General features: G+C 62.8%; 61 protein-coding genes (1 of these 61 running past the window's edge). 25 read left to right on the forward strand and 36 right to left on the reverse strand.

Annotation, left to right across the window (positions count from 1 at the left end; all coding sequences use genetic code 11):
• On the forward strand, positions 1 to 722 hold the 3' portion of the coding sequence (locus tag KIP88_RS25800) for an adenylate/guanylate cyclase domain-containing protein (protein WP_214490913.1). 7 nt of this gene lie to the left of the window's left edge; 722 of the gene's 729 nt are visible here — the last part of the coding sequence; its start codon lies off the left edge, out of view; it ends in the stop codon at positions 720 to 722.
• A 21-nt stretch (positions 723 to 743) separates the two neighbouring features.
• Here KIP88_RS25800 and KIP88_RS25805 read toward each other — a convergent pair whose 3' ends face one another.
• Together KIP88_RS25805 and KIP88_RS25810 are read right to left on the reverse strand one after the other, a co-directional pair.
• Entirely contained in the window at positions 744 to 1112 is a 369-nt protein-coding gene (locus KIP88_RS25805) for a GFA family protein (RefSeq protein ID WP_214490842.1), read from the reverse strand.
• Positions 1113 to 1214: 102 nt separating this feature from the next.
• Positions 1215 to 1667 carry a hypothetical protein gene (locus KIP88_RS25810; protein ID WP_214490843.1) on the reverse strand — a complete coding sequence of 151 codons (453 nt, stop codon included), beginning with the start codon at positions 1665 to 1667 and terminating at the stop codon, positions 1215 to 1217.
• 240 nt (positions 1668 to 1907) lie between these two features.
• Here KIP88_RS25810 and KIP88_RS25815 point away from each other — a divergent pair, with 240 nt between their 5' ends.
• From KIP88_RS25815 to KIP88_RS25850, 8 genes are all read left to right on the forward strand, one after another.
• Entirely contained in the window at positions 1908 to 2630 is a 723-nt protein-coding gene (locus tag KIP88_RS25815) for a sulfite exporter TauE/SafE family protein (RefSeq protein WP_214490844.1), read from the forward strand.
• 300 nt (positions 2631 to 2930) lie between these two features.
• Positions 2931 to 4334, forward strand: coding sequence for an adenylate/guanylate cyclase domain-containing protein (locus KIP88_RS25820; RefSeq protein WP_214490845.1), 1404 nt, complete (start codon positions 2931 to 2933; stop codon positions 4332 to 4334).
• Between the two features lie 107 nt (positions 4335 to 4441).
• Positions 4442 to 5911 (forward strand): DNA repair protein RadA, encoded by a 1470-nt coding sequence (gene radA, locus KIP88_RS25825; RefSeq protein WP_214490846.1) that lies wholly within the window; start codon positions 4442 to 4444, stop codon positions 5909 to 5911.
• A 165-nt stretch (positions 5912 to 6076) separates the two neighbouring features.
• Entirely contained in the window at positions 6077 to 6706 is a 630-nt protein-coding gene (locus KIP88_RS25830; RefSeq protein ID WP_171579981.1) for a CvpA family protein, read from the forward strand.
• 30 nt (positions 6707 to 6736) lie between these two features.
• Positions 6737 to 8242: an amidophosphoribosyltransferase gene (gene purF / locus KIP88_RS25835; protein WP_214490914.1), complete on the forward strand. Its 1506-nt coding sequence runs from the start codon at positions 6737 to 6739 to the stop codon at positions 8240 to 8242.
• Positions 8243 to 8398: 156 nt separating this feature from the next.
• The gene (locus KIP88_RS25840) at positions 8399 to 9139 is read left to right on the forward strand and encodes an SDR family NAD(P)-dependent oxidoreductase (RefSeq protein WP_214490847.1); all 741 of its coding nucleotides are present in this window, start codon (positions 8399 to 8401) and stop codon (positions 9137 to 9139) included.
• 283 nt (positions 9140 to 9422) lie between these two features.
• Positions 9423 to 10490 (forward strand): hypothetical protein, encoded by a 1068-nt coding sequence (locus KIP88_RS25845; protein WP_249791022.1) that lies wholly within the window; start codon positions 9423 to 9425, stop codon positions 10488 to 10490.
• 93 nt (positions 10491 to 10583) lie between these two features.
• Entirely contained in the window at positions 10584 to 11810 is a 1227-nt protein-coding gene (locus KIP88_RS25850; protein ID WP_214490849.1) for an ABC transporter substrate-binding protein, read from the forward strand.
• 178 nt (positions 11811 to 11988) lie between these two features.
• Here KIP88_RS25850 and KIP88_RS25855 read toward each other — a convergent pair whose 3' ends face one another.
• The 4 genes from KIP88_RS25855 to KIP88_RS25870 are packed head-to-tail and all read right to left on the reverse strand — an operon-like array spanning position 11989 to position 15878.
• The gene (locus tag KIP88_RS25855; RefSeq protein WP_214490850.1) at positions 11989 to 13239 is read right to left on the reverse strand and encodes a TCR/Tet family MFS transporter; all 1251 of its coding nucleotides are present in this window, start codon (positions 13237 to 13239) and stop codon (positions 11989 to 11991) included.
• Complete coding sequence (der, locus tag KIP88_RS25860) at positions 13236 to 14621, reverse strand: ribosome biogenesis GTPase Der (protein WP_214490851.1); 1386 nt, start codon at positions 14619 to 14621, stop codon at positions 13236 to 13238. Before der ends, KIP88_RS25855 begins: the two co-directional genes overlap by 4 nt.
• Before the next feature lie 55 nt (positions 14622 to 14676).
• Positions 14677 to 15195, reverse strand: coding sequence for a hypothetical protein (locus KIP88_RS25865; protein WP_214490852.1), 519 nt, complete (start codon positions 15193 to 15195; stop codon positions 14677 to 14679).
• A gap of 29 nt (positions 15196 to 15224) precedes the next feature.
• The gene (locus KIP88_RS25870; RefSeq protein WP_214490853.1) at positions 15225 to 15878 is read right to left on the reverse strand and encodes a tetratricopeptide repeat protein; all 654 of its coding nucleotides are present in this window, start codon (positions 15876 to 15878) and stop codon (positions 15225 to 15227) included.
• Between the two features lie 276 nt (positions 15879 to 16154).
• Here KIP88_RS25870 and KIP88_RS25875 point away from each other — a divergent pair, with 276 nt between their 5' ends.
• Both KIP88_RS25875 and KIP88_RS25880 read left to right on the forward strand, forming a co-directional pair.
• Positions 16155 to 16994: a hypothetical protein gene (locus KIP88_RS25875; RefSeq protein ID WP_214490854.1), complete on the forward strand. Its 840-nt coding sequence runs from the start codon at positions 16155 to 16157 to the stop codon at positions 16992 to 16994.
• Between the two features lie 139 nt (positions 16995 to 17133).
• Positions 17134 to 17436, forward strand: coding sequence for a hypothetical protein (locus KIP88_RS25880; RefSeq protein ID WP_214490855.1), 303 nt, complete (start codon positions 17134 to 17136; stop codon positions 17434 to 17436).
• 203 nt (positions 17437 to 17639) lie between these two features.
• On the opposite strand, the gene KIP88_RS25885 is transcribed toward KIP88_RS25880, so the two are convergent.
• The 5 genes from KIP88_RS25885 to KIP88_RS25905 all read right to left on the reverse strand — a co-directional run bounded on the left by KIP88_RS25885 (position 17640) and on the right by KIP88_RS25905 (position 23246).
• Positions 17640 to 19259, reverse strand: a complete 1620-nt coding sequence (locus tag KIP88_RS25885; RefSeq protein ID WP_214490856.1) for a class I adenylate-forming enzyme family protein — start codon at positions 19257 to 19259, stop codon at positions 17640 to 17642.
• Between the two features lie 11 nt (positions 19260 to 19270).
• Positions 19271 to 20092 carry a 3-methyl-2-oxobutanoate hydroxymethyltransferase gene (panB, locus tag KIP88_RS25890; protein WP_214490857.1) on the reverse strand — a complete coding sequence of 274 codons (822 nt, stop codon included), beginning with the start codon at positions 20090 to 20092 and terminating at the stop codon, positions 19271 to 19273.
• A 1-nt stretch (position 20093) separates the two neighbouring features.
• On the reverse strand, positions 20094 to 20678 hold the full coding sequence (locus KIP88_RS25895; RefSeq protein ID WP_214490858.1) for an NnrU family protein: 585 nt from the start codon (positions 20676 to 20678) through the stop codon (positions 20094 to 20096).
• Between the two features lie 89 nt (positions 20679 to 20767).
• Complete coding sequence (locus KIP88_RS25900; protein ID WP_214490859.1) at positions 20768 to 21370, reverse strand: hypothetical protein; 603 nt, start codon at positions 21368 to 21370, stop codon at positions 20768 to 20770.
• A 259-nt stretch (positions 21371 to 21629) separates the two neighbouring features.
• Positions 21630 to 23246 carry a peptide chain release factor 3 gene (locus KIP88_RS25905; protein WP_214490860.1) on the reverse strand — a complete coding sequence of 539 codons (1617 nt, stop codon included), beginning with the start codon at positions 23244 to 23246 and terminating at the stop codon, positions 21630 to 21632.
• Between the two features lie 154 nt (positions 23247 to 23400).
• Between KIP88_RS25905 and sugE the strand changes: the two genes are divergently transcribed.
• Entirely contained in the window at positions 23401 to 23724 is a 324-nt protein-coding gene (sugE, locus tag KIP88_RS25910) for a quaternary ammonium compound efflux SMR transporter SugE (RefSeq protein ID WP_214490861.1), read from the forward strand.
• On the opposite strand, the gene KIP88_RS25915 is transcribed toward sugE, so the two are convergent.
• The 7 genes from KIP88_RS25915 to KIP88_RS25945 all read right to left on the reverse strand — a co-directional run bounded on the left by KIP88_RS25915 (position 23716) and on the right by KIP88_RS25945 (position 30202).
• A complete protein-coding gene (locus KIP88_RS25915; RefSeq protein WP_214490862.1) occupies positions 23716 to 24720 on the reverse strand; it encodes an inorganic phosphate transporter in 1005 nt (334 codons plus the stop codon). The genes sugE and KIP88_RS25915 overlap by 9 nt on opposite strands.
• A 15-nt stretch (positions 24721 to 24735) precedes the next feature.
• Positions 24736 to 25380: a DUF47 domain-containing protein gene (locus KIP88_RS25920; RefSeq protein WP_214490863.1), complete on the reverse strand. Its 645-nt coding sequence runs from the start codon at positions 25378 to 25380 to the stop codon at positions 24736 to 24738.
• 152 nt (positions 25381 to 25532) lie between these two features.
• Positions 25533 to 26501, reverse strand: a complete 969-nt coding sequence (locus KIP88_RS25925) for a branched-chain amino acid ABC transporter permease (protein WP_214490864.1) — start codon at positions 26499 to 26501, stop codon at positions 25533 to 25535.
• A gap of 1 nt (position 26502) precedes the next feature.
• The gene (locus KIP88_RS25930) at positions 26503 to 27366 is read right to left on the reverse strand and encodes a branched-chain amino acid ABC transporter permease (protein ID WP_214490865.1); all 864 of its coding nucleotides are present in this window, start codon (positions 27364 to 27366) and stop codon (positions 26503 to 26505) included.
• 88 nt (positions 27367 to 27454) lie between these two features.
• Entirely contained in the window at positions 27455 to 28672 is a 1218-nt protein-coding gene (locus KIP88_RS25935; RefSeq protein WP_214490866.1) for an ABC transporter substrate-binding protein, read from the reverse strand.
• Positions 28673 to 28710: 38 nt separating this feature from the next.
• Positions 28711 to 29454, reverse strand: coding sequence for an ABC transporter ATP-binding protein (locus KIP88_RS25940; RefSeq protein WP_214490867.1), 744 nt, complete (start codon positions 29452 to 29454; stop codon positions 28711 to 28713).
• Positions 29447 to 30202: an ABC transporter ATP-binding protein gene (locus tag KIP88_RS25945; RefSeq protein ID WP_214490868.1), complete on the reverse strand. Its 756-nt coding sequence runs from the start codon at positions 30200 to 30202 to the stop codon at positions 29447 to 29449. Before KIP88_RS25945 ends, KIP88_RS25940 begins: the two co-directional genes overlap by 8 nt.
• Before the next feature lie 373 nt (positions 30203 to 30575).
• On the opposite strand from KIP88_RS25945, the gene KIP88_RS25950 reads away from it, so the two are divergent.
• On the forward strand, positions 30576 to 31178 hold the full coding sequence (locus KIP88_RS25950; protein ID WP_214490869.1) for a PAS domain-containing protein: 603 nt from the start codon (positions 30576 to 30578) through the stop codon (positions 31176 to 31178).
• Positions 31179 to 31184: 6 nt separating this feature from the next.
• Positions 31185 to 31805, forward strand: coding sequence for a hypothetical protein (locus KIP88_RS25955; RefSeq protein ID WP_214490870.1), 621 nt, complete (start codon positions 31185 to 31187; stop codon positions 31803 to 31805).
• A 121-nt stretch (positions 31806 to 31926) separates the two neighbouring features.
• Here KIP88_RS25955 and KIP88_RS25960 read toward each other — a convergent pair whose 3' ends face one another.
• Together KIP88_RS25960 and KIP88_RS25965 are read right to left on the reverse strand one after the other, a co-directional pair.
• Entirely contained in the window at positions 31927 to 32304 is a 378-nt protein-coding gene (locus KIP88_RS25960) for an ArsC family reductase (RefSeq protein ID WP_214490871.1), read from the reverse strand.
• A gap of 29 nt (positions 32305 to 32333) precedes the next feature.
• Positions 32334 to 33656 carry a dicarboxylate/amino acid:cation symporter gene (locus KIP88_RS25965; RefSeq protein WP_214490872.1) on the reverse strand — a complete coding sequence of 441 codons (1323 nt, stop codon included), beginning with the start codon at positions 33654 to 33656 and terminating at the stop codon, positions 32334 to 32336.
• Between the two features lie 184 nt (positions 33657 to 33840).
• Here KIP88_RS25965 and KIP88_RS25970 point away from each other — a divergent pair, with 184 nt between their 5' ends.
• Together KIP88_RS25970 and KIP88_RS25975 are read left to right on the forward strand one after the other, a co-directional pair.
• Positions 33841 to 33999 (forward strand): DUF5993 family protein, encoded by a 159-nt coding sequence (locus KIP88_RS25970; RefSeq protein WP_214490873.1) that lies wholly within the window; start codon positions 33841 to 33843, stop codon positions 33997 to 33999.
• A gap of 7 nt (positions 34000 to 34006) precedes the next feature.
• Positions 34007 to 34564 carry a disulfide bond formation protein B gene (locus KIP88_RS25975; RefSeq protein WP_214490874.1) on the forward strand — a complete coding sequence of 186 codons (558 nt, stop codon included), beginning with the start codon at positions 34007 to 34009 and terminating at the stop codon, positions 34562 to 34564.
• 37 nt (positions 34565 to 34601) lie between these two features.
• Here the strand turns inward: KIP88_RS25975 and KIP88_RS25980 are convergent, their stop codons facing one another.
• Positions 34602 to 35015, reverse strand: coding sequence for a VOC family protein (locus KIP88_RS25980; protein ID WP_214490875.1), 414 nt, complete (start codon positions 35013 to 35015; stop codon positions 34602 to 34604).
• A gap of 64 nt (positions 35016 to 35079) precedes the next feature.
• Here KIP88_RS25980 and KIP88_RS25985 point away from each other — a divergent pair, with 64 nt between their 5' ends.
• A complete protein-coding gene (locus KIP88_RS25985; protein ID WP_214490876.1) occupies positions 35080 to 35697 on the forward strand; it encodes a TetR/AcrR family transcriptional regulator in 618 nt (205 codons plus the stop codon).
• 69 nt (positions 35698 to 35766) lie between these two features.
• Here the strand turns inward: KIP88_RS25985 and KIP88_RS25990 are convergent, their stop codons facing one another.
• Positions 35767 to 36471: a glutathione S-transferase family protein gene (locus KIP88_RS25990; RefSeq protein ID WP_214490877.1), complete on the reverse strand. Its 705-nt coding sequence runs from the start codon at positions 36469 to 36471 to the stop codon at positions 35767 to 35769.
• 78 nt (positions 36472 to 36549) lie between these two features.
• On the opposite strand from KIP88_RS25990, the gene KIP88_RS25995 reads away from it, so the two are divergent.
• Positions 36550 to 37422: an SDR family oxidoreductase gene (locus KIP88_RS25995; protein WP_214490878.1), complete on the forward strand. Its 873-nt coding sequence runs from the start codon at positions 36550 to 36552 to the stop codon at positions 37420 to 37422.
• Positions 37423 to 37442: 20 nt separating this feature from the next.
• Positions 37443 to 38078, forward strand: a complete 636-nt coding sequence (locus tag KIP88_RS26000) for an HAD hydrolase-like protein (RefSeq protein ID WP_214490879.1) — start codon at positions 37443 to 37445, stop codon at positions 38076 to 38078.
• 42 nt (positions 38079 to 38120) lie between these two features.
• Here the strand turns inward: KIP88_RS26000 and KIP88_RS26005 are convergent, their stop codons facing one another.
• From KIP88_RS26005 to KIP88_RS26050, 10 genes are all read right to left on the reverse strand, one after another.
• The gene (locus KIP88_RS26005) at positions 38121 to 38450 is read right to left on the reverse strand and encodes a 2'-5' RNA ligase family protein (RefSeq protein WP_214490880.1); all 330 of its coding nucleotides are present in this window, start codon (positions 38448 to 38450) and stop codon (positions 38121 to 38123) included.
• Between the two features lie 285 nt (positions 38451 to 38735).
• Positions 38736 to 40457: a dihydroxy-acid dehydratase gene (locus tag KIP88_RS26010; protein ID WP_214490881.1), complete on the reverse strand. Its 1722-nt coding sequence runs from the start codon at positions 40455 to 40457 to the stop codon at positions 38736 to 38738.
• 79 nt (positions 40458 to 40536) lie between these two features.
• Positions 40537 to 40887, reverse strand: a complete 351-nt coding sequence (locus tag KIP88_RS26015) for a Lin0512 family protein (RefSeq protein ID WP_214490882.1) — start codon at positions 40885 to 40887, stop codon at positions 40537 to 40539.
• A gap of 94 nt (positions 40888 to 40981) precedes the next feature.
• Positions 40982 to 42160, reverse strand: coding sequence for an alpha-hydroxy acid oxidase (locus KIP88_RS26020; RefSeq protein WP_214490883.1), 1179 nt, complete (start codon positions 42158 to 42160; stop codon positions 40982 to 40984).
• 259 nt (positions 42161 to 42419) lie between these two features.
• On the reverse strand, positions 42420 to 43346 hold the full coding sequence (locus KIP88_RS26025) for a DUF2167 domain-containing protein (RefSeq protein WP_214490884.1): 927 nt from the start codon (positions 43344 to 43346) through the stop codon (positions 42420 to 42422).
• A gap of 324 nt (positions 43347 to 43670) precedes the next feature.
• Positions 43671 to 43958, reverse strand: coding sequence for a hypothetical protein (locus tag KIP88_RS26030; RefSeq protein ID WP_214490885.1), 288 nt, complete (start codon positions 43956 to 43958; stop codon positions 43671 to 43673).
• A gap of 85 nt (positions 43959 to 44043) precedes the next feature.
• On the reverse strand, positions 44044 to 44793 hold the full coding sequence (locus KIP88_RS26035) for a DUF899 domain-containing protein (protein ID WP_214490886.1): 750 nt from the start codon (positions 44791 to 44793) through the stop codon (positions 44044 to 44046).
• 51 nt (positions 44794 to 44844) lie between these two features.
• Positions 44845 to 45378, reverse strand: a complete 534-nt coding sequence (locus KIP88_RS26040; RefSeq protein ID WP_214490887.1) for an SRPBCC family protein — start codon at positions 45376 to 45378, stop codon at positions 44845 to 44847.
• 4 nt (positions 45379 to 45382) lie between these two features.
• Positions 45383 to 45736, reverse strand: coding sequence for a helix-turn-helix transcriptional regulator (locus KIP88_RS26045; protein WP_214490888.1), 354 nt, complete (start codon positions 45734 to 45736; stop codon positions 45383 to 45385).
• A 76-nt stretch (positions 45737 to 45812) separates the two neighbouring features.
• Positions 45813 to 46892: an adenylate/guanylate cyclase domain-containing protein gene (locus KIP88_RS26050; protein WP_214490889.1), complete on the reverse strand. Its 1080-nt coding sequence runs from the start codon at positions 46890 to 46892 to the stop codon at positions 45813 to 45815.
• A 120-nt stretch (positions 46893 to 47012) separates the two neighbouring features.
• On the opposite strand from KIP88_RS26050, the gene KIP88_RS26055 reads away from it, so the two are divergent.
• Positions 47013 to 47468, forward strand: a complete 456-nt coding sequence (locus KIP88_RS26055) for an SRPBCC family protein (RefSeq protein ID WP_214490890.1) — start codon at positions 47013 to 47015, stop codon at positions 47466 to 47468.
• Between the two features lie 32 nt (positions 47469 to 47500).
• Here KIP88_RS26055 and KIP88_RS26060 read toward each other — a convergent pair whose 3' ends face one another.
• From KIP88_RS26060 to KIP88_RS26070, 3 genes are all read right to left on the reverse strand, one after another.
• Complete coding sequence (locus tag KIP88_RS26060) at positions 47501 to 48202, reverse strand: GNAT family N-acetyltransferase (RefSeq protein ID WP_214490891.1); 702 nt, start codon at positions 48200 to 48202, stop codon at positions 47501 to 47503.
• A 37-nt stretch (positions 48203 to 48239) separates the two neighbouring features.
• Positions 48240 to 49217 carry an SDR family oxidoreductase gene (locus KIP88_RS26065; RefSeq protein ID WP_214490892.1) on the reverse strand — a complete coding sequence of 326 codons (978 nt, stop codon included), beginning with the start codon at positions 49215 to 49217 and terminating at the stop codon, positions 48240 to 48242.
• Between the two features lie 64 nt (positions 49218 to 49281).
• Positions 49282 to 49815, reverse strand: coding sequence for a MarR family winged helix-turn-helix transcriptional regulator (locus KIP88_RS26070; RefSeq protein WP_214490893.1), 534 nt, complete (start codon positions 49813 to 49815; stop codon positions 49282 to 49284).
• 151 nt (positions 49816 to 49966) lie between these two features.
• Between KIP88_RS26070 and KIP88_RS26075 the strand changes: the two genes are divergently transcribed.
• From KIP88_RS26075 to KIP88_RS26090, 4 genes are all read left to right on the forward strand, one after another.
• Entirely contained in the window at positions 49967 to 50641 is a 675-nt protein-coding gene (locus KIP88_RS26075; RefSeq protein ID WP_214490894.1) for a VOC family protein, read from the forward strand.
• Between the two features lie 78 nt (positions 50642 to 50719).
• Positions 50720 to 51121, forward strand: coding sequence for a cupin domain-containing protein (locus KIP88_RS26080; RefSeq protein ID WP_214490915.1), 402 nt, complete (start codon positions 50720 to 50722; stop codon positions 51119 to 51121).
• Positions 51122 to 51149: 28 nt separating this feature from the next.
• Positions 51150 to 51851, forward strand: coding sequence for a cytochrome c biogenesis CcdA family protein (locus tag KIP88_RS26085; RefSeq protein WP_214490895.1), 702 nt, complete (start codon positions 51150 to 51152; stop codon positions 51849 to 51851).
• Between the two features lie 2 nt (positions 51852 to 51853).
• Positions 51854 to 52849 carry a thioredoxin family protein gene (locus tag KIP88_RS26090; RefSeq protein WP_214490896.1) on the forward strand — a complete coding sequence of 332 codons (996 nt, stop codon included), beginning with the start codon at positions 51854 to 51856 and terminating at the stop codon, positions 52847 to 52849.
• Positions 52850 to 53087: 238 nt separating this feature from the next.
• Here the strand turns inward: KIP88_RS26090 and KIP88_RS26095 are convergent, their stop codons facing one another.
• Entirely contained in the window at positions 53088 to 54302 is a 1215-nt protein-coding gene (locus KIP88_RS26095) for an MFS transporter (protein WP_214490897.1), read from the reverse strand.
• 148 nt (positions 54303 to 54450) lie between these two features.
• Between KIP88_RS26095 and KIP88_RS26100 the strand changes: the two genes are divergently transcribed.
• Positions 54451 to 55143 carry a hypothetical protein gene (locus KIP88_RS26100; protein WP_214490898.1) on the forward strand — a complete coding sequence of 231 codons (693 nt, stop codon included), beginning with the start codon at positions 54451 to 54453 and terminating at the stop codon, positions 55141 to 55143.
• Positions 55144 to 55207: the final 64 nt, after the last annotated feature.

The following is a 55207-nucleotide window of genomic DNA, read 5'->3' on the forward strand; positions in this document are numbered from 1 at the left end:
ATTCGCTTATCTGCAAAGGGTGCTGGGAGCAGATGCATATGCCGGTGCTGCTTCGCGGCGTGGCGTCGGCGCCGTTTCGCGCATTCGGCATTCGGCCGAGCCGGATGAATCCCAACACCTGTACCATCTGCGAACTGATGTTCACGAAGGTGATGCGGGCCCGCAAGATCACCATCGATGCGACCATCATGTTTGCCGACCTCCGCGGTTACACCAGCCTGTCGCAGTCGCAATCGCCGGATGCCGTCTCAGGCCTGCTCGATGCGTTCTACGATGAATGCGCCAATGCGATCTGGGAGCATGACGGGCTCCTCAATAAGACCATCGGCGACGCCGTGATGGCGATCTTCAATTTTCCCCTGGTGCGGGCCGAGCATCCCGGGAACGCCGTGCGGGCAGCGCGCGACATTCAGAAAAGCTGGCGCGAACGGCGCGAGGCTCTCGTTGCAGCCCATGGCCTCACTGCGAGCGAGCTGGGGATCGGCATCGGCATTCACTCCGGCGAACTCAGCTTTGGCGAGTTCGGTCATACCCATCGGGATCTGACGGCGATCGGCACCGTGGTAAACACCGCCTCTCGCGCCCAGTCGGTTGCCGAAGCGGACCAGATACTCGTGACGCAGGCGGTTTTTCAGCGCGCCCAACCGGATTTGAAGGACAGCCAATCAAAGGCATTCCAGCTCAAGGGATTCGACGTCCCGATCGAGCTTTACGCCGCCTGACACGAGCCCGGCTGCCGCCCATCACCACAAATTCTTGCCGTCGAGGACCGTCACCGGCACGGCGTCGAGGTCGAATTCGTCAAACAGCCGTGCATTGACGGCGACCTTCGGATTGTCGAAGTCCGGCTTGCCGGTCGACCAGTCCGGCGATTCCGAATAGGTGCCGCAGCCGCAAGTAGCGCAGAAATGAAGTTTGACGGTGCGGCTGCCCCACAGATAGGTCGCGACATTTTCCGGCGGCGAGGTCAGGCGAAACTGCGCCGGGGTGTAGTAGGCCCACAGCGCGCCGCGCTTGGAACAGAGCGAACAGGTGCAGCGCGTCACATCAGACGGCGCCTCGTTCACCTCGAATTGTGTGTTGCCGCAATGGCAGCTTCCTTTGATGGCCACGGTCCGCTCCTCTGCAATAGATCCTAAGGAGCTACGGTGGTAGCCGACGCCTGCTGCCAGCATACTGTCAGCAGGCAAACGCGCTTGCGCCGAAAATCGGCGTCAGCTCTCCCGCGGCCGCCAGACCTCCTGCAGATCTGTCCAGCGCTCGGGAAGTCCCTCGCTCAACTTGGCGGTGCCGCCGCAAGCCGGCAGGTGAACCGTCAGGGTCTTCCAATCGTCCGTGTCGCGCGGCGTAAGGTTGCGCAACATGATCTTCTCATGCGTGCGATTGATCTCTTTGAACTCATACCGATAGGCGACGACACCCGGCGGGTACTCACGCCAGACGTCGCCCTCCTTTTTGAAATCGCTCTGCGTACCGAGATAGACGTCGGAGGTGCGGCAACTGGGAAGATTGAGCGTCTTGAGAATCAGCGGAACGGCAGTGCCTGCCTGGCTGATCATGGCGAACACAGCGGTCGCCGTGGTCACCCCGCCGAAAAGCATTGCCAGCAGACCCGGCCTCAACCCGCTCAGATACGTCGAAAAGAAGGTAGCGCGTGCTTTCTCCATGATTGCGGTCTCCCCTCATCCGGCGACCAATACTGGCGAAATTGCGCAGCCGATCGCTCTAACCAGCCAAGATCCCGTCCCACGCCAGCAACCTTGCAGAAAACGGGCGGCGCGAATGTGACCCAGCTCACAACCAACGGTGACATTTACCAAGCCGACCCTCATGTTCGGATCTTGCGATTGCCGTTACCATCGCCATCACGATTCCCGGCACCTCCGCCGGTCCCGGAGCTGTAATCCTTGGGATTCCTCTTCGTCCTCATTGTCGGCCTGCTCGCCGGCACCATCTCAGGCATTGTCGGCACGGGATCGTCGATCATGCTGATGCCGGTGCTGGTCTATCAATTCGGGCCAAAGGAAGCGGTGCCGATCATGGCGGTCGCGGCCGTGATGGCGAACCTGTCGCGTATTCTCGCCTGGTGGCGCGAGGTCGATTGGCGGGCCTGCGCTGCCTATTCGGTCACGGGGATTCCGGCCGCTGCGCTTGGCGCGCGGACGTTGCTCGCGCTGCCGTCGCATGCCGTCGACATCGCGATCGGCCTGTTTCTCATCGCGATGGTGCCGGTGCGACATTGGCTGGAGCGCCATCAGCTCAAGGCGCAGCTCTGGCACCTGGCGGTCGGCGGGGCGATCATCGGCTATATCACCGGCATCGTGGTGTCGACTGGGCCGCTTAGCGTGCCGCTGTTTCTGTTCTACGGGCTGAACAAAGGCGCCTTTCTCGCCACCGAAGCCGCAAGCTCGCTCGGGCTCTATCTGAGCAAGTCGGTCACGTTCGAACGCTTCGGCGCGCTGACGCCTGATATCGCGCTGAAAGGCCTGATTGCGGGCTCCTCCCTCATGTTCGGCGCCTTCATCGCCAAACGTTTCGTGCTGCATCTCAAGCCCGACGTCTTTCGATTGTTGATGGATGGCATCATGCTGGTCGCCGGTCTCACCCTGTTGTGGACGGCATTTTCTTAAGGATGCGGCGCTCCGCCTGAACCATTCGCCATCCATGCCCGACCAAGTGACGCCTGTCACATCCGTTCGGCAAGTGACCAAAGATCAATGCCGGACAAGGATTCGCATCTCGCGAAGGCCATGGTCGCAAGCTGCGCGATGTCGGCGCCGTGCATCTGGCGCAAGTCGAACGCTTCGCCCTTCACTTTTTCAATGGCTAGCTAGGACGCGCGCCCTCCGGTGGTATGATGCCGGCGTGAACGGCGCCGGGCGCCGTGGCATGGTGCATCATCCGATACATTTAGTTTGGGGACGAGTGTCTTGAGCGCATTGGCGGAAACGGCCGATATCACAAATCTTCGAAGCGAAGCGGCAGGGCGAGCCGACGCCCAACAAGAGACCCAGAAGTTCGCTGAAGCCGCGATTGCGGACAGCAAGCGCCAGGGTCTCCTTCTCGCTGTCCGGGCTCGCTGGGTCGCGCTGGCAGTGATTGCCGTTACCTTACCGATCATCAACCCGAACTGGGACGTGATCTACTACATCGTAATGCTCGGCTTTTTTGCCTTGATCGGTTGGGCCCAACTCAAGGTCGGCAAGGTAGGCCGTTCGCAGCCGGAGCTTTTCCTGATCTTTTGTGATCTGGCGCTAATTACCTTCCTCACCGTCGTGCCCAATCCGTTAAGCACCGAGAACTGGCCGATCGGCATGCAATTCCGGTTCGAGACATTCATCTATTTCTTTGTCTTCCTGGCTACCGCGACCCTTGCCTATTCGTGGCGAACGGTGTTCGCGATGGGCTTCTGGACCTCGGCCGTGTGGGCGATCGGCGTCGGCTGGGCCTACCTGCAGCCCGAAACCCACGCGGAGTTGTCGGAACGCGTGCGAGCCGCCATCGGCTCCGATCCCAGAATGTTCCACATCATCAACCCCACAGCGATCGGCATTCCGGCACGATTCCAGGAAATCACGGTGTTCCTGATCGTCGCCATGACGTTGGCGCTGGCAGTGCGCCGCTCGAATGCGCTTCTGATCAGCCACGCCGGAATCGAACGCGAACGCGCCAATCTGGCGCGCTATTTCTCGCCCAACGTTGTCAACCAATTGTCTGTCAATGACGAGCCGCTCACGCGGGTTCACACCCAGGACGTTGCGGTATTGTTTGCCGATATCGTGGGATTCACCACCTATGCCGATGGACGAGACCCAAGGGACGTCATCGGCACGCTGCGACAATTCCATGAACGAATGGAAAGAGAAGTGTTCCGGCACGGAGGAACCCTCGACAAGTACCTCGGCGATGGCCTGATGGCGACGTTCGGCACGCCGTTCGCCGGCGATTCCGACGCGTTGAACGCCTTGCGTTGCGCGAGAGGTATGGTCGCTTCGATTGCGGAGTTGAACAGAGAACGGAAGGATCGCAACGAGCCGCCGATTCAGGTCAGCGTCGGATTGCACTACGGCCAGGTCGTGCTTGGGGACATCGGCCTCAACCGGCTCGAATTCGCTGTCATCGGCACCACCGTCAATGCGGCGAGCCGGCTCGAGGCACTTACCCGCGAATTCGGATGCGCCATCGTGGTCAGCGACGCGCTGGTGCGGCAGGCCCGGGCGGAAACCAACCAGTCGAGCGCCGACTTCGCGTTGCTTGTCGAGCAGCCGGCACAGATCATTCGCGGTCTCGAGCAACCGGTCGGTATCTGGACGTGTGCGCATGTCGCTGCGTGACGCCCTGAAGCGACGCGATGGATGCATTGGCACTCATCGCGCCCTTCGGCTTCTTTTCGTGCTATGAGTCCCCGCCCGTTCCACTGAGACTGCGACTCACTCCCTTCATGGCCAAATCCACCCTCTCCTTCGTCTGCCAGAACTGCGGCGCGGCGTATAACCGCTGGCAGGGCAAGTGCGAGTCCTGCGGTGAGTGGAACACACTGGCCGAAGAGGACACGACCGGCAGCGTGCCGGTGTCGATCCGTTCGAAGCGCCGGGGCCGGACGTTTGCGCTGGAATCGCTGACCGGCAAGAGCAACGACGCCCCCCGCCTGTCCTCCGGAATGACCGAGCTCGATCGCGTCACCGGCGGCGGATTTGTACGCGGCTCGGTGCTTTTGGTCGGCGGCGATCCTGGCATCGGCAAATCGACGCTTCTCACGCAGGCCACCAGCATGCTGGCCCGCGCCGGGCATCGCGCGGTCTATATTTCGGGCGAAGAGGCGGTAGCTCAGGTGCGGCTGCGCGCCGAGCGGCTCGGATTGGCGGATGCGCCGGTGCAGCTCGCCGCCGAAACGTCGGTCGAGGATATCGTCTCGACGCTGTCGGAGGGCGCGGTGCCGCGCCTGATCGTGATCGATTCGATCCAGACCATGTGGACCGACACGGTGGAATCGGCGCCGGGAACGGTGACGCAAGTCCGCGCCTCGGCGCAGGCGCTCATTCGGTTCGCCAAGAAATCGGGAGCTGCGATCATTCTGGTCGGCCACGTGACCAAGGACGGCCAGATCGCAGGCCCCCGCGTCGTCGAGCACATGGTTGACGCCGTGTTGTCGTTCGAAGGCGAAGGCTCGCAGCAGTTCCGCATCCTGCGCGCGGTCAAAAATCGATTCGGCCCAACCGACGAGATCGGCGTATTCGAGATGACGGGTCTCGGCCTTCGCGAGGTCTCCAACCCCTCCGAATTGTTCCTTTCTGAACGGGACCTGGGCAGCCCGGGCACGGCGGTCTTTGCCGGGATCGAGGGCACCCGCCCGGTGCTGGTAGAATTGCAGGCGCTGGTGGCGCCAACCACGCTCGGCACGCCCAGGCGGGCCGTGGTGGGCTGGGACCCGAGCCGGCTGTCGATGGTGCTGGCGGTGCTGGAGGCCCATTGCGGGGTCAAACTGTCCGGCTACGACGTCTATCTGAACGTGGCGGGGGGCTTGCGGATCCAGGAGCCCGCGGCCGACCTCGCGGCGGCAGCCGCCTTGGTGTCGTCCTTGGTAAACGCACCGTTACCGACAGATGCGGTCTATTTCGGCGAGATTTCGCTCTCGGGCGCGGTCCGGCCGGTAGCGCAAACCTCTGCACGGCTGAAAGAAGCCGCCAAACTCGGCTTTGGCCGTGCCGTTCTGCCCGAATCGGCCCGTGGCGAGGTTGGCGGCGATGGCGGCCTGGTGCTGAACAGCGTCGGTGGATTGACCAGCCTGGTCGCTGAAATCGCCGCGCGTGGCAGTCCAAGAAACACCGCGGCCAGCAACCGGGAAGCCAGTCGCGGGGGTGCGGCAGAGAAAAATGCCACACCGGCGCGATTCCGTCGTGAAAACAGCTAAAGCGGCGTGACGCGCACGGCCCTCGCCGCTATACAACGCGCGCGAAAGGCGGGTGGGATGGCGCGATATCCGGCCTTGCGGGATGCGCCGTCTGCCCCTCACTTGGGGGTGATCTTAACCCGCCGATTCGCTGCTTGAGAACTTACGAGCGGACCTGACCAGCCGATGCCGATAACGATACTCGATCTCGTCCTGCTCGGAGTGATGCTGATTTCGGGGCTGCTCGCCATGGTGCGCGGCTTCATGCGCGAAATCCTGTCGATCGCGGCATGGGGCGCGGCGGCACTGGTGACGCTGTATGCCTTCTCGAAGCTGCTGCCGACCGCCAAGGCCTATTTCAATAACGACACGGTCGCTTCCGTGGTGGTAGTAGCCGGCACCTTCATCGGCACTCTGATCGTGGTCTCCGTCATCACGGTGCGGATTTCGGACATGATCCTGGATTCGCGGATCGGCGCGCTGGATCGCACGCTCGGATTCCTGTTTGGGCTCGGTCGCGGTCTTTTGATCGTGGTGGTCGCGTTCCTGTTCTTCAGCTGGCTGGTCCCGGACAAGCAGCGGCCGGACTGGATCACGGGTGCGAAGTCCCGGGTGGTCCTGCAAGGAACCGGGGATTGGTTAATGTCGCTCTTGCCGGACGACCCCGAGAACACCATCTTAAAGAGATTCAAGAAGAATAAACCGGAAGACGATCAAACTGACGCCGACCAGGCAGCCCCTGCGTCTGGCGATGGCTACAGTAAACCTGCCCGCGACAGCCTTAAAAAGCTGATCGAGAAACCCGCGGGCCGCTAATTCTGGCCAAATAGAGAGGCGATGGACGCGATGCAAAACCCTTCCGATCCCGCCGGCCAACTCGACCCGAATGCTGGCATCGAGTTGCAGGACGATCTCGAAGGCGACACGCTACGCGAGGAATGCGGCGTGTTCGGCATCTTCGGCCACCCCGAGGCCTCTGCCATCACAGCGCTGGGACTACACGCCCTCCAGCATCGCGGCCAGGAAGCCGCCGGCATCGTCTCCTTCGACGGCAGCCGCTTTCATTCCGAACGCCGCCTCGGCCTCGTCGGCGATACGTTCTCCCGCCGCGAAGTGATCGAGCGCCTGCCCGGCATTGTGGCCGTCGGCCATGTCCGCTATTCCACCACCGGCGCCACCATCCTGCGCAACGTCCAGCCGCTGTTCGCCGAATTGAATGCTGGCGGCTTCGCAGTCGGCCACAACGGCAATCTCACCAACGGACTGACGCTGCGCCGCGAACTCGTGAAGAACGGCGCCATGATGCAGTCGACCACCGATACCGAGGTGATCCTGCACCTGGTCGCGCAATCCAGGCGTGGCCGTTTCGTCGACCGCTTCATCGAGTCGCTGCGCGCGATCGAAGGTGCTTACGCGCTGGTCGCGCTCACCAACAAGAAGCTGATCGGCGCCCGCGATCCCCTGGGCATCCGCCCGCTGGTGCTCGGCGACCTCGACGGCCGCCCGATCCTGACCTCGGAAACATGCGCGCTCGACATGATCGGCGCAAAATATGTCCGCGACATCGAGCCCGGCGAAATCATCGTGTTCGACGAGGCCGGCGCGCACAGCCACAAGCCGTTCCCGCCGAAGCCGCCGCGGCCCTGTATCTTCGAATATATTTACTTCTCGCGGCCGGACTCCATCGTCGGCGGCCGCTCGGTCTACGACGTCCGCAAGGCCTTCGGCGCGCAGCTCGCGCGCGAGAGCCATGTCGAAGTCGACGTCGTAGTGCCGGTGCCGGATTCCGGCGTGCCGGCAGCGGTCGGCTACAGCCAGCATTCCGGCGTGCCGTTCGAACTCGGCATCATCCGTAACCACTATGTCGGCCGCACCTTCATCCAGCCGACGCAGAGCGTGCGCGAACTCGGCGTGCGCATGAAGCATTCGGCCAACCGTGCCGCGATCGAGGGCAAGCGGATCATCCTGATCGACGACTCGCTGGTGCGCGGGACCACGTCCAAGAAGATCGTCCGCATGATGCGCGATGCCGGCGCGCGCGAGGTTCACTTCCGCCTCGCCTCGCCCCCGATCCTCTATCCCGACTATTACGGCATCGATCTACCGGACCGCGGCGGACTTCTCGCTGCCACCCATTCGCTGGAAGAGATGCGCGACATCATCGGCGCGGACTCGCTGGCGTTCCTGTCGATCGACGGCATGTACCGTGCCATGGGTGAGCCGGGCCGCGATCCCGCCAATCCGAAGTTCTCCGACCACTGCTTCACCGGCGCCTATCCAACCCACCTCACCGACCAGACCCAGGTCGAGCCGCAGCCCCGGCAGTTGTCGCTGCTGGCGGAAGCGAGCTGACGCGGCCACCGCTGTCGTCCCTGCGAACGCAGGGACCCATAGCCACCGGCCTTCGTTTTTCGGACGTTTTTTGATACGAACACCCTCCGCCTCGTAGCCGTCACGGCGTATGGGTCCCTGCGTTCGCAGGGACGACCACCTAGAGTACGACCTTCAATGACCAAACCCCTCGCCTCCCGTATCGCGCTCGTCACCGGCGCCTCACGCGGTATCGGCTATGCCACGGCCCGTGCGCTTGCCCGCGCCGGCGCGCATGTCGTGGCCGTCGCGCGCACGCAAGGCGGGCTGGAGGAGCTCGACGACGAGATACGGAAAGACGGCGGCAGCGCCACGCTGGTGCCGCTGAACCTGACCGATTTCGACGGCATCGCGCGGCTGGGCGCGGCGTTGCATGAACGCCATGGCAAGCTCGACATTCTCGTCGGCAATGCCGGTATCGCCGGCCCCTCCTCGCCGCTCGGCCATATCGAACTGAAGCCCTGGAACGACGTGATGGCGATCAACGTCACCGCGAACTTCCAGCTTATCCGCTGCATGGACCCGCTGCTCAGGGTCTCGGACGCCGGCCGCGCCGTGTTCGTGACTTCCGGTGCTGCCAGCAAGGCGAACGCCTATCAGGGCCCCTACGCGGCCTCAAAGGCCGCCCTGGACACGCTGGTGCGTTCCTGGGCCCACGAGACCGTGAGCACGAAACTGCGTGTCAACCTGTTCAGCCCCGGCCCGATCCGCACCCGCATGCGCGCCAGCGTGTTTCCCGGCGAAGACCCGATGACGCTGGATACGCCGGAACAGGCGGCGGAATTCATCGTGCCGATGTGCGCGCCAGAGTGGAACGAGACCGGCAAGCTCTACGACTACAAGACCCGCACGCTGATGAGCTTTCAGCCGCCGGCGTAAGCTCTTGCGAGCCTCCTCCGTCATTGCCAATCAGCGAATTAGTGAACATCGACAATTGCGAGTGAAGCGAAGCAATCCATGTTGCCGCTTGTTGAGACATGGATTGCTTCGCTGCGCTCGCAACGACGGTGTCCAGCGTTGACTCCCAGACCTCCCCACGATTGACTGCCTCCCAGCGGGAGAACCCGCCAAGAAAAATCATCGGGAGGCACTCATGACGCCGACGCTTAATCGCGCCCGCCAAAATCTCGCCAAAGCCATTGCTACCTGTTTCACCGCCGCAATGCTGATTGCGACGCCCGCACCGTCACACGCCGGCGAAATCCCCACCTTCGCAGTCGATGCGTCCTGGCCAAAACCGCTGCCGAACAACTGGATCCTTGGCCAGGTCGGCGGCATCACGGTCGACTCGCAGGGCCATATCTGGGTGATCCATCGTCCGCGCTCGCTGACCGACGATGAAAAGGGTGCTGCGCTGAATCCGCCTCGCTCGAAATGCTGCGTGTCGGCCCCGCCGGTGCTCGAGTTCGACGCCGACGGCAATCTGCTGCGCTCCTGGGGTGGCCCCGGCGAAGGCTACGAATGGGTCGGCCGCGAGCACGGCATCGAAGTGGATGAGAAGGGGTTCGTGTGGGTCGGCGGCAATGCCGACAACGACAATGCGATCCTGAAATTCACCGCCGACGGCAAGTTCGTGATGCAGATCGGAACGATCGCACCGAGCAAGGGCTCCAGTGACACCACGCAGCTCGGCAAGCCCGCCGAGACCGCGGTCGACAAGGACGCCAATGAAATCTTCGTTGCCGACGGCTACGGCAATCGCCGCATCATCGTGTTTGATGCGACGACCGGCGCCTACAAGCGGCACTGGGGCGCCTACGGCAAGCCGCCCAGCGATGACAAGCAGCCGCCCTATGATCCCAATGGACCGGCCCCGCAGCAATTCGCCAACCCCGTGCATTGCGTAAAACTCGCCAATGACGGGTTGCTCTATGTCTGCGACCGCATGAACAACCGCATCCAGGTGTTCAGGAAAGATGGAACCTTCGTTAAGGAATGGTTCTACGAAAAGAACACGCGCGGCAATGGCGCGGTGTGGGATATAGCGATCTGGCCCGACCCGAAGCAGACTTATTTGCTGAGCGCTGATGGCGAGAACAACGAAATCCGGGTGCTGAAACGGGACGATGGTACCGTGGTCGGCAGTTTTGGCCGCAGCGGCCGCAATGCCGGGCAGTTCCACTGGATTCACGCCATGGCGATAGATGCCAAGGGTAACGTTTATACCGCCGAGGTCGATACCGGTAAGCGGATCCAGAAGTTCAAGCTGACCTCGGACGCGCTACGATAGGTGCATTGCCCGTCCCGGCGAGAAGGACTATCGCAGGATCGCTGGCAGGTTCCGAAAAGAGAGCCGGCGAACAACCATTTCTGGAGGAATACCATGACGACTAGAATCGCGCGGCGCTTCGCCGCCTCCGTGGCGCTTGCCGCACTCGGCCTCGCGACGCCAGCACTCGCCCAAGACAAGACCGTCAAGATCGGCGTGTTGAACGATATGTCGAGCCTCTATGCCGACATTGGCGGCCCCAATTCGGTGGTTGCGGTCAAGATGGCCGTTGAGGATTCCGGCCTCAACAAGAAGGGCTGGAAGATCGAGGTCGTCAGCGGCGATCACCAGAACAAGCCTGATGTCGGCGTCAACCTCGCACGGCAATGGATCGACAACGACAAGGTCGACGCGATCGCCGATACGCCTAACTCCGGTGTCGCGCTCGCCGTCAGCAACCTCGTCAAGGAAAAGAACAAGGTGCTGCTCAACTCCGGTGCCGCAACCGCTGATCTCACCGGCAAGGCCTGCACCCCGAACACGATCTCCTTCACTTATGACACCTACATGCTGGCGAACGGCACCGGCAAGGCACTCACCAAGGCCGGCGGCGACACCTGGTTCTTCCTGACCGCCGATTACGCTTTCGGCCATGCGCTGGAGCGCGACACCAGCGCGGTCGTGACCGCCAATGGCGGCAAGGTGCTCGGCGGCGTCAAACACCCGATCAACTCGTCGGACTTCTCATCCTTCCTGCTGCAGGCGCAAGCCTCCAAGGCCAAGGTCGTCGGTCTTGCCAATGCCGGCGGCGACACCACCAACTCGATCAAGCAGGCCGCCGAATTCGGCATCGTCGCGGCCGGCCAGAAGCTCGCCGCGCTGCTGTTGTTCATCAACGACGTGCATTCGCTGGGCCTGAAGACCGCGCAGGGCCTGACGTTCACGGAATCCTTCTACTGGGACCTGAACGACCAGACGCGCGCCTGGTCGAAGCGGTTCTCTGCACAGGCCAGCAAGAACGCGATGCCTTCGATGACCCAGGCCGGCAACTACGCCATGGTGCTGCATTATCTCAAGGCAATGGAAGCGCTCGGCGGTAATCCGCATGACGGCGCCAAGGTCGTCGCCAAGATGAAGGAACTGCCGACCGACGATCCGCTGTTCGGCAAAGGCCCGCTGCGCGCCGATGGCCGCCGTCTCATCCCGGCCTATCTGTTCGAGGTGAAGAAGCCGGAAGAGTCGAAGGGACCGTGGGACTATTACAAGCAGATCGCCACGATCTCGGCCGAAGACGCCGCCAAGCCGCTTGAAGCCAGCGAGTGTCCGCTGGTGAAGAAGTAACGGCGTAGCCACGAGCGTAGGGTGGGCAAAGGCGCATCGGCGCCGTGCCCACCATCTCTCTCTCCGACCTTCATCGTGAATGGTGGGCACGCGGAGCCTGTCATCTCTGTGCGAGCGCAATTGCGCTCGTCGCGGGGCGCGCATTCGCGCGACCCGGTGGCTTTGCCTACCCTACGATTTATCGTTTGGGCGTCACGGCCAGCGTTCGCCACGCAATCACCAACGCCAGCCCCAGCAGCGCCGCTGCCAGCAGGAACGGCGCGCCCGGCATTTTCACCGGCGCCTGATCACTGATGAAATAGGCAAAGGTCAGCGTAAACAGAAACGGCCCCACCATCTGGGCGATGCTGTTGACGCTGTTGGTCGCCCCCTGCAACTGGCCCTGCTGATCCGGCGCGACGAGCTGCGTCGTCAGCGCCTGGATCGCCGCCCCCGCCACGCCCCACAGCGCCATCACGGGAATGCCGAGCCAGAACAGCGGTCCGGTCGGAGCCGCGCCATAGATGAAGAATCCCAAAGCCCCGCAGGCGAGCCCGAGCAGCAGCGCACGGCGCTCGCCGAGGCGCGTGACGATCGGCCCGACGCCCGCACCCTGCACCACCATGGCGCAGACGCCGACCAGGGCCAGCGTCAGGCCGACGGTCGTCGTATCCCAGCCATATCGGTAGGTCGCATAGAGCACAAAGGTAGAGGGCAGTACCACATGCGCAACCTGCCCGAAGAAATTCGCCAGCGACAGGCCGGCGAGAATCCGGTTGGAACGCAACAGATGCAGCGCGCCGAGCGGGCTGGCGCGTTTCCAATGGAACGGTGCACGGCGCTCCAGCGGCAGCGACTCCGGGAGGATCAGCCAGCCGTAAAGCGTATTTGCAAAGCTCAAGCCCGCCGCGATCCAGAATGGCAGGCGCGGATCCATACCGCCGAGCAGGCCGCCGATGGCGGGACCGAGAATGAACCCGGCGCCGAAGGCCGCACCGATCTTGCCGAACACCGCGGCGCGCCGCTCCGGCGGCGTCACGTCTGCGATATAGGCAAAGGCGGTGGAGATGCTCGCCGAGGTAATGCCTGAGATCACCCGGCCGATGAACAGCCAGGTCAGCGACGGTGCCAGCGCCATCAACACATAGTCCAGCGCCAATCCGAAATTCGACAGCAGCACCACCGGCCGCCGGCCGAAGCGGTCCGAGAGCGCGCCGAGGATCGGCGAGAACAGGAACTGCATCAGCGCCCAGGCGGTGCCGAACAGGCCGAAGATCCGCGCCGCTGTCGCGGTATCGTTATCGACGAAACTTTCAACCAGTTTGGGCAGGATCGGCAGGATCAAGCCGAGCGCGAGCATGTCGAGCAGGATGGTGACGAAGATGAAGGCCGCCGCGCCGCTGCGCACCGGCTTGTCGTCGGCAGCAGCGGCGGACGGCTTCTCGCTCACGACGGCCGCTTGCGCTTGTGCGCGAACGGATTGGCCTTTTCGCGCAGCGTGATCCGTATCGGCGTGCCCGGCAGGTCGAAGGCCTCGCGCATGCTGTTGGTGAGATAGCGCAGATAGGATTGCGGCACGGCGTCGGCGCGCGAGCAGAACAAGATAAAGCTCGGCGGCCGCGCCTTGGCCTGCGTAATGTAGTTCAGCTTCAGCCGACGGCCGGAGACCGCGGGCGGCGGGTTGGCATCGACCGCCTGCTCGAACCAGCGATTAAGCGTGGCCGTCGGCACGCGCTTGTTCCACACCGCGTAGGCTTCCTCAATCGCCGTCATAAGCCGGTCGATGCCTTCGCCCATCAGCCCGGACACCGCGACGACAGGCGCGCCCTTGACCTGCGGCAGCCAGTGATCGACATCGGTGCGCAGCGCGGAAATCAGATTTCCCTTCCGCTCCATCAAGTCCCACTTATTGACCGCCAGCACGATCGCCCGCCCCTCGCGCTCGATCAGATCGGCGATACGCAGGTCCTGCTCCTCGAACCGGTTTTGCGCATCCATCATCATCACGACGACTTCGGCAAAGCGCACCGCGCGCAGCGCGTCCGCCACCGACAGTTTTTCCAGCTTCGCCTCGATCCGCGAGCGCCGCCGCAAGCCCGCGGTGTCGAACACCCGAAACTCGCGTCCCTGCCAGTTGATTTCAACCGAAATGGAATCGCGCGTGGTGCCGGCCTCGGCGCTGGTCAACAGCCGCTCCTCGCCGAGCAGATGATTGATCAGCGTGGATTTCCCGGCATTGGGACGGCCGACGATGGCGACGCGGATCGGACGCTGCGCGAGTTCCTCATCCGATACGATGATGTCATCATCGTCGAACTCTTCATCCTCGTCGACCGGCTCCGGCATCAGCACGCGTAGCGCGTCGTAGAGATCGCTCATGCCCTCGCCATGTTCGGCCGAAATCTGGATGGGATCGCCGAGCCCCAGCGCGTAGGATTCCATCGCGCCGACTTCGCCGTGTTTTCCCTCGCTCTTGTTGGCGACCAGCACCACCGGCTTGTTGGCGCGGCGGGCGAAATCGGCAAAGGCGCGATCGTTCGGCGTTAGCCCAGCGCGCGCGTCGATCACGAACATCAGCGCGTCCGCCAGGCCGATCGCGGTTTCGGTCTGCTCCTGCATCCGCGCGGTGAGCGAGCCCTTGGCGCCCTCGTCGAGGCCGGCGGTGTCGATCACGGTGAATTCGAGATCGCCGAGACGCGCATTGCCCTCGCGGCGGTCGCGGGTGACGCCAGGCTCGTCATCAACCAACGCGAGTTTCTGCCCTACCAGCCGGTTGAACAGCGTCGACTTGCCGACATTGGGGCGGCCGATGATGGCGATCGTAAAAGACATAAATGATCCAAACGCCCTTTTTTGAAGGGCGTGTCAATCGAACGAAAAGAAGAAATCAACGCGTGAAAGTACCGCTCGGCATTGGCGCCGGGAACGCGGATTGTTGCGGGGACTGTGCAGGCGCCGCCGATTGATCGGGCGGCGGCGCGGTGGTCCGCTTGCGCACGATCTTGGCCGGCTTGGGCGCCGGCGGCGCGGCGGCGGTGCTGCCCTCTTCCTCGGGTGCGGCGTCGGGGTCCGCAGCGGCGGGGGCGGCGGCCTGTTTGCCCTTGGCTTTCGTGCCACGCTTCGATTTCGGCTCTTCCGGCGGAGCTGCAGCGGCAGCCTGCGCGTTCGGGTCGTCAACCTGCTGACGGGAGCCCTTGTAGAGATCCTTCGGCACGCCCTGCTCGAGGCCCGGCACGCCTTCGGGGAACACCGGCTTGCGGTCACCGGGCAGCTTCTTCTTGGTGTCGAGGAAGTCGAGCATGTCGCTGGGATCGAAATTGCCGATGCCGCCACCGCCGCAGCCCGCCAGCGCGCCGGAAAGTGCGACGAGAACGGCGGCTGCGATCAAACGTTGCGGGCGGCGCATGGTTGTTTTCCCACTCAACTCGTTTTCCGTCAGCTCTTTGCGACCGGCGGAAGCAAGGCCTGCAGCGCCTCAGAGCGCGAACGCAGGCTCGGCGGCGTCTGGCCGTCATTGGCGATCATATCCAGCCATTGCCGTGTCGCGGAGGCATCGTTGGCGCGCCAGGCCGATAGCGCCAGCAATTCGCGCGCAGTATGGCGAAAGGTTGCGCCTGGCGCAGCAGCGGCTTCGAGGCGCTCTTTCATGTTGGGATAGCTCGTGCTTTCCAACAGCAGCTGGGCAGCGCGAATCCGCGCCAGATCCTGCTCGGCGACGCCGACGCTGCGGTCAGCAGTGATCTCATCGAACATCTTTGCCGCTGCCTGCGGGTCGCGGTTGGCGACTTCCGTGGCCAAGCGCAACCGCGCCAGCACGCGATAGCCGAACGGCGCCTTCGCGACGAGATCGGCGAAGGCCGCCTCGGCCTCGGCGTGCTTGTTGGCTTCCGAAAGCTCGACGGCCTTGTCGAACGCAGCCCCCGCCTCGGTCGCCTTCTTGGCCTCCAAATATTGGTAGCCGCGCCAGCCGCCCACGGCGGCGATGATCAAAATTACCCCGGCGATGATAAAAAGCGAGTATCGGTCCCACAGCTTCTTGAGCTGATCGCGACGGACCTCCTCGTCGACTTCATCAAATAATTCAGACACTTAAAGGTATCCCATCCCCGAGGAACCGCGCCTTGGGCGGCAGCATCGTGCGCCCGATCCCCGCATGGCCGCGACGTAGCCTATTGATATGGCGGTGGCAAGGCAAAGCGAGGTGGATCAAAGCGTTAACAACGGCCCGGCCGGCCCGCGAAATTGCCCGACAACGTTGACATCGCGGTTCAAAGTTTGGCGTAATCCCGCCCGCTTCCATTACGAATCTTACCCCGATTTCTTGGGTGTTTCATGCCTCGCCATGCGCTGGTTTCGATGCTTGCCATGAGCTTGGTATTGGGACTGGCATCCCTGCCCGCGGCGTCACTGGCCGACGATATCAAGCCGAAGGCGCCCGAGACGGCGTTCTCGGGCAAATTACGCCCCGACATTTTGGGAATCTCGACCGAATCGAACGCCGAATCCGCGCGTGGCATCTTTGATTCCCTGTTCAAGGGCCGTACCGACACCAAAACCGACATCCAGCAGCAGAAATTCGGCAACGGCGGCACCAGCTACGTCACCGCGTTGAGTTTCAGCCTCCCCGCCGGCTCGAAACAGAACGGCGAGATGCTCTCGACCAGCTTCTCCTCGCCCGCGAGTGCCAACCGCGCCTATTTCGTCGCGCGCAACCTGACCTTCGCACAGGACCAGCAGCCGTCGAAGGCGGACATGATCAGGGAAGTCATGGGCAAATACGGCGTGCCCACCATCGTCGGCGATCAGCACCTGTATTACATCTACCGCAAGGGCTCGATCATGTCCGTCGGCGGCAAGTACAAGGAAGCGACCGCGCTGGAAGCAATCGACAAGCCGCTTGATCCGCGGGCCGCCGTCAAGCTCAACGGCGACACCGTCCGCGGCAGTTGCGTGGCGGTCGTCAAGCGCGCGCAGACCAAGGCCAAGGAGCCGAGCGCCATGCTGGCCGAGGCCAAGGGTGCGAATTGCGACGGCGTGTTGAGCGTGCAGCTCGTCCCGGGCACGCCGGCCGACCGTGTCGGCATCGCGCAATTCACCCTGCTTGATGTCAAACAGCTCGTCAGCGCTGCCGCGATCGACGGTGCCGCCCTTGCCGGCGGGTCGAGCGAAGGCTCGATGCCCAAGGGCAGCGCGCCGAAACTCTAGCCCTGTCGCGCACCGGCGTCCGGCAGTTTTGCGGCGACGGTAGCGCGCTCATCGCTGCCATCTGCCGGACCTTTTGAAACGTCGGCGGGAACCTTTCGCCCGTGCTGAAATTGAATCTCCGTTACATGGAGATCGGACAATGCGTGGATTTCCGCCGAGTGTGCCGTATGGCGCCGATCAGACGATCTATCTGGTCGTGGAAGGTCCAGGGCAGCATGGCATCGCCCGGAAAACCGAGCGCGATGACATCGAGACGGTTATTACCGATCTTCTATCGGGACAATTCAATGACCCGATAGAGGTGGTTGCTTTCAACACGCTGGAGCACTGGACCGACGACTTGTCCAAAGATATCGCGAGAGAAATTCGCTGTCGTTGCGACATCGAGGGGCACGATGTGCCTGTCTACCTGGACGAATTCGTAGGCAAAACCTCGGCTTGATCAGCGGCAGGAAAAAAATCGGTAAAAAAATCGGTTGTGCAAAAATCGGTTATGCGAGGAAGATATGACGTGGGTTTACTGGAATACATTTTGGACGTTGGCCGGCAGCCTCGTCTGGTTCATGACCATCGTGTCGCATCCCGACACTGTCGTCGTCGATCGACATCATCCTCAACGGCCTCGATAACTTAGCCGCCCCAGTCTCAGCTTACTCTCGCGCTGTCCGAAATCAGCGCCATGAAAGCCTCGCGGAGCTGCCGCTTCATCACCTTGCCGTTGGCATTGCGCGGCAACGGGTCCGTCCGCACATCCATGGTTTCCGGCACCTTGTAATCAGACAGCCGCTCGGCGCACCAGGCGCGCAGCACCTCGCCGTTGACGGCATTCCGGGTCACCACGACCGCATGCACGCGCTCGCCCAGCACCGGGCACGGTTTTGCGATGATCGCGCTCTCGACCACGTCGGGGTGGCCTGAAAGCACCGACTCGACTTCCGCCGAATAGATCTTCAGCCCGCCGCGGTTGATCATGTCCTTCTGTCGATCGAACACGCGGACGAAATTCTCAGCATCGATCGAGCCGAGATCGCCGGAATGCCAGAAGCCGGCCGTAAAACTCTCGGCCGTGGCTTTCGGATTATTCCAGTAGCCCTTGATGACCGAGCCGCCATGAATCCAGATTTCGCCTATCTCGCCGCGCGGCAGTTCGCGGCCCTGGGCATCCATGACGACGATCTGCGCGCCCGGACAGGGCAAGCCGACGCTGTCGATGTGGCTCGCCGTCAGTTCGCCGGGCATCATGGTCGACGGCGACGTGGTCTCGGTCGCGCCGTAGCAATTCATCAGCTTCAGCCCGGGAATCTTGGCGTCCAGCCGCTCGATCGTGGCGATCGGCATCGGCGCGCCGCCAAAGCCGCCGATCCGCCAGCTCGACAGATCATAGCTGTCAAAATCCGGCTGCAGCAGGCAGAGATTGTACATCGCCGGCACCATCACGGTGTAGGTGACGCGCTCGCGCGCCGCCATCTTCAGATATTCCGCAGCCTTGAACTCCGCCATGACGATCAGCGCGCCGGCGCAACGGACCATGGTCATGATGTTGGCGACCACGCCGGTGACGTGTCCGAGCGGCACCGCGGCGATCGATCGATCCCCGGCGGTAAGCTTCAGGCACGACACGAACACCATCGACGAATGAATGATGGTGCAATGGGCCAACATCGCCCCTTTCGGCCGTCCCGTGGTGCCCGAGGTGTAGAGGATCATGGCGGTGTCTTCTTCGCCGACCTCGACCGGCGCTGCCAGGGGCGCGTGATCGACCAGATCCGAAAAGCGCGAGAGTTTTGGATTATCATCGACCGCGATCCGGTGCACGACATCGGGGATGTCGCGCGCATCGGGCACACGGTCGGCCAGCGCGGCCTCGTGGATCAGGAGCCGCGCGCCGCAATCGGTGAGCACATAGGCGATCTCGGGCTTTTGCTGGCGGGTCGAAAGCAGCACCGTCACCAGCCCCGCATGCGCCGCGCCCAGCATCGTCAGCACGAATTCGGTCCGGTTGCCGAGCAGCACCGCGACGCGGTCGCCATGCTGCAGGCCGAGCTTTTGAAATCCTGCTGCGATTTGCGCCGATTGCTGCGCGACTTGGCGCCAGGTCATTCGCGTGGCGCCACAGACCAGCGCCTCGCCATCGCCGTTCTGCGCCACGGCTTCGGCCACCATCGCCGGAATGCTCTTGGGCCGCTCGCAAAATGCCGGAATGATACGATCGCCGAAGCGCGGCTCGAGCCGCATCGCCGGAATGGAGTGCTGCGACCAGTCCATGGGCGGCCTCGTCAGCTCTTCTTCATCTCGTAGACATGTTCGGGTCCGGGGAAAGCGCGCGAGCGCACGTCGCTGGCATAGCCCTGGATCGCCGCGTCGATCGCGGGGCCGAGATCGCCGTAGCGGCGAACGAATTTCGGCGTCCGCGGCGACAGGCCCAGCATGTCCTCCAGCACCAGCACCTGCCCGTCGCAGGCTGAGCTGGCGCCAATGCCGATGGTCGGAATGGCGATGGTCTCGGTAATCTTCCGCGCCAGCGGCTCGGCGACCGCCTCGACTACGACCGAGAACGCCCCGGCATCCGAGATCGCCTGGGCATCCCTCAGGATCGGGTCCCAACTGCCCTCGTCGCGGCCCTGCGCGCGAAACGAACCCAGCGTGTTGATCGATTGCGGCGTCAATCCGATATGGCCCATGACAGGCACGCCGCGCTCGGACAGGAACGCCACTGTTTCCGCCATCCGCACGCCGCCTTCGAGCTTCACCGCGCCGCAATGGGTTTCCTTCAATATCCGCACCGCGGAATGAAATGCCTGCTCCTTCGAGGCCTCATAGGAGCCGAACGGCATATCCACCACGACCAAAGCGTGCCTCGAACCGCGCATCACCGCATGTCCCTGCAGGATCATCATGTCGAGCGTCACCGGCACGGTGGTCTCGAAACCGTGCATGACATTGCCGAGGGAATCGCCGACCAGAATGACGTCGCAGTGGCGATCCACCAGGGCTGCGGTATGCGCATGGTAGGACGTCAGCATCACGATCGGCTCGCCGTTCTTGCGCGCGCGGATATCCGGCGCAGTTTTGCGCTTGATGGCAGACTGAACCGACATGCTAGACTCCAACGACGGGGACGCCGATCACGACCGGATGGAACGCGAATGCGAGCGCCAGATAGGCGACGAGGCCGACCGCGATCGCGATCAGGTCGTTGCCGGGACCACCGACGGGGATCGGCGGCGCGCCGGCGTCGGAACGGGATTTCAGCGAAATGCGGTCATAGACCGCCCATGCGAGAAACGAGCCGAACAGGATGATCGAGCCGAGATCGCCGTTGGCGAGCAGATGCGCCGCAGCCCACAGCTTGATTCCCGTCAGCATCGGATGCTTCAGCGTCGTATAGATCCGGCCGCGAATGTAGGAAGCGACCACCATGATGATCGCGGGCAGCATCAGGGCCACCGTGATGTGCTTGAGCGCTATCGGCGGGTTCCAGACGTCGATCCAGCCGGTCGCGCGATATTTTGCAAAGCCCCAGATGATCAGCGCAAGGCCTGCGAACGAGACCAGCGCATAGCCGATCTTGTAACCGCCCTCGCCCGTCGCGGCGATGACCTGCACGCGCATCTTGCGCTGGATGGTGAGCGTGTGGACGCCGAAGAACAGGATCAGGCCCAGGATCAACACCAGCAGTCCCATGATGCCCTCCCGTTGCGCGGCTGGTTTGCCGTATTATCCGCGTATCATTTTAAGGGCTTGGTGCGCAATGCGCCACGCGGCCGGTCAGCTCACGGCTTCTCCACCTGCCTTCCCAGATCGCGATTGTCGACGTAGCGGATGGCAATCGGCCGCCCGGCCAGCGCACCGCCAAGCCCACCGGTGAATTTCAGAGGCTGACATGCCTGCAGCGACGCATTGATCGCCTTGAGATAGGTGGCGCGGGTATCCGCCGGGGCGCCGGCCGTGGCATATGTCACACGCGGGGTGGCGATGATCTCGCCCGAGCGCTTGAAGCTGAAGCGGACCGACATCTGCATGCCCGGCCGCGCGATGTCGGAAGGCGGCGGCGACCAGCAGGACCGCAGCGCCGCGAACAGGTCGCCGATCGTATCGAGATCGTGGTCCGGCTTCCGGTATTTCGCGGCCTGATCCTGCGGCGGCACGGTTTCGATCGTGAGTTGCAGGTTCTGGCCGTAGGGATAATCGATCTCGGGAATGCAGGGACCGTCATTGAACACGCTGCAAAACGACGGCGTGCACGGCTGGCCGTCGAGCACGCTGCAGGGGGCGTGCGAGAACGGCGTAGCGTCGATCTGGCGCCGCGACTGGGCATCGGCCGCGCCCATCCCGACGAACAGGCCGATCAGGCAGACGATGATGCGCCGAAACATGCAGCGGGTCTCCTCATGGCCGACCCAACCAAGCTGGGACGCGTATTAGCCCGCATCAAGGCTGATGGCGTTCACATCCCCGCGTTCATGGCGGACGGTTCAGGCCTTTTCGCTGGGCCAAAGCCTCGCCGTCATCGCCCGCGAAGGGCGGGAGATCCAGTATTCCAGAGACGGTAGTGATCTACGGAGAGGCCGCGGCGTACTGGGTCCCCGGCTTTCGGAGGACGACAGCGGGGGGTGGCGCGAAAAGCGAACCGCCTTACGCCTTCTTCTTCACGTCCTTGACGTTGGAGAAGGTAATGCCCTCGGCCCGTTCGCGGGTGTAGCCCAGGTAAAACTCGTTCTTGGCCATGAACACCGGGTCGCCGTCGACGTCATCGGCGATGCCCGAACCGTTGGCGGCGATGAAGGCCTCCAGCTTCTTGCGGTCGTCGGATGAGACCCATCGCGCCAGCTGGAATTCCGAGACCTCGAATTCCACCGGCAGCGAATATTCCGCGTCAAGCCGCGCTTTCAGCACGTCGAGCTGCAGCGGACCGACCACGCCGACCAGCGCCGGTGCGCCGTCGCGCGGCCGGAAGACCTGCACCACGCCCTCTTCCGACATCTGCTGCAGCGCTTCTTTCAGCTTCTTGGCCTTCATCGCGTCCGTCAGGCGCACGCGGCGGACGATTTCCGGGGCGAAACTGGGAACGCCGACGAAGGTGATGTCTTCGCCTTCGGTCAGCGTATCGCCGATCCGCAAGGTGCCGTGGTTGGGAATGCCGACGACGTCGCCGGCGAACGCCTCGTCGGCCACCGAGCGGTCCTGGGCGAAGAAGAATTGCGGGCTAGACAGGCTCATGTTCTTGCCGGTCCGCACCAGTTTCGCTTTCATGCCGCGGCTGAGCTTGCCGGAGCAGAGACGTGCAAATGCGATGCGGTCGCGGTGGTTCGGATCCATGTTGGCCTGGATCTTGAACACGAAGGCGCTCATGCGCGGCTCGGCCGCTTCGACCTTCCGCAGGTTCGAATCCTGCGCGCGCGGCGCAGGCGCAAACTTGCCAAGACCTTCCAGAAGATCGCCGACGCCGAAATTGCGCAACGCACTGCCGAAATAGACCGGCGTCAGATGGCCCTCGCGAAACGCCTCCAGTTCGAACGGCTTGCAGGCTTCAGAGACCAGCGCGAGCTCGTCCTTGATCTCGGCGACGTCGAGATTGGCGTTGCGCCCGGCGAGATTGGCGATGTCGATCTGCTCGGTCGCGCCGGTCTTGGCGCCGCCGCCTTCGAGCAGGCGCACCCCGCCATTGACGACGTCATAGGTACCGAGGAAATCGCGGCCGCGGCCGACCGGCCAGGTCATCGGCGTGGTGTCGAGTGCCAGCGTCTTTTCGATCTCGTCCAAGAGCTCGAACGTATCGCGGCTCTCGCGGTCCATCTTGTTGATGAAGGTGATGATCGGGATGTCGCGCAGCCGGCACACCTCGAACAGCTTTCGCGTCCGCGCCTCGATACCCTTGGCGGCGTCGATCACCATCACGGCGGAATCGACCGCGGTCAGCGTCCGGTAGGTGTCTTCGGAAAAGTCCTCGTGGCCCGGCGTATCCAAGAGGTTGAAGACGAGGTCCTGGAACTCGAAGGTCATGACCGAGGTCACGACCGAGATGCCGCGCTCGCGCTCGATCTTCATCCAGTCGGACCGGGTATTGCGTCGCTCGCCCTTGGCCTTGACCTGCCCTGCCAGATTGATGGCGCCGCCGAACAGCAGGAGCTTCTCGGTCAGCGTGGTCTTGCCGGCGTCCGGGTGGGAGATGATCGCAAACGTACGCCGCCGCGCCACTTCATCTGCAAGCGGCGAGCGGGACGGCGATTCGGTGACGGCAATGTCGGACATGAGGATCGAGCGTTTGGCAGGGAAAACCGGGCTAATCAAGCCTCATTTGGTGGTTGCGGAAGCAGCTCGCCAGTCCCATATCGGCAGCGGAAGGACGGCCTTCCAATTCACAGCTCATCCGCGGGGACGACCCTGCCTGGTTCGGAGGGTTGTCATGGCCTGGATCGTGTTGTTTGTCGCCGGCCTCATGGAAATAGGCTGGGCGATCGGCCTCAAATATACCGAGGGTTTCACACGGCTCGTTCCATCCGTCCTGACGCTCGCCTGCATGGCGGGCAGCATCCTCCTGCTCGGCCTTGCCCTGAAAGTGCTGCCGATCGGAACCGCTTACGCGGTTTGGACCGGCATTGGCGCGGTCGGAACCGCCATCCTGGGCATCGCCCTGTTTGGCGAGCCTGCGACCGCCGCCCGCCTCGCCTGCATCGGACTGATCGTAGCCGGCATCATCGGGCTCAAACTCGTCACCGGATCAGCGTAGCAGCAACACGGCCCAATAGGTCAGCGCCGCCACGATTCCGGAAGCAGGAATGGTGATGACCCAGGCGTAGACAATCGAACTCGCCACGTTCCAGCGGACCGCCGAGACCCGGCGCGCCGCGCCGACGCCGATGATGGAGCCGGTGATGGTGTGGGTCGTGGAGACGGGGACCCCGAGATAGGTCGCCATGAACAGGGTCGCGGCGCCGCCGGTTTCGGCGCAGAAGCCCTGCATCGGCGTCAGCTTCGTGATCCGCAGGCCCATGGTCCGGACGATCCGCCAGCCGCCCATCAGCGTGCCGAGGCCCATGGCCGCCTGGCAGGAAATCACGACCCAGAACGGGATGTTAAAGTCGGCGCCGAGGTGCCCCTGCGAATACAACAGCACCGCGATGATGCCCATGGTCTTTTGCGCGTCGTTGCCGCCATGGCCGAGCGAATAGAGCGACGCCGAGACAAACTGCAGGATGCGGAAGGCGCGGTCGACCGCGAACGGCGTCGAGCGCACCGACAGCCAGGACACGATCGCGACCAGCACCAGCGCCAGCAGAAAGCCTACCAGCGGCGACAGCACGATAGCCAGCAGCGTTTTGGAGAGACCGGTCCAGACCGCCGCTGAAATCCCGGCCTTTGCCATGCCGGCGCCGACCAGCCCGCCGATCAGCGCGTGCGAACTGGACGAGGGAATCCCGAGCGCCCAGGTGATCAGGTTCCAGACGATGGCGCCCACGAGTGCCGCGAAGATCACGGTGGCATCGACGACGCTCGGTTCGATGATGCCGGTGCCGATCGTATTGGCGACGTGCAGTCCGAAGAAGAGGAAGGCGATGAAATTGAAGAACGCCGCCCAGAGCACCGCATATTGAGGGCGCAGCACGCGGGTTGACACGATCGTTGCAATCGAATTCGCGGCGTCGTGCAACCCGTTGAGAAAGTCGAACAGCAGCGCGACCGCGATCAGAAAGATCAGAATCGGAAGACCGAGCGAGGCGTCCACTTGATTGGCCCTGCCCTATACCTGTTCGATCACGATCGAGTTGATCTCATTGGCGACGTCGTCGAAGCGGTCGGACACTTTTTCGAGGTGCTTGTAGATCTCGGCGCCGACAATGAAATCCATCGAATTGCCGCTGCGATGCTTGAGAAACAGTTCCTTCAATCCGATGTCGTGGAGATCGTCGATACGGCCCTCCAGCTTTCCGATCTCCTCGGTAATGGCGGTCAGCATCGCGACGTTGTTTCCGATCGACTGCATCAGCGGCAGCGCGCGACCGACCAGATTGGCGCACTCGACCAGCAGGGTCCCGATCTCGCGCATCGGCGGCTCGAAAATGCGGACCTCGAACAGCACCACCGCCTTCGCGGTCTGCTGCATCTGATCGATCGCATCGTCCATCGCGGTGATCAGGTTCTTGATGTCGCCGCGGTCGAACGGGGTGATGAAGGTGCGTCGGACCGCAGTGAGCACCTCGCGGGTGATGCCGTCGGCGTCATTTTCGAACTGGCTGACGCGCTGGCAGAACACCGGGGTTTCGTCGCCGCCGCGCAGCATGTCCTGCAGTGCCAACGCGCCCTGCACGACCGTCTGGGCATGCCGGTCAAACAGGTCGAAAAACCGCTCCTCCTTGGGCAAAAAGGCACGAAACCAGCGCAGCATAGGTACTATCCATCGTTCAGGAACGGCCGGCCGGGCGGCCTGTCACAAAACTGTCATAGACCATTCAAAGGCAAAGCGCGCGACGGCAGGCCCCGCGAAACGGGTCATCCACCGCTTTGTGGCACCGAAAAATGCGCCAAAACCGGCAGTTTTTACAGCGATCTCCGGAAATAATGCGCGATCTCGCCGATCACGCCGCGGCGGAAGGTCAGCACGCAGGCGACGAAGATGACGCCCTGTATCACCGTCACCCACTGGCCGAAACCGGCCAGATATTGCTGCATGGCGATGATAACGAAGGCGCCGACCACCGGGCCGAACACTGTTCCGAGGCCACCGACCAGCGTCATCAGCACGATTTCGCCCGACATCGTCCAGTGCACGTCGGTGAGCGAGGCGTTCTGCGCCACGAACACCTTCAGCGAACCGGCAAAGCCCGCGATGGTCCCGGAGAGGATGAAGGCGAGCAGCTTGTACTGGTCGGTCTTGTAACCCAGCGAGATCGCGCGCTGCTCGTTCTCGCGGATCGATTTCAGCACCTCGCCAAACGGCGAGTTGATGGTGCGGTAGATCAGGAGGAATCCGCCGAGGAAGCCGGCCAGCACGACGTAGTAAAGCACTGTAGGCTTGGCGAGGTTGAAGATCCCGAACAGGTAGCCCTGCGGAATGCCCTGGATGCCGTCCTCACCGTGGGTGAACGGCGCCTGCAGATAGATGAAAAACAGCAACTGCGACAACGCCAGCGTGATCATCGAAAAGTAGATGCCCTGCCGGCGAATCGAGATGAAGCCGGTGACGACGGAGAGCGCGGCGGCGCCGGCGACGCCGACCAGAATTCCAAGCTCGGGCGTTGCGCCCCAAACCTTGAGCGCATGCGCCGTGCAGTAGCCCGCGGTTCCCAGGAACATCGCGTGGCCGAACGACAGCAGGCCGCCATAGCCGATCAGGAGATTGAACGCGCAGGCGAGCAGCGCAAAGCACAGCGCCTGCATGACGAAGAACGGATAGATGCCGGTCGCCGGCACCATGGCCAGCAGCACCGCCATCGCCGCGAACACGATCATTTCGTCGCGGACGGCCCGCGGTGATGTCGGGAGTGTGTCGTCAGTCAATGCGCTCATATCAGGCCGCCCGTCCCGTCAGTCCCGTTGGCTTCACCAGCAACACCAGCACCATCAGGACGAACACCACGGTGTTGGAAGCTTCGGGATAAAAATACTTTGTCAGTCCCTCGATCACGCCGAGCGCAAAGCCGGTAATGATCGATCCCATGATCGATCCCATGCCGCCGATCACCACCACCGCGAACACCACGATGATCAGGTCGGCGCCCATCAGCGGCCGCACCTGGTTGATCGGGGCCGACAACACGCCGGCCAGCGCGGCAAGGCCAACGCCGAGCCCGTAGGTCAGCGTGATCATCCTGGGCACGTTGATGCCGAACGCGCGCACCAGCGTCGGATTTTCGGTCGCAGCGCGCAGATTGGCGCCGAGCCGCGTTTTCTCGATCAGGAACCAGGTGGCGAGGCAGACCACGAGCGAGAACACCACCACCCAGCCGCGGTAGATCGGCAGGAACATGAAGCCGAGATTCATGCCGCCCTTCAGCTCATCGGGGATTGCGTAAGGCAACCCGGAAGAGCCGAAATAATTCTGGAACACGCCCTGCACGATCAGCGCGATGCCGAACGTCAGCAGCAATCCGTAGAGATGGTCGAGGCCGGAGAGCCATTGCAGCATGGTCCGCTCCAGGATCATGCCGAAGATGCCGACCACGATGGGTGCGATGATCAGCGCCGGCCAATAGCCGATGCCGGCGAGGTTCAACAGAAAATACGCGCAGAAGGCGCCCATCATATAGAGCGCGCCATGAGCGAAATTGATGATGTTGAGCATGCCGAAGATCACGGCGAGCCCGAGACTGAGCAGCGCGTAGAACGATCCGTTGATCAATCCCACCAAAAGCTGGGCGTAAAGAGCTTGCATCGGTTTCGCACTCAATCTCGTTTATGACGCAAATCGCATTGTGACGCGAGAAGACGCCCGCCGGCACTGCGCCGGCGGGCCGTCGTTGTTACTTCTTTACCAGCGGACAGGCGCTTTCCGAAAGCGGCCGGAAGGCCTGGTCACCCGGGGTGGTCCCGATCAGCTTGTAATAGTCCCACGGTCCCTTCGAGTCCGCGGGCTTCTTGACCTCGAACAGGTAGGCCGGATGAATCTTGCGGCCGTCGACGCGGATCGTGCCCTTGCCGAACAGCGGGTCGTCGGTCGGCAATTCCTTCATTTTGGCGACAACTTTGGCGCCGTCATGCGGATTGCCGCTCATCGCCTCGAGCGTCTTGAAATAGTGGATCAGGCCCGAATACACACCGGCCTGCACCATGGAAGGCATCGCCTTGTTCTTCATGCGCTCGGAGAAGCGCTTGGAAAACGCGCGGGTGCCGTCGTTCAGGTCCCAGTAGAAGGTTTCCGTGAAGCTGAGGCCCTGCGCCACCTTCAGGCCCAGCGAATGCACGTCGGTGATGAACAGCAGAAGACCGGCAAGCTTCTGGCCACCGGCGACGATGCCAAATTCAGACGCCTGCTTGATGGTATTCGTGGTGTCGCCGCCGGCGTTCGCCATGCCGACGATCTTGGCCTTGGACGCCTGCGCCTGCAGCAGGAACGAAGAGAAGTCCGACGAATTCAGAGGGTGCTTGACCGTGCCGATAACCTTGCCGCCCGACTTCACCACGACCGCCGTGGTGTCGCGCTCGAGCGCGTGGCCGAACGCGTAGTCCGCGGTCAGGAAGTACCAGGTGTCGCCGCCGGCTTTCACCAGCGCCTGCCCGGTGCTGTTGGCGAGCATGTAGGTGTCGTAGACCCAATGAATAGTGTTCGGCGAGCATTGGGCATTGGTGAGGTCCGACGTCGCCGCGCCGGTATTGATCATGACGGCGTTCTTTTCCTTCACCAGATTGTTGACCGCCAGCGCAACGCCGGAGTTCAGCACATCCATGAAGATGTCGACCTTTTCAACGTCGATCCATTGACGCGCGATGGTGGTGGCTATGTCGGGCTTGTTCTGGTGGTCGGCGGAGATGATGTCGATCTTCCAGCCCTTGCCCGCGAGGCCCGAATCCTCGACCGCCATCTGAGCGGCGAGCGTGGAGCCCGCGCCGCCGAGGTCGGAGTAAAGCCCGGAATTGTCGGTGAGAACGCCGATCTTGACGTTCTTGTCCTGTGCCAGGGCGCCGCCTGCGGCAAACGCCAGGGCAGTGCCGAGGAAAAGAGCTGAAATGCGATGTTTCATATTGTCTCCATTAATCCTGAGTGCAGTCGCAGTAACGATCAGACGCCGAGATAGGTGTGGAGCTTGTCCATGTTGGCCGACAGCTCCGAATTCGCAAACCCGTCGATGACCTTGCCGTGCTCGACGATGTAGTAGCGGTCGGCCACCGTCGAGGCGAAGCGGAAATTCTGCTCGACCAGCAGGATGGTGAAGCCTTCCGACTTCAGCCGCGCGATGGTGTGGCCGATCTGCTGGATGATGACGGGCGCGAGACCCTCGGTCGGCTCGTCCAGCATCAGGAAGCGCGCGCCGGTGCGCAGGATTCTGGCGATCGCGAGCATCTGCTGCTCGCCGCCCGAAAGCTTGGTGCCCTGGCTGTTGAGGCGCTCCTTCAGGTTCGGAAACAGCTCGAAGATCTGGTCGAGCGACAGCCCGCCGCTGCGCACGATCGGCGGCAGCAGCAGGTTTTCGCGCACGTCGAGGCTGGCGAAAATGCCCCGCTCCTCGGGACAGAACGCGATGCCCATCCGGGCGATCCGGTCGGACGAGGCGCGGATGATGTCTTCATTGTTGAAGCGGATCGAGCCGGTGCGCTTGCCGATAATTCCCATTACCGACTTCAGCGTCGTGGTCTTGCCGGCGCCGTTGCGGCCGAGCAGCGTGACCACCTCGCCGGCCTTCACATTGAAGTTGATGCCGTGAAGGATGTGGGATTCGCCGTACCAGGCCTGCAGGTCGGAAACGGAAAGAATTTCCGCGCCCCCCGGTTTGGCGGCAGCTTCGGCCATTTTCAACTCAGGCATGACCGGCCCCCAGATAGGCTTCCTGGACGCGCTCGTCCTTGGACAGTTCGGCATAATTGCCTTCGGCCAGCACCTGCCCGCGCGTCAGCACCGTAATGATATCGGACAGGTTGGCGACCACGGAGAGATTATGTTCGACCATCAGAATGGTGTACTTCGCCGAAATGCGCTTGATCAACGCCGCGATCTTGTCGATGTCTTCATGGCCCATGCCGGCCATCGGCTCGTCGAGCAGCATCATCTCGGGGTCGAGCGCCAGCGTCGTCGCGATCTCCAGCGCGCGCTTGCGCCCATAAGGCATCTCGACCGCGGGCGTGGTGGCAAACTCGCTCAGGCCCACATCGTTGAGAAGCTCATGCGCGCGGCCGTTGAAGCGGTCGAGCACGCTCTTGGAACGCCAGAAATCGAACGAAGCGCCGTGCTGGCGCTGCAAGGCGACGCGGACGTTCTCCAGCGCCGTCAGGTGCGGAAACACCGCTGAAATCTGGAACGAACGCACCAGCCCGAGGCGGGCCACGTCGGCCGGCGCCATCGCGGTGATGTCCTGCCCCTTGTAAAGGATCTGGCCTGCCGACGGCCTCAAGAACTTGGTCAGCAGGTTGAAGCATGTCGTCTTGCCGGCGCCGTTCGGCCCGATCAACGCATGAATACTGCCGCGGCGCACCTTGAGAGCGACATCGCGAACGGCGAAGAAACCCGCGAACTCCTTGGTCAATCCGTGGGTTTCGAGAATGAACTCATCAGCCAAACAAATTTCCCCCGTCAGCCGTCTCCGCGAGTTCGCTCGCGCGCGGCCAATTTTTCCCTGTTCAGGCAGGCTCTGCCGGACGTCCTGGAATCCGTCCCGCGCCCGCCGCCTCCGGGCCGGAATATGCCGTCAACGGTATGGGTTAGGCAAGGTGGAAAGCTGCCACGGGGAAAACGCGCGTGCCGGTTCCGGATGCGCCATAAGTCGAATTGCGCCGGCTGGCCGGTCCGGCTGGCCCGCCGTCCGCGCTCAGCCGCGATCTTCTCGCCGGCAAGCCATCGTTAACGGTGTTCTGCTGCAATCAGACGCTTTCATACAATATTTCCGCCGAGAGCGCATCATCGCGCGATTTAGATAGTCAGGAATTGCCGCCTTGGAATTTCAAAGCGCCGGACCGTCGGTCGTCAAATCGATCAAACAGCGCGACCTGCTGAACACCTGGCTGCGGCAATACGCCCGCGACCAGTCGATACCGCGCATGTCGGAATACCAGCCGGCACGGATCGAGGACGAACTTCCTGACCTGGTATTATACACCGTCGATACCAGCACGCAGCCGCCACGCCTGACTATCCAGAGCGACGGCACGCGGATGTCGACCGCTTATGGGAATACCGGCAAGGGCCGCTATCTCGACGAGTATCTGGGCGCAAGGCTCGCTCCGATCGTGATGCCGGTCTATCATGAATGCATCGCGCGCCGCCTTCCCGCCTATACCATCGCCACTATCGATGACATCTACGGGCGAATCGTCGCCTATGAGCGGCTGTTGCTGCCGTTCTCCGACGACGGCAGCGTTACCCACATCATCGCTTCCCTGAAGACCATCAGCGAGGACGGCGGCTTCGAGATCAAGAACCTGATGCGCGGAAACGACAAGCTGCCGGTGCCGAAGCTGCGCACCATCATCGACCGCGATCTCTTCCATCGCGCGCCGGGCCGCATTCCGTCCGGCGATGAACTCGAATTCAATTAAGCCGCCATGCAATTCGAAAGTGCCGATCCTTCGGTCGTCAAATCGATCAGGCAGCGCCATCTCCTGAACGAATGGCTGCGCGCGGCCGGCAAGCAGCGGCTGATGCCTCTCCTCCGGGATTTTCACCTGGATCGCATCGACGACGAGATGGTCGACATGATGGGATATGACGTTGTCGGCGATGGCGACGACGCACGTTTCCTGATCACGCATCAAGGCGCCAGGCTGGCAACCACCTACGGCAACGAGCGCATCGATCCCGCCGAACGGCCGCGCTTTCTCGACGAGAAAGTCGGGCCCGAGCGATATGCCAACGTTGTCGATCTTTATCGCACCTGCCTTCGGCACAAGCGGCCGGTCTATTCGATCTCGACGGTGCAGGACGCCGACGGCAAGGAGGTGTCCTACGAGCGGCTGCTGATGCCGTTCGGCAGCGGAGAGGCCGTCCAGCAGATCGTCGGCTCCTTCAAGAGCATCAGTATTGAAGGCGGCTTCAAGATCACCAATCTCATGGGCCTGAGGCCGAAAGCCGAGCCCGCGATTCTGGTTAGAGCAATCATCGATCGCGCTTTCGTACCGGCTCAAGCAGGCTCGCATTCATCCAGCGAAGTTATCGAGCTCGACTAAAGCGTTTTCCAGCGAAGCATGCCCTCGGACTTGATCCGAGGGTGGAGGTCGGTTCGCGGCAAGAAAACGCGTCAAACCAGGAATCCAGAGCCCCGGTCCGATTCAATCGGAACGAAATGGCTTAGGCCTTGCGCCCACGCGATTTGGACGGCACTTCCTTGCCGTAGACGTCCGGCTTGAATCCGACCAGCAATTTGCCGCCGAGGTCGAGCACCGGGCGCTTGATCATCGAGGGCTGCGCCAGCATCAGGGCCAGCGCCTTGCGCTCGTTCAGGCCTTCCTTGTCGCCGTCCGGCAGCTTCTTGAATGTCGTGCCCGCGCGGTTGAGCAGCGTTTCCCAGCCAACTTCGTCGGACCATTGCTTGAGCTTGTCCTTGGCGATGCCGGCAAGCTTGTAGTCGTGAAAGTCGTAAGCCACGCCGTGATCGTCAAGCCAGGCGCGCGCCTTCTTCATGGTGTCACAGTTCTTGATGCCATAGATGGTGATGGGTTTTGTCATTCTGTCCCGCCAAATTGATCCGTTACCGCTTACGCCGCACCCCGCTCGAGCGCCTCACCCAGTTCGATCGGATTCGCCATCGTCTCGTGCAGCTTGTCTTTGTCAAGTTCACCTTCCGAGCGGCTGATGACGATGCAGGCGACGCCGTTGCCGATGAGATTGGTTAGCGCCCGGCATTCGCTCATGAACTTGTCGATGCCGACAAGGATGGCGATCGACTGGATCGGTATGTCGGGGACGATCGAAAGCGTCGCCGCAAGCGTGATGAAGCCCGCCCCCGTGACGCCGGAGGCTCCCTTCGAGGTGATGATGGCAATGCCGAGAATGCCGAGCTCCTGCCAGATCGTCAGGTGGGTGTTGGTCGCCTGCGCCAGGAACAGCGTCGCCAACGTCATGTAGATATTGGTGCCGTCGAGATTGAAGCTGTAGCCGGTCGGAACGACAAGGCCGACCACCGGCCGCGACGCGCCTAAATGCTCCATCTTTTGCATCAACTGCGGCAGAACGGATTCCGAGGATGAGGTGCCGAGCACGATCAGCAGTTCGTCCTTGATATAAAGGATGAAGCGAATGATCGAGAAGCCCGAGAGCCGCGCGATCGAACCAAGAACGATCAACACGAACAGAATGCTGGTCAGATAGAAGGTCGCGATCAGCGCGAACAAATTCCACAGCGAAGTGAGGCCGTAGGCGCCGACGGTGAACGCCATCGCGCCGAAGGCGCCGAGCGGTGCCAGGCGCACAATCATGCGGATGATGCGAAAGAACATCTTCGCAGCCTGATCCACGGCCTGAGAGATCGGCTCGCCGGCCTTGCCCAGAAATGCGATGGCAAAGCCTGACAGGATCGACACCAGCAGGACCTGCAGCAGGTCGCCGCGGGCGAGTGCGCCGAAATAGCTGTCGGGAATGATCGCAAGCAGATGCGCGATGATACCCTCTTCCTTCGCCTTGGTAACGTAAGTCGCAACGGAATTCGGATCGATCGTCGCCGGGTCGATGTTGAAGCCACGGCCGGGCTGTAGGATTTTGCCGACGATGAGGCCGACCGCCAGCGCCACCGTCGAGACAACCTCGAAATAGATCAGCGCCTTCAGTCCGACGCGGCCGACACGTTTCAGATCACCCATCGACGAAATGCCGTGCACCACTGTGCAGAAGATTACCGGCGCAATCATCATCTTGATCAGGGCGATGAAGCCGTCGCCGAGCGGCTTCAGTTCCTTGCCGAGATCGGGAAAGAAACGGCCGACCAGGACGCCAAGCGCGATCGCGATCAGGACTTGAATATAGAGGATTTTGTACCAGGGCTGATGACGCGCGGCGGGACGGGCGGCGGTTTCGGTAGCCATGGGATTGCTCCGGGCGGGAGGATCAGCATGGAATAGAGCGAGACGGCAGGACAATCACATTCATGTGGCGTGATGCCATCAGCTCATTTGCGCCGCCGATTTCGCCGCGAGCAGACCGATTTTTTGCAGAGCCCGCCAGCGAATCTATCATAGACTGGCGCGTCACTCGCTTCCCGGACGACCGATGGAATTCACCCTGCTGTTTCTGGCCACGGCCATCGTGATGCTGATCGCCTGGCGCGGTCCACGCCCATTGGCGCTAGCCCTGTTTGGGGCCGTCCTGATCGCGTGCGTCGCCACCTATCTGCACCACGCGACCGATACGCTGAAACTGTCGTTCTGAGGGACGCATGAACCAGACGAGCGCCAATACGCTGAATGCACTCAGCCTCTACGCGGTGGCGCTGGTGCTCGCGGCCGCCTATGCGGCGCAGTTCATCCTGCATGAGCTGCCCTGTCCGCTCTGCCTGCTGCAGCGCATCCTGTTCGCGGCGCTGGCCGTCGGACCGATCCTCAATATCCGCTTCGGCCCCCGCCCCAGCCACTATGCGATGTCGCTGCTGGCGGCGGTCGCAGGCGCGGTGGCGTCAACCCGGCAGGTGCTGCTGCACATTATGCCTGGCGACGCCGGCTATGGTTCGGCGTTGCTCGGCTATCATTATTACACCTGGGCGCTGATCGGCTTCATCACCGCCATCGTCCTTGTTGCCGCCGTGATGCTGTTCGACCGGCAGTTCGAAGAGGACAAAGCCGTCCTGCCGGCCACCGGCGGCGCCTTCGCGCAGACAGCGGTGTGGCTCGTGATCGCGCTGACGGCGGCGAACGTGGTAACGACGCTTTTGGAATGCGGCTTTGGGGCATGCGCCGATAACCCGGTTGTATATGAGTTGCTCAAACGGGGAGTGTAGCGGTTTGCCGACCTGAACAGAATCGCCGCCACCAGCATCAGTTCCTGGCGTAAGACTCCAGGTACTCGGCTGATGGTGGAATCGGCGTGATCACATCGATCAATACGCCGTTGGGATCTTCAGTGATGAAGTGCCGCTGACCGAAGGGCTCATCGCGGAGCGGAAGCAGGATAGGCAGCCCGGCTGCACGAAGCCTGCCATAGACCTCATCGACGTCTTGAACTTCAAAATTGATCAGAACACCGCGCGCAGAGCCGCGCGCTTTCGCGGGGATCGTGTCGTGATCGCCTGCCAGGATCGCCAGGGCAACGTTCTCTTGCACTTTCGATTGCAGATGTACGTACCAGTCCGCCTCGAACGCCGGCTCGAAATCAAAGTGCGTTCGATAAAATGCCGAGGTCGCGGCGACATTGTCGACCATCAGTACCGGGTAATAGCTCGTGATCTGCATCCTTGTTCTCCGCGGCTAAAAAACATACAGTCTGTATGCAGACATAAACATACAGGCTGTATGCATGCAAGTGATAAAAGGACGCAGGAGCAACATCGACCGCAGCGCGACCACTCGTGGGAGGGTGCTTGAAGCGGCGAAGACGCTTTTTATCGCAAAAGGATATGCCGCCACCGGAACCCCCGAGATTGCCGCGCAAGCGGGAGTGACGCGGGGTGCGCTCTACCACCATTTCGAGGACAAAAGGGCCCTCTATCTCGCCTTGGTCGAGGCTGAGTCCGCCGCTGTTGCCGCCGAGATCGAGGACGCGGCTTCGGCGACAGACGCTCCGATGCAGATGCTCCATACGGGCGCTTCTGCGTACTTGCGCGCGATGCAGAAGGAAGGACGAACACGCCTGATCCTGATCGAAGCGCCAGCCGTTCTGGGTTTTGAGACCGTGGATGCCATCGACGCCAAACATAGCCGCCGAACTTTGTTGGAAGGCCTGGAAGCGGTGATCCGCCCCTCCCCTGAAACCTCGCTCATCGCCGTGGCCAATATCATCTCTGCGGCCTTCGACCGGGCGGCTATCGCCATCGCTGCAGGCGGCAACTTTTCCGACTACGACATGGCGCTGAAGCAACTGATGGATGGCCTTGTCGCCGAGAGGTTGACTTCGAACGGCCATCGGCCCGCGTGAAAGGCATTTCACTCGCGCGCTGAACGATGTTAACCGCCGCTTGTGGAAGGTGCGGCGGCATCCAGTTGCTCACGGCCGCTTCGGAATCTCGAGTCCGCGCTGCACCGCCGGCCGGGCGAGACCGCGTTCCAGCCATACCGGCACCTGCTTCAGCGTATCGAACGCGACGAGATCGCGCGCACCGTAGAAGCCGATCAGGTTACGCACCCAGCCGAGCATGGAAATGTCGGCAATGGTATATTCATCGTCCATGATCCATTGCCGTCCGGCAAGCCGCGTCTCCACCACGTCCAGCAGGCGCTTCGACTCGGCGACGTAACGCTGGAGCGGCCGCTTGTCCTCATATTCCTTGCCGGCGAATTTGTGGAAGAAGCCGACCTGCCCGAACATCGGCCCGATGCCGCCCATCTGAAAGTGCAGCCACTGGATGGTCTGGTATCGTCGCGCCGGATCGGCTGGCAGAAGCTTGCCGGTCTTGTCAGCGAGATATTGCAGGATCGCCCCGGACTCGAACAGCGGCAGCGGCTTGCCGCCAGGCCCATCCGGATCGAGGATGGCCGGGATCTTGCCGTTCGGATTCAGCGACAGGAATTCGGGCGTCTTCTGGTCGTCCTTGTTGAAGTCGACCAGATGCACCTCGTAGGGTAATCCGATCTCTTCCAGCATGATCGAGACCTTGACGCCGTTCGGCGTCGGCAGCGAATAGAGCTGGAGGCGGTCGGGATGTTTGGCGGGCCAGCGTTTGGTGATCGGGAAGGCGGAGAGATCGGACATCGAAACTCGTTTTGCATGGTTGTTGTTGCGCGGCTAATGTACGGCTGATGCCGCATATAACAAGGGCCCGCGCCGTTCATGACCGATCAACCGTCTCCGGCGAAGCTCGGCCTCACTGATGAGGAGCTTGCGACTCATCCGACCATGTTCGCGGTCGATGCATGTAAGGATCAGGTCGTCGTCGTAACGGGCGGCGCCGGCGGCATCGGGCGGGCGATCGCCTGGCTGTTCGCGCGGCTGGGCGCGCATGTCGCCGTGGTCGGGCGCGACGGAGGCAAGCTCGATGCGCTCGTGGCCCAATTGGCGGGCCGCGGTCTCAAGGCATCCGCGCATGTCGCCGATATCAGGGAGCCCGATGCGGTCAGCGCCCTCTTCGACACGATCTGGGCCGCGCATGGCCGCGTCGACGGCCTCATCAACAGCGCCGGCGGACAATTTCCGCAGGCTGCGATCGATTTTTCGGTGAAGGGCTGGAATGCCGTCATCAACACCAATCTGAACGGCACCTGGTACATGATGCAGGCCGCCGCGCAGCGCTGGCGCGACCACAAGCATCCCGGCAGCATTGTCAACATCGTGGTCGTGACGACACACGGCCTCTACGGCATAGCCCACACCATCGCGGCGCGAAGCGGCGTGATCGGGCTCTCGCGCGCAGTCGCGGTCGAATGGGCTCCCTTGAACATCCGGGTCAACTGCGTGGCGCCCGGCGCGATCGAAACCGAAGGCTGGAACGTCTATTCGCCGGAAGCCCGCGCCGCCTACCCGCGCTCGAACCCGATGATGCGCGTCGGCTCGCCATGGGACGTCGCCGAGGCCAGCGTCTTCCTCGCCGGACCATCCGCGAAGTTCGTGACCGGTGAAACGCTGACAGTAGACGGCGGCGGCCAGCTCTGGGGCGAGACCTGGACCACGGGCAAGCCGGCGTACTTCAGCGGCGACGATAATTGAGCCGCTGAAGGCCTTTCCTCATGCCCCGCTATCGCCTTGTCATTTTCGACTTTGACGGCACGCTGGCCGACTCGCTCCCGTGGTTTCGCGCGTCCTTTCACGACATGATCGCGCGGTTCAACCTCGCGCCCGTTCCCGCCGAGGAAATGGAGGGGTTGCGCGGCCTGTCCGCCCGCGAAATCATGACACGGCTCAACGTATCCACATGGCAACTGCCGGCCATCGTCAGCGACATGCGAAAGCGCAAGCTCGCCGCCGCAAGCGAGATATCGCTGTTCTCTGGCATCCCGGCCATGCTGACCGACCTGCAAGGCCTCGACATCAAGACCGCCATCGTCAGTTCCGACAGCGAAGCCTCCGTCCGGCAAGTACTCGGCCCCGCTATTAGCCTGATCACCCGCTTCGACTGCGGTGCGGCGGTGTTCGGCAAGCACTGGAAATTTCGACGCGTCGCACGAAAGCTTGGAGCGAAGCCCTCGGAGACGATCTGCATCGGTGACGAGATCCGCGACATCGAGGCAGCCAGAGCCGCCGACATGGATTCCGGCGCGGTGGCTTGGGGCTATGCACTTCCGAGCGCACTGCAGGCGGCGAGACCGACGCATCTGTTCAATTCGATCGAGGAGATGATGCAGCGGCTCACCATGACGAAATAATACGTCGCGGAATGCCCGCTGGATAACACTGCTAATTACCTGTCATACCCACAGAGGCCATCGTACGAGGTGCTCGTGGCCGTTCAAGCTGCGGACGAGTACGAACTCCGTAACCGTCCAGCCAATCGGTTCGATTGGATATTCGTCTACGCTAAGCGCGTCATACAACAACGTGACGTGTGGCGTGAAATTCGTGTTGGCCAGCCGCCTCAACCCTCTTCGCGTCATCGCGGCGCCGAGCATTTGCCGAAACGACTGTAGCCGGCGCAATCCTTTCTCTCCGACCAGTACGAACGGGCGATTGCCGGGCCGCCCCTGAAAGCTTGCCGTGCGATCGAACGAGACCTCGAATGGCTCGGTTCGCACATCCATGGCCGCCTCCCACGCGGCGCAAAGCCCTCAGGCAACCCGCTGAGAGCGAACAGCGAAACGTGCAGCCGCTCAGGCGCAATGAGCTTGCCGTCGAAATGATGCGCGCGCTTGAGTACGCGTGCCAATTGGTGAATTCGCTCTGCCGTGCCTGCATCGGGAATAGCCGCGAGGAATAATCGGGCACTACTACGGCTTGCAAACTCGTCCATGATAGACTAGAACAGATCATGAACATCTAGTTGTAGCAATACTAAAACGCAACCGATTTCATGGATTCTCGCAGGCTCACAGCACACATCCATAATGCGCCGACGACACGAGCCGGATGTACTTGTCGTGCACCGATCCCGGCCGTACCGCGGCTAATGAGGCAGGCGCGCGCCAGTCGGCCATGCGGCGGGCGATCTCTTCCGCTGGCACTTCGAGGTTCACGGCACGGGCGGTCGGATCGATCACGATCGTATCGCCGTCGCGCACCGCGGCGATCGGGCCGCCGCGCGCGGCTTCCGGGGAGACGTGGCCGATCAGGATGCCGTGCGACACGCCGGAAAAGCGGCCGTCGGTGATCAGCGCCACATCCTCGCCGAGGCCCCGCCCCTGCAACTGGATCGTCAGCATCACCATTTCGGGCATGCCGGGTCCACCAACCGGGCCGACATTGCGCACCACGATGACGTTGCCCGACACGATCTCGCCGGCGCGGATGGCGGCCATCGTATCGGCTTCGGATTCGAAGACGCGCGCAATGCCACGAAACTGACCCTTCTCGAGCGCCTTGCCCGACAGCTTGAGCAAACAACTCTCCGGCGCCAGATTGCCTTTGAGGACGCTGATGTGATTGTTCGCCGGCGCGATTGGTTTCGACACCGGAAAAACGATCTCCTGCGGCGGCATCTGCTCCAGTGTCGGCACATCGGCGAGATTTTCCGCCAGCGTCTTGCCGGTCGCCGTCATGACGTCGCCATGCAGAAGGCCCGCGCGAAGCAATTCCTTCATCACAACCGGCACGCCGCCGATCGCATGGAGGCTTCCCATCGCGAACGGGCCATGCGGCTGCAGATTGGCCAGCAGCGGAACGCGCTCGCCGACCTCCTGGATGCGCTCGATCGTGATCGGCACCTGGGCCTCACGCGCCACCGCGAGCAGATGCAGATACATGTTGGTCGAACCGCCCATGGCATAGACGGTGGTGATCGCGTTCTCGAACGCCCGCTCGGTCATGATGTCGCGCGGCCGGATGCCGGCCTCCATCAGCCGGTACAGCGCATCGACCGAGGCGTGCGCCTGCGCGCGGACGTCGGCGTGAATGTCGCTGCCCGCGTTGTAGTCGGCGGGATGCGAAGCGCCGCGTGGCAGCATCATGCCAATCGCTTCCGCAATCGTGCTCATGGTGTTGGCCGTAAACATCGCGCCGCAGGTACCGCTGCCGGGCATCACGTTGCGCTCGACTTCCAGCAATTCCTCGCCGGAAAGCCGGCCGGACTCGTTGGCGGCGCGCGCCTCGGCGTAATCGAGGATCGTGATGTTGTTGCCCTTGGCGGCCCATGCCCCGAACGAGACGCGGCCCGGCGTGCCGGTGCCGGGATAGAGCACGAGCCCGAAGGCATTGGTGCGCGCGAGTGGCATCAGCGCGGCCGCACCGGTCTTGTCGCAGCCGGAAATCACGATCATGGCGTCGCCATGGTGCGCGTAGTGACCGATCTCGAAGCAGTCGGCGACGACGTCGCGCGAGGCGAGGCTGTAGCCTGCCGTCGGCGTGCCCTGCGTCAGGGCATCCGACACCGCCGGCGCACCGACGATCAGCCCCTGCCCGCCGCGCTCCGCCAGGAGTTCGACCAGCAGATCGGTGATGGCGCGCACGCGATTATTGCAGCGATGGGCATTGGTGTAGGCGCTGGCTATCGTCACCACCGCGTTGGTCTGCGCGGCACGATCCGGATCGAATCCGGCGGCGCGCAACTCCACCCGCCCCCGCTTCCAATAAGTGCTGCTGTCTTGCGTCGTCATGGGGGGCTCCAGGTCTTCTGGTTGATCGCGGATTCGGCGTTCGGCCTGATTGGCGCTAAACGAATTTAGCCAGTCTTGTTTAGCCGGTCTTGCCGTCGTCGAAACTCACAATCACGGCGGCGTTCGCGATGATGATGGAGTCGCTTCCGCTCTCGGCCGGCACTTCCAGCCCGCCCTTGACCGCCGTCACGTTCACGGTGCCATACGGCAGTTCCTTGGCAACAGCCGCAGTGTCGACCCCGCTCGGGTCCGGCACCGCGACGGTGACCTCGACGAACATGTCGTTGGCGGTCTTCCCCAGCATCCTGAAGAAGCCGAGGCTGGAGTGGCGGATGGCGTCGGAAACGGCGCGCTTGGCGGCCTTGGTGGCGTCGCGGCCGTGAACGTCGACGCCCATGCCCATTTCGGTGATACAGCGCACGCGTGCCATCGGGCTTCCTTCGATCGTTTGAGTGAGCGAGAGATACCAGCCGTCCGCGATTCACGCGAGCGACCAGCGAGGCGCAGGCCCCGGATCATCGATATTACGACGAGTAGCGCGAAGAAGTGAAGCCGGTAGCATGGAAGCGCAGGTTCTCGCGCGACAGCTGGTCGAGAGATGTTACGCCCATCAGCTTCATGCCGCGTTCGATCTCGATCCGCATCTGCTCAAGCGCACGTTCTACCCCGGCCTGGCCAGCAGCAGCCAGAGGGAAGAGATAATAGCGGCCGACGCCCACTGCCTTGGCTCCGAGCGACAGAGCCTTGAGTACGTGAGTCCCGCGCTGCACGCCGCCGTCCATGATGACGTCGATCCTATCGCCTACCGCGTCGACAATCTCCGCCAGTTGGTCAAAGGCGCTGCGCGAACCGTCAAGCTGCCGACCGCCGTGGTTGGAAAGCACGATCCCCGTGCAGCCGATCTCCACTGCGCGTCTGGCGTCTGCGGCCGACATGATACCCTTGAGGCAGAACTGCCCACCCCAGTGCTGCACCATCTCAGCCACGTCGTCCCAATTCATCGACGGGTCAAGCATCTCGGTGAAGTAGCGACTGATGGACATGGTGCCACTACCCATGTCGACATGGGTGTCGAGCTGCGGCAGCTTGAAGCTTTCATGCGTGAAATAGTTGATCGCCCAAGCCGGCTTGATCGCGAACTGCGCCATACCAGCCAGATTCAGCTTGAACGGGATGGCGAAGCCGGTGCGCTTGTCACGCTCCCTGTTGCCGCCGGTGATGCTGTCAACGGTCAGCATCATGACCTCTACACCGGCCTGCTTGGCGCGATTCATCATCTCGCGGTTCAAGCCGCGATCCCTGTGGAAATAGAACTGATAAACCTGCGGAGCGCCGCTGATCTTGCGCGCTTCTTCGAGGCTTACGGTGCCGAGTGAGGAAACGCCGAACATGGTGCCGTATTTGCCAGCGGCCGCCGCCACCGCGCGCTCGCCTTGGGGATGGAACAATCGCTGCAGCGCCGTCGGCGAGCAATAGACCGGCATGGCTAGCCTCTGACCCATGATCGTCACCGACATGTCCACATCGGTCACGCCGCGCAGCACGTTCGGCACCAGGTCGCAATCTTCGAAGGCTCGTGTATTGCGGCAATGCGTGACTTCGTCGTCGGCCGCACCGTCGATGTAGTTGAAAATCGGTCCGGGAAGGCGCTGCTTGGCCATTCGGCGAAAATCGTGGAAGTTGTGGCAGTTTTTCAGACGCATCTCATTTTCTCAGTTGGTACGCATGCCGCGGAGCTCTTTCTTGTCGTTTTGGCTGGAGTACCAATCTTGCGCCTGCTTATCATACAATTTGGGGGGCATCTTACTTCCGCTTGCCGCGCCTAGCGATGCACAGCAGGAAGAATAGCGATTCTTCAGCCCCATATCGTGGCATATACCGCCAGCGACAGCAGCATGCTTCCCCCGCTGGTGGCGAGCTTGCCCAACTTGAGGCCGGAGAAGAGACGGAGAAAGAGTGCCTTCACACCGCGCCGTCGGCCGCATCGCTGCGCGGTTTGCGACGGAAGAACTTCAGCATGCCCGCACCCACCACCGCCAGGCCGATGAGGATGACCTTGGCGAATTTGAGTACAAACGCGGCCACCAGCGCAAACAGACCAAGCTTCTTGGCCGCAACGCCGCCGACCAGCGCCATCAGACCATATTCCGCGATGCGATCGGTAGAGGCGCTGAAGTCCTCGTAGCGCTTGCCGACATTGTAAGCGAGATCGCCGAGCAGCTCATGGGCCACCGCCTTGTCGCCGGCGATGCGCTCCGAGTTCGACAGCAGATTGAGGCTGAAATAACCGTCGCGCCCCAACGCGTAGGTATTGTAATTGATGCTCTTGGCCGCGTTGTCCGCCTCGCCCTTGTCCTTGGCGAGCAGTGACCAGACCAGACGATTGGTCGGGGCATCGTAACTCGGCGGCTGCACCCATCCAATCACCTGCATCTCGGGAAATCCGCGCGCGATGCGGTCCTTGTTCGTCTCCTCCACCCCGTCCTTAAGATTCTTCAGGAGATCGTCGGCATTCCAGTTCTTGGCATCATCATCCTTGATGTAGCCTTCCTTGATGTAGCGGATCACCACGATCCAGCCGTCATTCGGCCCCGTGCCGACGACAAGGCCGATGAAGCCTGCATCGTTGACGACGTTGCCGAGCGCCCGCAAGACGCGGGCGCCTTCGGCCTGCGGCACGAAGAAATGATTGGCCGGAAGCTTCAGCGTGGCCTGGTCGATCAGGGTAACATCCTTGGGCCCGCCGACGCCTGCCGCGCTGGCGGCCTGCCAGGCGGCAACCAATTCCGCCTTTCGCGAGGCTTCGCTCGGCGGGGATGCCTGAGCGAACGCCGGCAGCGACCCAAGCACGACCAACAACACGACGACGGCGAAAATCACCCTTTGCACCCGAACTCTCCCGGACTATTGCCTTTGAGGGATCGGATGGCACCAACAACTGCAAATAGCAATACTGAACGACATATCGCTCAGCTTACCCGGAAAAAATGGCCGCGAACTGGATGAAGCACCTCACGCTACGCCGGGCAGCCATACCGCCAATGCGAAACGGGCTGCCAGCAATGCTGCCTGATCCCCCATCGTCCTGCTTAAACCAGAGCTTTGTGTAATCTCATTGAAAGGCAAATCTTTGCCGTGAGCGCCCGGCGCGCTGATGGCCTCACCCCACGCATTCACCGCGGCGGCATCTTGTCGAATTCCGGCGCGGCCTTGTTAGGACTGACGGAATCGACCTCGCCGGCCGGAGATCAGCTTCAGCCAGGGCGGCAGATGAAAGGCGCTCATCAGCAGATACATCGGGACCATTCCGGTCAGTGGTGACGCGCTTGCTGTCGAACACAGCGGCGATCCGCCACCAAGCACAGCGGTCAGCAGCGCCATGATCGCAAACGTCGGCGCCGCCGCGAGATATAGCCAATCGGCTGCGCCTGTCGCCGCGGCGCTGCCATTTTCATGACGGATCGCGCCGGAGCCGCATCCGCCGGTACGAGCCTCGCTCACGTCTTATCTCCTGCTGTGAAGTGTAGTTGCATATCCGAAGCCCGCTCCCGCGCCGGCCGTACGCCAGCGCGCGAGCGCGTCTGGCTCACGACTTCGCGCCAGCCTGCTTGTTCCGGAACGCAGCCTCTCCGGCGTCCGACACCTCGACCCACCTCTTGTCGGGCGCTGCGCCTTCGACGTAGCTGTCGTGCCAATTCCACCACTTGTAGGTCGGGGTCTGCGGATAGCCTTCGGGAGAATCCTCCCACTCCTCCTGGCGCCCGAGCGGCGTGATGTCGAGGTAGTTCCAGGTGCCCCCCATCTGCTCGTCGCCGCGGTTGTTGAGGAAGTAGGTTCGGAAAATTCTGTCGCCGTCGCGGAAGAACACGTTGGTGCCGTGCCATTCGCCGACGTCGAAGTCGGCGTCAAAGCTGTCCGTGATGGTGTACCAGGGGATCATCTCCCATCCCATTCTCGCCTTCTGGCGCGCGATGTCCGCCTGCGGCGCGCGCGAGGCGAACACGAGCGTGGTGTCGCGGGCGTTGAGATGGGCGAGATGGGCGACCTGGTCGGCGACCATCGAGCAGCCGCGGCAGGCGTGGTCGGGCCAGCCGAACACCCCGGGCTCGTAGAATGCGCGATAGACGATCAGTTGATGGCGGCCTTCGAACAGGTCGCGCAAGCTTGCCTTGCCCGCAGGCCCTTCGAACTCATACTTCTTCTCCACGGCCAGCCACGGCATCCGGCGGCGCTCGGCGGCCAGTGCGTCACGGGCGTGGGTGACTTCCTTCTCCTTCACGAGCAGTTGCTGGCGCGCAGCTTCCCACTCCTGGGCTGAAACGGCATGAATCTGCATAGCTAACCTCCTGTTTGTTGGGACGGTTGTTGTTGCGCGTGCGTCGACCATTCAGGCCGGCAGCCGGCGGTCGTATTCCTGCTGCAGGCGGGCCCAGCCATCCCAGAACGGCGCCGGTTCCTTGTCGCTGGCACGGGCGACCAGGATATCGAGATGCATGTGCCAGCCGGCGCTGACCTTGAGCATGGTCGAGCGATCGGGAAGGCGCCGATGGGTCACGGTGAGCAGCACGCCCGAGCCCTTGGGCTCCAGCTCGAACGTCACGTCGCCGCTGTTGTTCCAGGCGATCGAAAGCTTGCGGAGCGGATCGAGCTCGGTGATCCGGCTCTGCATGCGATGCTCTTCGGGAAAATCTGCCGGCCGCTTGCTCGGGGGATCGTTGAGCTCGTCGTTGCGCCAGACGAACTCAACGGGCGCGCCGACCTTCATCTCCATCACGCCCGCCGCCAGCCATTTGCTGCGCAGGTTGCTGTCGGTGAGATAGGCCCAGATGCGTTCGATCGGACCGGGCAGAAGCCGCTGGATCCTGAGCGTCGTCGGCTCGATCAGCGCGCCATAGGCGTCGGGCTTGGTCGTTGAATTCATCGTTCTACTCCTTCACCTTTTTTGGCTTCGCCTTGTCCTCTTCAAGCAGCAGAGCTTCCAACGCGTTGAGCTTTGCATTCCAGAAACGCTCGTAACGCCTGAGCCACGCATTTGCTTCCGCGAGCCGCGCCGCCTCGAGGCGACACAGATGGGTGCGGCCGCGGATCGTGCGCGTCACAAGGCCGGCGTTCTCCAGCACCCGCACATGTTTCGACGCGCCGGCGAAGCTCATATGGAACGGGGTTGCGAGTTCCCCGATCGTCAACTCGCGTTCGGCCAACTGTCCAAGCATCGCGCGGCGCGTTGGGTCCGCGAGTGCATGGAAAACAGCGTCGAGATGCGTCGAATACTCAACCATGTGGTTTAGTATAGGCACGCAGCGCCGATAGTCAACCGATCGGTTTAACGTTTTCGTGATGGGGTTCCGGGCCGTTCTAGTCGTCTGTGTAGACGGCGCACGGAGATGCGATGCCGCGCAGCGCATGCGTTCCCTGCGGGATCAGTGTCACGCTCGTTTCGGCGGCGACCGCGCCCGAGATCAAAACTGTTCGGCCGAGCGGCCGGCAGAGCCCTTCGAGCCGGCTGACCAGATTCACCGCAGGACCGATCGCGGTGAAATCCAGCCGGTCGGCCGCGCCGACATTGCCCCACAGAATTTCGCCAAGGTGTAGCGCCACGCCGAACGACAGCGGCGGCAGCCCCTGCTCGCGCCGGCTCGTATCGAGATGCGCCATTCCGGCTTTCGCGGAAGCAACCGCACGCAGCGCAGCGTCGCAGGCTTCGCGCGGTTTCTCGCCGACCGGAAAGATCGCGAGCACGCCGTCGCCGATGAATTTCAACACCTCGCCGCCAAAGGCGTGCACAGCGCCGCCGATACAGTCGAACCAGCCGCCGAGCGCGGCGATGACGGCGGCGGGCGGCTCGGCCTCGGACAGCGCGGTGAAGCTGCGCAAATCGCCATAGAGCAACACCGCCCGAATAGTCTCGCCGACCTCGCGCCGCAGCGGCCCCGCCAGCACGCGCGCAGCGCTGCGCCGGCCGAGATAGGCTTCGAGCGCGACCGACAGCGTCGCGCGCGCCGAGAGCGCGGCGAGCGGCGCTGCGGCAAAGCGAGCGGCCTCGCGCAATCGATTGGCTTCCGCTTCCGAGAACCGGCGCGGCCCGATCCAGCCGAGCACCGGCCCGCCTTCTCCCGCGCCAACGGTGTCTTCATGCACCGCACCATCAGCGAGCCCACCCAACCAGCTTCGTCCCGCATCGCCGGACGAACTCGCCGCACCTCCAAATCCCATCGGAGCGAATCCCACCGCCTCGATTACTTCGCCGTTCCCGGCCCGCCATAGCCAGGTGCGGCGGGCGATGATCGGGTGCGGCACGGCGAGCGTCAGTGCGCCGCCGGCGAGCGGCATGTCGTCCGCGATCAAGCGCGTGCCGAGTTCGGCGAGGAACCGGTCGGCGCCCGGCGAAGCGCTGGCCGCATCGACCAGCCATGTCAGCGTCGAACTCAGTTGCATGGTCCGACCATGTGGCAGGGGCTACGCATTGTCATCACCGGCACTTGGTAAATCCCCGCGCCGTCCTATGTTGGCACGGGAGTGCCGCCATCGTCACGCCAACAAGCAGCGAGGTTTTTGATGCCTGAATCATTTGTGGTCCAGCGCGAGACCCAGATCGCCGCACCGCGCGCCAGCGTGTTCGCCTTCCTGACGGACCCTGAGAAGATCGTGCAGTGGATGGGCAGCGAGGCCGTGACGGAGATGCATCCGGGCGGGTTGTATCTCCTGAAGGGCGTGGGCAGTGCGACGGCGCGCGGCGCATTCCGCGAGGTGGTGCCGGTGCATCGCCTCGCCTACAGCTTTGGCTGGGAAGGCAATGACGAGGTGCCGCCGGGATCAGGCCTGATCGAGATCGACCTGATCGAACAGGATGGCGGCACGCTGTTGCGCATGACCCATAGCGGGCTTCCGAGTGCGGCCCATCAGGCCAGCCATGCCAAGGGTTGGATCCACTATATCGACAGGCTGACCAAGGTGGCCGCCGGCCAGGATCCCGGGCCGGATCGGGGCCCGAGCGGCACCCGCAACGCGTGAGGATGATATCGGTCAACGCGCGCATCGCCAGGCTATCCATCTTCTTTCTTCAACACCGTCACGTGGAGACGGCGCCGGCTTTCCATCCCCTGCCGCCGGTAGAGCGCGATGGCCGAGTGATTGTTGGTGAAGACGTGCAGGAAGGGAATTTCTCCGCGCGACACGATCTGGCGGGAGATGGCGGATAGCAGCATCTGCCCGTAGCCGCGGCCGCGGTGGGATGGATGCACGCAGACGGCGGTGATCTCGGTGTAGTTGGCGGGCTTCATCCGTTCGCCGATCATCGCGACGAGCTGGCCGTCGACGCGGATACCGAGAAACGTGCCAAGTTCATGGGTCCGCGCGCTGAACGGGCCGGGCTTGGTGAGCGCGGTCAGCTCGATCATCGCTGCAACGTCATCGACACCGAGGGTGATGATATCGACGCCGTTGGCTGGCGTCTCGACCGGTGTCCCGATCATCTGCTCGCCGGTATCCGCCAGTGCAACCTTGAATTCCGCGGGCGGAGTTACGGCTTCCGGCGTGAACAGCACGGCAATATCCTTCGGCGACATCAGCGCACCGAGCGCCGCGAAACTTTCGGCTGACGTATCCGCCATGGCCGCGAACGGCGTGATCTCTGTCGGATAGCGCCGCGCACGGGCATCGCCTTCGGCCAGCGTCCGGTGTGTGGTCGTCAGAGCGGTCCAGATCGGATAATCGAGGGGATGGTTGGAGCTGTCGTGAACAGACATCGGGCTGCTTTCATTCTTACTCAACTGCACCACAACCTTAGCGGTAGTCGCCAAGGTCCGCCACCTTGCCGCCTTCCCGGACCTCGGCCGTGTAGCGCCAGATGTCGGGCCGCGAGCCGTCGATATCCGTAAAGCCGTAGTGGCGCGCGAGCTCGCCGGAGCTGAGCGACTTCTGATTCCACTTGCCGCGATCAGGATCGGCGGCGAGCGCGGCCACGGCGCGGCCGACATAGCGCGGCGATTCCGACAGCGCGAAATCGGGCGGCGCCTGGTGCCGGCCGCCTCCCCGCTCCGTCAGCGCCTCGCGCCAGTTCGTTTCGGTGACGCCGAAATTCTCCAGCATCATCTCGGAGCGCAGCCAGCCCGGCGTGATCGCCACCGCCGTCGCTCCGTGGGGGCTAAGTTCGTGGCCTTGCGAGAAGGCCAGACGGTTCACGCTCTGCTTGACGAGGTCATAGAACACCGAGATCCGGTAGTGTCGCGCGTTGTAGTCGGCGGTGCCGTCGGTGACCTCCACCAGCAGGCCGCCGGGCTGCGCGACCAATAGTGGCAGCAGGTAATGCGACGTCACCAGATGGGTCTCGATGCCGAGCCGCAGAATCCGCAAGCCCTTCTGCAGATCGAGCTTCCAGATCGGCGTATTCCATTCGGCCGGCCCGCCCTTCAGTCGTTCGGCGCCCCAGATGTCGTTCACCAGCACATCGATGCGGCCGTAGTCGGCGCGGACACGATCGGCCAGCGCCGCGACCTGCGCCGGTTCGAGATGGTCCACAGCGATGGCGACGCCTTTGCCGCCGAGGCTGGAAACAAGCGCTGCCGTCTCCTCGATCGTCTCGGGCCGGTCATAGTCGGATCGCGTTGGAGCATCGGCACGCGTGCTGCTGCGGCCGGTGCAGATCACCGTCGCGCCGGCCTCGCCGAGCGCGGTGGCGATGCCGCGGCCGGCGCCGCGCGTCGCGCCTGCCACGACGGCGATACGTCCGCGAAGCGACCCCCCGTGTGCCAGGGCATTCATCGCAACTTCCCCTTCACGCGCCGCCGGAGGCCCGTCGCCTCGAAGCGCCGATTAAGCGTACCCGTCACGCTTCCTCCGCCGTCGCCTTGATCAGGTTGTCACGGAGCGCAACGACGTTTTCCTGCAGCCGCGCGAACTCGTCGGGCTTCAATCCGGTCGACGCCACCAGGTTCATGTGCATGCCCTTCTCGCGCAGCCGCCGGCCTTCGTCGGTGAGGCTGACGCGCACCTGTCGCTCGTCCGCGGGATCGCGCTGGCGGCGCAGATAACCCATCGACTCCAGCTTTTTCAGGATCGGCGTCAGCGTGTTGGATTCCAGGAACATCTTCTCGCCGAGTTCGCTCACTGTCTGGCCATCCTGCTCCCAAAGCGCCACGATCGCGATCCATTGCGGGTAGGTCAGGCCGAGGTCATCGAGGCCCTGCCGATAGGCCCGTCCGAAGGCGAGGTTGGCCGAGTAGATCGCAAAACACAGGAAGTCGCCAAGGCGCCGGTCACCCCCGGCGGATTTCGGCTTCGCATTGGGCTTTGAATTGTCTCTGGAATTGTCCCGGGACCCGGATTTAGGGCCGGATCTGGCAGCATCATTGGGCTTCATGGGGTCGTCCTTTCCGACACGAACATGTGAAGTCTCGCACCCATATATATCGTATCCGATTAAATCGGAAGGGTTGACAGTTGGCGCATCAAAGGTATTTATAGCTCGCACACGAATACATCGCATACGATCTAATAAAAAGGAGAGCGCCATGACCACCACTGCAAACCAGCCCCCGAAAGCTGCGGCCGTCGACCTGAAGCTCGAAATCGTCGTCATCCCCGTCTCCGACGTCGAACGCGCGAAGCAATTCTACGCGAAGCTCGGCTGGCGGCTCGACGCCGATTTCGCCGGCCCCGACGATTACCGCGTGATCCAGTTCACCCCGCCCGGCTCCAACGCCTCGGTGATCTTCGGCAAGAACGTCACCTCTGCCGCGCCCGGCTCCGCGCAGGGCCTGTACCTGGTCGTCTCGGACATCGAAGCTGCCCGCAAGGAGCTGCTCGGCCGCGACGTTGCGATCAGTGAAGCGTTCCACGCCGGCGGCGACGTGCATGTTGGCCAGGACGAGCCCTATCTGTTCGGGCGGGTCCGGCTGAACGGTCCGGATCCGGAGCGTGGCAGCTATCGTTCGTATGCCTCGTTCAGCGATCCCGACGGCAATGGCTGGCTGCTGCAGGAAGTCACCGCGCGATTGCCCGGACGCATCGACGGCAACGGCACCTCGTTCACCTCGTCGGCCGATCTCGCCGCCGCGTTCCGCCGGGCTGCCGCCGCCCATGGCGAGTACGAGAAGCGCAACGGCGGCAAACACGATGAGAACTGGCCGGACTGGTACGCCGACTACATCGTCAACGAACAGCACGGCCAGCAGCAGGCCGCATGAGCAGGCGAAGCGATCACCGTCATCGGCGGCGAGCCCGCCGGTGACGGCCCTCAAACCAAGGAACTCAACATGACAACGATGAAGAACTTACAAATCGCTGCAATGGCGGTGCTTGTCGCCGGAGCTGTTCTGGCGCCGTTTGGCGCGCAGGCGCAGCAGGGTGGAGTCACGCGAACCGATCTGCAGCGGCACGACCTCAGCGCGCCCGGACGCGAAGCTATCCAGGTCCGCGTCGACCTCGCGCCCGGCGTGGCGTTTGGCAAGCATACGCATCCCGGCGAAGAGGTGATTTATGTCCTCGAGGGCACGCTCGAATATCAGATCGACGACAAGCCGCCCGTCACGCTGAAGGCCGGCGACGTGCTCTTCATTCCGGCCGGGACGGTTCATTCAGCCAGGAATCCCGGCAGCGTCACCGGGAGCGAGCTCGCCACCTACATCGTCGAAAAGGGCAAGCCGCTCCTCACGCTGGTGAAGTGATAGCCGCGGCCCACGAGGAGAGTCCGACATGATCGAGATTGCGTTGGCGTTTGCGGCCGGCTTGCTGACGGCGGCAGCGCCCTGCATCCTGCCGTTGCTCCCGGTCTTGCTGGGGGCTTCCATTGGCCAGCAAGACCGACGGCGACCGCTCTTTCTCGTGGCCGGTTTCATCCTGACGTTTTCCGGTTTTGCGATCCTGTTCGGCTCGTTCTCGACCCTGCTTGGCTTGTCGCACGACACCTTGCGGAAGGTCTCCGTCATCCTGCTCGGCAGCTTTGGCGTCCTGCTGCTGTGGCCGCAGCCATATGAGTGGCTGATGGCGAGGTTGGGCGGCCTGCTCTCTTTCGCCGACAGCGTCGTCTCGCGCGCCGGTTCAGGCAATGCAGGCGGCCTCGTTGTTGGACTGGCGCTAGGCGTGCTCTGGACACCGTGCGCCGGGCCGGTGCTCGGCTCCATTCTCACGCTGATCGCAACATCGGAAAACCTGGCACGCGCCGCGCTGCTGCTCGTCACCTACGCGGCCGGCGCCGGCATTCCGATCCTGCTGATCGCCTATGGCGGACAATACGCGACCACGCAAGTGCGGAAGCTTGTGCCCTACACCCTCGCCTTGCAGCGAACATTTGGTGTGGCGGTGCTCCTCGTCGCGTGGGCCTTCTACACGCAATACGACAGCATCGTCGCTGTCTGGTTTTCGGAGCTTTATCCGAACCTTCAACTGGGATTATGACTATGCGCAAGCTTCTTAGCCTGATCGTTCTTGTGATCGTTGCCGTTCTTGCCTTCGCGCAGTTTGGCCCACCCGCACTGCTCGGCGAAGAAACGACGCGGCAGGACTCGACGCGACAGGACTCCCGGCCCGCGTCGGAGTTCTCCGGGATTTCCGCCTGGTTGAATTCGCCACCACTGACGACGGAAGGCCTCCGCGGCAAGGTCGTGCTGGTTCAGTTCTGGACCTACTCCTGCATCAACTGCCTGCGCACGCTGCCTTACGTCACCAAATGGCATGAACAGTACAAAGACAAAGGTCTTGTCGTGGTCGGCGTGCACACGCCCGAATTCGCCTTCGAGAAGGAACGTGCGAATGTCGAGACCGCGATCAAGCGCCTGGGCATCCATTATCCGGTGGCACAGGACAATCAGTACCGCACCTGGCGCGCCTTCGGAAATCAGTACTGGCCGGCCGCGTATCTGATCGACAGGTCCGGCACGATCGTCGCGACGCAGTTTGGTGAAGGCGGCTACCAGCAGATGGAAAAAGCCATCGCGCGCCTTGTCGGCGATCACGCACCCATCGCAGCAACGCGCGATCCCGACCTGAGCGCCGTTGCAACGCCCGAGATGTATCTCGGTTCGGAGAAGAACGATGGCGCCATCGTGGATCAGCAAATCGCCACATCAGGCGAACGGCCCTACGCGCTGCCGGACAGCGTGCCGCAGAACAGGTTCGCGCTCTCCGGGCGCTGGAACGTGACGCAAGACCGCGCAACGTCGGCGGCGGACGGTGACGAAATCGTGCTTCGCTTCAACGCACCCAAGGTCAATCTCGTTGCCGGCAGCGCTGCCCCGCAAACATTGTCCGTGATCGTCGACGGAACGCCGCAGCCGCCGGTCACTATCGACGGAAGCAGGCTTTATTCCCTCTACAGCGGCCTCAGTGGCGAGCACGTGTTGCGGCTGAAAGTGCCCAAGGCCGGCCTGAGCGCCTACAGCTTTACGTTCGGCTGACTGCGGTCGAGCGCGCCAAATTCTGAGTTAATTGTCAAACAACGTCGAGGGTTATGCCAAAGGGACTGGACAGGTTTTGGGTGATTTGCCAATTGGTCGCACCCCAATCCCGTCATTCCGGAGCGTGCGAAGCACGAGCCCGGAATCCATTTCACGACAGAACGCGCGGCCCGATGGATTCCGGGCTCGCGCCAAGAGGCGCGCCCCGGAATGATGGCGGTGGCGTCGTGCGGCGCCCTCACGCCGGCACCGGCGCAGCGGCCCGTGCCGCCGGCATCGGCCTGAACGTCAGTATGATCAGGAACGCGCCGAGCCCCATGATCCACGAGCCGATATAGAGCCAAGCGTAGCTCGCAAACGTGTCGTAGATCAGACCGCCGGCCAGCGGACCCGTCGCCATGCCGAGGCTGCCGGCCATGGCGGTGCCGCCGATCACGGTGCCCATCATGCGCAGCGGAAAGTTTTCGCGCACCAGAACGGCATAGAGCGGCATCGTGCCGGCGTAGATGAAGCCGAACAGCGCTGCGATCGCGTAGAACGCGGCGAGGTCGCGCACGAAGACATAACCGAGCGCGCCGAATGCCTGTGCCAGCAAGCCGAACACGAGCACGCGCTTCGCGCCGAACCGATCGCCCAGCAGGCCGAAGGCGATACGGCCGCCCATCCCGGCGAGACCTTCCACGCTGTAGATGGTGACGGCAGCGATCATCGGGATGCCGCAACTGATGGCGTAGCTCACGGTGTGGATGATCGGGCCCGAATGCGTTGCGCAGCAGAAGAAGTTCGTTAGCAGCAGGATGATGAATTGCGGCGAGCGCAACGCCTGCGCGAGCGTCATCTCCGGTTCTGCCGGCGCGTTCGACAGCGTGGACGCCCCGCTTTCGAGCGCCGGCGCGCGGCGCACCAGCAGCGAGACCGGAATCATGATCGCTGCGACGACAAGGGCCACGATCTGCATCGAGGTCCGCCAGTCATGATTCGAGACCAGCCAGGCGGCGAGCGGCGACATGGTCATCGGCGCCATGCCCATGCCCGCCGAGACCAGCGACACGGCAAGGCTGCGATGGGTATCGAACCAGCCGGTGACACAGGCCATCATCGGCGCGAAGATCGCAGCGGTGGCACCGCCGACCAGCAGCCCGAAGGTGAACTGAAAGACGACCAGCGATGTCGCGAGGCTGGCCAGCCCGAGGCTCACCGCCAGCACGACCGAGCCCGTCAGCACCACCGGCAACGGCCCCAGCCGATCCGACAAGGTGCCCCAGATCATGCTGGTGAAGGCCATGGCAAGGAAGCCGATGGTCATGGCGCTGGATATGCCGGTGACCGACCAGCCGGTATCCCGCGCGATCGGCTGCAAAAACACCGGCAGCGAAAACATGCCGCCGATCGCGACACAGCCGAGCAAGCCACCAGCCGCGACGATCACCCAGCGATAATGAGAGTTTTCCATTCCTGATCTCCACTGCAGCTCTCTCTGGGTGGAAGACGAACGGGATGGGCTGGAACCGACGGCCAGCGACCAGACTGCCTCACTTTTTTGCGAGGGAACGGTGAAGCGGCAAGGCGAGGCTCCTCGCAGTTTCTGACAGGAACTCGGAATGGCACATGTCAGCGGAACCGATGGCCATGACAGACTTGCACGGTGGAGCAAGAGCCTTGTTGATGGCGGAGATGGCAACGATACGGTCGATATCTGGTCGGACAGTGCGGTGGAGGGCGGCGATGGCGATGATACCATACGCGCCTGGTCCAACACCGTCGTCCTCGGCGGCAACGGCAACGATTCCATCGATGCGTGGTCCGACAGTCAGGTCGACGGCGGCGCCGGCAACGATGTGATCAACGCATGGGCCAATAGCCGCGTGAACGGTGGCGAGGGCGATGATTGGATCTCCGCAGCGAGCAACAGCGTCGTCGACGATGGCTCCGGCAACGACACGCTTACGGCTGTCAGCTCTGTCGTCTCTGGCGGCACGGGGAATGACACGATCTACGACAAGCACGGCTCCACGGTCTTGTTCTCAGCCGGCGACGGCAAGGACACGGTTTACGCCAGTCGCGACACCACCCTCCGACTGGGAGAGGGATTGACGGCTGACAAAATGCAGGTCGAGGTTTCCGGCAGCACGGCCACGATTTCCTTCGGCGATGGATCAGATCAGATCACGCTCCATCTTGGCTATGGCTCTCCCGTGACCGTCGCGTTTGCAGACGGAACGACGACGGAGATCAAAGACAACAGGCCCATGATCCGCCTGACACAGCCTCCCGAGGTGCGCCGACTGGCATAGGCCCGCGCAACGCTTCGCATGATCTGAACTGTCCTGGCATCCGCAGGGAACAGTATTGCCAGCG

This window comes from Bradyrhizobium sp. SRL28, assembly GCF_018596315.1.
Taxonomy (GTDB): Bacteria; Pseudomonadota; Alphaproteobacteria; order Rhizobiales; family Xanthobacteraceae; genus Bradyrhizobium.

Coding starts and splice junctions, on each gene's coding strand:
- KIP88_RS26080 (WP_214490915.1), top strand. CDS start 50,720: ATGAAGAACTTACAAATCGCTGCAATGGCGGTGCTTGTCGCCGGAGCT.
- KIP88_RS26070 (WP_214490893.1), bottom strand. CDS start 49,815: ATGAAGCCCAATGATGCTGCCAGATCCGGCCCTAAATCCGGGTCCCGG.
- KIP88_RS25840 (WP_214490847.1), top strand. CDS start 8,399: ATGACCAAACCCCTCGCCTCCCGTATCGCGCTCGTCACCGGCGCCTCA.
- KIP88_RS26060 (WP_214490891.1), bottom strand. CDS start 48,202: ATGTCTGTTCACGACAGCTCCAACCATCCCCTCGATTATCCGATCTGG.
- KIP88_RS25990 (WP_214490877.1), bottom strand. CDS start 36,471: ATGTCCGATCTCTCCGCCTTCCCGATCACCAAACGCTGGCCCGCCAAA.
- KIP88_RS25940 (WP_214490867.1), bottom strand. CDS start 29,454: ATGCCTGAGTTGAAAATGGCCGAAGCTGCCGCCAAACCGGGGGGCGCG.
- KIP88_RS26085 (WP_214490895.1), top strand. CDS start 51,150: ATGATCGAGATTGCGTTGGCGTTTGCGGCCGGCTTGCTGACGGCGGCA.
- KIP88_RS26000 (WP_214490879.1), top strand. CDS start 37,443: ATGCCCCGCTATCGCCTTGTCATTTTCGACTTTGACGGCACGCTGGCC.
- KIP88_RS26065 (WP_214490892.1), bottom strand. CDS start 49,217: ATGAATGCCCTGGCACACGGGGGGTCGCTTCGCGGACGTATCGCCGTC.
- KIP88_RS25960 (WP_214490871.1), bottom strand. CDS start 32,304: ATGACAAAACCCATCACCATCTATGGCATCAAGAACTGTGACACCATG.
- KIP88_RS26100 (WP_214490898.1), top strand. CDS start 54,451: ATGGCACATGTCAGCGGAACCGATGGCCATGACAGACTTGCACGGTGG.
- KIP88_RS25810 (WP_214490843.1), bottom strand. CDS start 1,667: ATGGAGAAAGCACGCGCTACCTTCTTTTCGACGTATCTGAGCGGGTTG.
- KIP88_RS26095 (WP_214490897.1), bottom strand. CDS start 54,302: ATGGAAAACTCTCATTATCGCTGGGTGATCGTCGCGGCTGGTGGCTTG.
- KIP88_RS25985 (WP_214490876.1), top strand. CDS start 35,080: ATGCAAGTGATAAAAGGACGCAGGAGCAACATCGACCGCAGCGCGACC.
- KIP88_RS25900 (WP_214490859.1), bottom strand. CDS start 21,370: ATGTTTCGGCGCATCATCGTCTGCCTGATCGGCCTGTTCGTCGGGATG.
- KIP88_RS25830 (WP_171579981.1), top strand. CDS start 6,077: ATGCCGATAACGATACTCGATCTCGTCCTGCTCGGAGTGATGCTGATT.
- KIP88_RS25955 (WP_214490870.1), top strand. CDS start 31,185: ATGCAATTCGAAAGTGCCGATCCTTCGGTCGTCAAATCGATCAGGCAG.
- sugE (WP_214490861.1), top strand. CDS start 23,401: ATGGCCTGGATCGTGTTGTTTGTCGCCGGCCTCATGGAAATAGGCTGG.
- KIP88_RS25880 (WP_214490855.1), top strand. CDS start 17,134: ATGCGTGGATTTCCGCCGAGTGTGCCGTATGGCGCCGATCAGACGATC.
- KIP88_RS25995 (WP_214490878.1), top strand. CDS start 36,550: ATGACCGATCAACCGTCTCCGGCGAAGCTCGGCCTCACTGATGAGGAG.
- KIP88_RS26055 (WP_214490890.1), top strand. CDS start 47,013: ATGCCTGAATCATTTGTGGTCCAGCGCGAGACCCAGATCGCCGCACCG.
- KIP88_RS25925 (WP_214490864.1), bottom strand. CDS start 26,501: ATGAGCGCATTGACTGACGACACACTCCCGACATCACCGCGGGCCGTC.
- KIP88_RS25935 (WP_214490866.1), bottom strand. CDS start 28,672: ATGAAACATCGCATTTCAGCTCTTTTCCTCGGCACTGCCCTGGCGTTT.
- KIP88_RS25975 (WP_214490874.1), top strand. CDS start 34,007: ATGAACCAGACGAGCGCCAATACGCTGAATGCACTCAGCCTCTACGCG.
- KIP88_RS25850 (WP_214490849.1), top strand. CDS start 10,584: ATGACGACTAGAATCGCGCGGCGCTTCGCCGCCTCCGTGGCGCTTGCC.
- panB (WP_214490857.1), bottom strand. CDS start 20,092: ATGTCGGTTCAGTCTGCCATCAAGCGCAAAACTGCGCCGGATATCCGC.
- KIP88_RS25845 (WP_249791022.1), top strand. CDS start 9,423: ATGCTGATTGCGACGCCCGCACCGTCACACGCCGGCGAAATCCCCACC.
- KIP88_RS26045 (WP_214490888.1), bottom strand. CDS start 45,736: ATGGTTGAGTATTCGACGCATCTCGACGCTGTTTTCCATGCACTCGCG.
- KIP88_RS25980 (WP_214490875.1), bottom strand. CDS start 35,015: ATGCAGATCACGAGCTATTACCCGGTACTGATGGTCGACAATGTCGCC.
- KIP88_RS26040 (WP_214490887.1), bottom strand. CDS start 45,378: ATGAATTCAACGACCAAGCCCGACGCCTATGGCGCGCTGATCGAGCCG.
- KIP88_RS26090 (WP_214490896.1), top strand. CDS start 51,854: ATGCGCAAGCTTCTTAGCCTGATCGTTCTTGTGATCGTTGCCGTTCTT.
- KIP88_RS25865 (WP_214490852.1), bottom strand. CDS start 15,195: ATGCGCCGCCCGCAACGTTTGATCGCAGCCGCCGTTCTCGTCGCACTT.
- radA (WP_214490846.1), top strand. CDS start 4,442: ATGGCCAAATCCACCCTCTCCTTCGTCTGCCAGAACTGCGGCGCGGCG.
- KIP88_RS26015 (WP_214490882.1), bottom strand. CDS start 40,887: ATGGCACGCGTGCGCTGTATCACCGAAATGGGCATGGGCGTCGACGTT.
- KIP88_RS25930 (WP_214490865.1), bottom strand. CDS start 27,366: ATGCAAGCTCTTTACGCCCAGCTTTTGGTGGGATTGATCAACGGATCG.
- KIP88_RS25885 (WP_214490856.1), bottom strand. CDS start 19,259: ATGGACTGGTCGCAGCACTCCATTCCGGCGATGCGGCTCGAGCCGCGC.
- KIP88_RS25895 (WP_214490858.1), bottom strand. CDS start 20,678: ATGGGACTGCTGGTGTTGATCCTGGGCCTGATCCTGTTCTTCGGCGTC.
- KIP88_RS25875 (WP_214490854.1), top strand. CDS start 16,155: ATGAGCTTGGTATTGGGACTGGCATCCCTGCCCGCGGCGTCACTGGCC.
- KIP88_RS26020 (WP_214490883.1), bottom strand. CDS start 42,160: ATGCGTCTGAAAAACTGCCACAACTTCCACGATTTTCGCCGAATGGCC.
- purF (WP_214490914.1), top strand. CDS start 6,737: ATGCAAAACCCTTCCGATCCCGCCGGCCAACTCGACCCGAATGCTGGC.
- KIP88_RS25920 (WP_214490863.1), bottom strand. CDS start 25,380: ATGCTGCGCTGGTTTCGTGCCTTTTTGCCCAAGGAGGAGCGGTTTTTC.
- KIP88_RS25905 (WP_214490860.1), bottom strand. CDS start 23,246: ATGTCCGACATTGCCGTCACCGAATCGCCGTCCCGCTCGCCGCTTGCA.
- der (WP_214490851.1), bottom strand. CDS start 14,621: ATGTCTTTTACGATCGCCATCATCGGCCGCCCCAATGTCGGCAAGTCG.
- KIP88_RS26075 (WP_214490894.1), top strand. CDS start 49,967: ATGACCACCACTGCAAACCAGCCCCCGAAAGCTGCGGCCGTCGACCTG.
- KIP88_RS25970 (WP_214490873.1), top strand. CDS start 33,841: ATGGAATTCACCCTGCTGTTTCTGGCCACGGCCATCGTGATGCTGATC.
- KIP88_RS25965 (WP_214490872.1), bottom strand. CDS start 33,656: ATGGCTACCGAAACCGCCGCCCGTCCCGCCGCGCGTCATCAGCCCTGG.
- KIP88_RS26010 (WP_214490881.1), bottom strand. CDS start 40,457: ATGACGACGCAAGACAGCAGCACTTATTGGAAGCGGGGGCGGGTGGAG.
- KIP88_RS26035 (WP_214490886.1), bottom strand. CDS start 44,793: ATGCAGATTCATGCCGTTTCAGCCCAGGAGTGGGAAGCTGCGCGCCAG.
- KIP88_RS26050 (WP_214490889.1), bottom strand. CDS start 46,892: ATGCAACTGAGTTCGACGCTGACATGGCTGGTCGATGCGGCCAGCGCT.
- KIP88_RS26005 (WP_214490880.1), bottom strand. CDS start 38,450: ATGGATGTGCGAACCGAGCCATTCGAGGTCTCGTTCGATCGCACGGCA.